Origin of the sequence: Calothrix sp. UHCC 0171, from assembly GCF_034931845.1 — a bacterium.
GTDB lineage: Bacteria > Cyanobacteriota > Cyanobacteriia > Cyanobacteriales > Nostocaceae > Brunnivagina.
The window spans coordinates 70,714-118,886 of record NZ_JAYGHN010000019.1 but is presented as its reverse complement, the minus strand read 5'-3'; the positions used below and the strand labels follow the sequence as shown (position 1 = coordinate 118,886).

Here is a 48,173-nt window from a genome sequence, read left to right as displayed (position 1 = left end):
TATTTACTATCAGCCAATTGTGTCACTGAAAACTGGTAAAATCTCTGGATTTGAAGCTCTGGTTCGCTGGCAGCATCCAACTCGCGGACTGATTCTACCCACAGATTTTATTCCTGCGGCTGAAGAAATGGGTTTAATTTATCCCATTAATACTTGGATATTTCAAACTGTTTGCCAGCAACTTTATATTTGGCAACAGGATACTAAATTTCCTCAAGATATTACAATTAGCATCAATCTTTCTGCCAGATTATTTTCCAATCATAATTTAGTCTCAATTATTGACAATATTATTGAGCAAACTAAAATTAATCCAGATCATATAGAACTCGAAATTACAGAAAGTGTCATCATGGAAAATAGTGATGCTGTTAAAAATATTCTTCAGGAGTTAAAACAAAGAAATTTTCAGCTTGTAATTGATGATTTTGGTACTGGTTATTCTTCATTAAGCTATCTTCATAGTTTTCCCCTCAATTCTCTGAAAATTGATAAATCTTTTGTGAAAATTATGCAAGAAAATCAGGAGAATATGGGGCTTGTACCTGCAATGATTGGTATTTCCCACTCAATGGGTATGCGAGCGATCGCAGAAGGGATTGAAACCCCAGAACAACTGGCTCAACTCAGAAGTCTTAATTGTGACCTTGGGCAAGGTTATTTATTCTCAAAACCCATTAAAGCAGAATTAGTCCTAGAATTTCTGGATACTAAACCAAAATGGTAATAAAAATATATTAGCTGCATATCCGGCTACATAGTTGGGTTTGAGATAGTTGGGTATGTTTGCACCATTTTACGGAATAGTGGAAATATCAATTATACAGAATTACAGAAACTCTATTAAATACATAAAATAAACTGTAATATTAATAAAAGATAGAGTTTGACTCAAAATGCTTTTAGAGCGAAACAACAACTATAAAGCAAATATTTTGGTTGTCGATGATACACCTGACAACCTGCGACTTTTATCCGCAATGCTGACAGGACAAGGGTATGAAGTTCGTAAAGCCTTAAATGGGAAGATGGCGCTTACAGCCTGTCAAATGCTTCTTCCTGATGTGATTTTGCTAGACATTAATATGCCGGGTATGGATGGTTATGAAGTTTGCCAACAACTCAAAGCCAATGAACAAACCTGCGGTATTCCCGTTATTTTTATCAGTGCTTTAGATGATGTTTTAGATAAAGTCAAAGCTTTTGATGTGGGTGGAGTGGACTATATCACGAAACCTTTTCATGGTGCGGAGGTTGTGCTGCGAATCGAAAATCAAATAAATTTACGCTTGTTGCAGATTAGACTACAAGAAAAAAACTTTTTATTGCAAAAAGCGTTTGATGATTTAAAGATAGCCCAAGTGCAACAAATTCAGAATGAAAAGATGATTGCCTTGGGACAATTGGTGGCAGGAGTAGCTCATGAAATTAATAATCCCGTCAGCTTTATCTATGGTAATCTTCAATACGCTAATCAATACGTTCAAGATTTATTAAATTTAATTAATATATATCAGCAGGAATATCCAGAACCAACACCTAAAGTTCAAGCCAAAATTCAAGAAATTGACTTAAATTTTGTTGTGAATGACTTGCAAAACCTAATGAATGCCATGTATCGCGGAGCCGATCGCATTCGCGAAATTGTCATCTCCCTGCAAAACTTTTCGCGATTTGATGAAGCAAAAATGAAGTCAGTCAATATTCACCAAGGTATTGATAATACATTAATCATGTTAGAACATAGACTTAATTCGACAGCCCATCGTCCCGCGATCGCAGTTGTCAAAAATTATGATACCTTGCCCTTAGTTACTTGTTTCCCTGGCGAACTCAATCAAGTATTTATGCATATTTTAAATAATGCCATTGATGCTTTAGAAATGGGAAATGGAGCATGGCGAATGGGCAACAATAACATCAAATCCAATCCAATCCCAGATGACTTTACCAAAGAGAATCTAGACACAAACTTGGATAGTAATAACACTAGGAATAATGATAACTACCCCCAATATTCCCGCAACCAATCCCCTGATTATGGGAAAAATTACTCCAGAACTGCACAATCGCCCTTAACCTATACCCAATCCCTGATTCCGCAAATTCATATTCAGACACGAGTCACCGATATGAACACCATCAAAATTTCCATTTCCGATAATGGTCCTGGTATTGACGAATCTGTGCGATCGCGCGTATTTGACCCATTTTTTACAACCAAGCCCGTAGGTAAAGGTACTGGACTTGGGTTGTCAATTAGCTACCAAATAATAGTCCAGAAACATCAAGGAACCTTGACTTGTAACTCAACCAGAGGAGAAGGCAGTAATTTTATCATCGAAATCCCAATTCAGCAATAACCCATAGGTGGTAAATTTACTCAATCAGTGACAAAAGACAAAATACATTTAAAATTCAAAACTTTTTCTTACTTGGCAGCTACAATTTTCTGTCACAAATAGCATAATAGAAATGTGACCGATCTGTTAAACCCTTTACTTTCACTCAAACAAGGACACTGGTTCAAGCTAATTTGTGGAGCCAGCTTCCAACATCTGCCTGCGGTCAGAAGTTTAACTCTAGCCTACACATTGGCGGGCGCTGACTGCATAGATGTTGCTGCCGATCCAGCTGTAATTGCATCTGCCCGCGAGGCTTTGACAGTTGCCTCAACTCTTATACCAGATTCTCGCAAACTTGGCTACGGTAAAAATGCCAAACTGCCCTATTTAATGGTGAGTTTGAACGATGGAGAAGACCCCCACTTCCGCAAAGCTGAATTTAACCCAGCCTTGTGTCCTCCAAACTGTACCCGTCCTTGCGAAAAAATCTGTCCCGCCCAAGCGATCGTTTTTAACCAACAAGATAATTTCTCAGGTGTCACATCTGATAAATGTTATGGCTGCGGTCGTTGTGTCCCCATCTGTCCTTATGATATTGTTTATACAAGTTCATATGTATCAACACCAGGAGCGATCGCGCCATTGGTACTATCAACAGGAGTCGATGCTGTCGAAATTCATACGCAAGTTGGGCGTTTGGCAGAGTTTAAGCGATTGTGGCAGGCAATAGAACCGCATGTAGAGCAGCTAAAGTTGATAGCCATCAGTTGTCCCGATGGTGAAGGTTTAATTGATTATTTACATGCCCTACACGATCTAATCGCTCCCCTTGAGAGTACATTAGTGTGGCAAACCGATGGTCGTCCCATGAGTGGTGATATTGGCGATGGGACTACGGTAGCAACCGTGAAACTAGGGCAAAAAGTTTTGGCAGCCAAGATACCGGGTTATGTGCAACTAGCAGGAGGAACCAACAGTTACACCGTTGCCAAATTAAAGGCAATGGGATTGTTGAGGAAGGATGATACAAAGAATATTTCCTTACAAAATCTCTCCACATCGTTACAGTCTCCATTTCCCGTGTCTGCAATTTCTGGGGTAGCCTACGGTAGCTATGCCCGTGTATTGCTGTCACCTGTTCTCGAACAATTAGAAGCAAAGGAGGTGAAACTCACCAGTGCAACAACCACTGTCCGTTTAGAGGATGACAAAGAATTGCTTTGGCAAGCAGTTAATCTCGCTCATTCTCTCGTTTCCCAGATTAAATCACAGCAAATCAGCTAAATATTGCCCACTCGCACACCTACCTACGTCGGCGGGTAAACGGGTGTGGAAGCCGCCCACTATCTCTAATAAACGTCACCATAAAAAGCATGACGATTACAGAAGATCTCCAAAAGTTATTAGATATTTTGCCCCAAGACCTGCGGCAAGTTCTTGAGAATCACCCGCAACGAGATAGTTTAGTAGAAGTGGTCTTGGATTTAGGTCGCCGCCCAGAAGCTCGCTTTCCCCAAGGAGCAGAATATCTGAGCGAAGTCCCGATAAATCAAGCTCAAATTGATGATTGCATTCAACGAGTGGGAATTTTTGGTGGAGATAACCGTGCGGGAATAGAGCAAACCCTGCATCGCATCAGCGCCATCCGTAACCGTACTGGCAAGATAATTGGTTTAACTTGTCGTGTTGGTAGGGCTATTTACGGAACCATTGGCATGATTCGCGATTTGGTAGAAACTGGTAAATCGATCCTCATGCTAGGTCGCCCAGGGGTAGGTAAAACTACTGCTCTGCGCGAGATTGCCCGCGTTTTGGCAGATGAACTCAACAAGCGCGTGGTCATAATTGATTCCTCAAATGAAATTGCTGGTGATGGCGATGTCCCCCATCCGGCGATCGGCAAAGCCCGCAGAATGCAAGTTGCCCATCCAAGCGAGCAACATCAAGTCATGATTGAGGCTGTGGAAAACCACATGCCGGAAGTCATCGTTATTGATGAAATTGGTACAGAACTGGAAGCTTTAGCGGCGCGTACCATTGCTGAGCGTGGAGTGCAGTTAGTGGGTACGGCACATGGGAACCAAATTGAGAATCTGATTAAAAACCCAACTTTATCAGATTTAGTCGGTGGCATCCAAGCTGTGACATTGGGAGACGATGAAGCCAGACGACGCGGCAGTCAGAAGACGGTATTGGAAAGAAAAGCACTACCGACTTTTGATATTGCAGTGGAAATGCACGAGCGCCAGCGCTGGGTGGTTCATGAAAGTGTGGCTGATACCGTTGATACATTATTACGTGGTCGTCAACCGAATCCGCAAACTCGAACCCTTGATGATCATGGTAAAGTTGCGATCGCTCGTCATTTGACGGCAATTAATGGTAACGGAAATGCTCGCAGTCACGGACAGGTGGCACATGTAGAAGAAGCATTTGCTCCGGCACGGCAAGTTAATGGCTGGCGTTCCTCTGGAAAAATGGCACCATTGCAGGCAGTACCCAATGAACCCATCAATTTATCTGGACGTGGTGAGTTTGACCGCTTACTGAATGAGGAAGCATGGGGACTGGATGATCGTAGTTTTGGTTTTGACGATCGCCCACATCACTCAGGACCAAACGGCGAAGATTTGCCTTTGCACATTTACCCCTACGGTGTCAGTCGCCATCAACTGGAACAGGTAGTTAAGGTACTTAATTTACCTGTGGTCTTGACAAAAGACCTCGATAATGCTGACTCAATTTTAGCATTGCGATCGCATGTGAAAAACCACGCCAAGTTAAGGCAATTGGCGAAGTCGAGACACTTGCCATTGCACATGATCAAATCGAGTACCATACCGCAGATTACTCGTGGCTTGCGACGAATGCTGAATATGGATGATCCAGATTTTAGCGACGAACGCGAGTTGCAACTGTTGATGCACAATGGTAGCGAGGATGAAATGGATGCCTTAGAGGAAGCGCGGTTAGCTGTTGAACAAATTGTCATTCCCAAAGGGCAACCCGTGGAATTATTACCGCGATCGGCTCAGGTGCGGAAAATGCAACATGAATTAGTTGAGCATTATCGCTTAAAGTCTGATAGTTTCGGTGAGGAACCAAACCGGAGATTGCGGATTTATCCAGCGTAATTTGAATTGAATATAGAGGCGTAGTAGTGCTACGTCTCTATCTAGGTAAATTTTTATTGGCAGCAATCAGTTAAGTAGTTGTAAGTAAAATTTGGGGTTATGAGACATTGAAGATTATTCATGAAATTTACAGTTTCTTGTGCGTCTTCACCCAACCTAGTACCTTAAGACTAGTGGCAGTGTTTTCTAACTCGATAGCTTTAGCTCGAATTACATCTGCTAAGGGTTTGGGCAGTTTGAAGTTGATGAATTCCCACTCGACTTTTGCCATGTGTACACAGTTGTGTAGATATTTTACTACGGTGGAATAAATTAAAATGAGCGGAGAAAAGGATGTAAACCTAATTGGGAAAAGGAGAAATAATTTTGATGAGGAAGTGCGTTATGTGATACCAACACAATTAAATCTCCTTTATCCAATCATCAATGCATCTAAATATTATCTTCTTCTTATTTTTACTAATTTTCTCGTCTTGGTTAAGATTACAATACTTAATAATTCTTTTGCATAATTCTTTTTTGTCTAACTTTAGATTCACGGATGTATCTTTTTTTAATGCAAATTTGATTAAATCTTTAATTTGTTTTAATATTTCTGACAAATCAATTTGTTTTAATATTTCTGACCAAATAGAATTAAGATTATTATTATTACAAGAGTATAGCCAACTTTTATCATCTAAGAATACCAACTCAATAATTAACTCATTTCCGCTCTCTTGTACTTTTGTAATATTGGCTAATTTAGTTAAATTTTTAGCAGTTAAAGTTTTATCATCAGGATATTCCATTAAATAAACTACTGAAGATTCTAACTTGAGAAATACTATATTTTTTTTTAAAAGCCAAGTAGAAGATGATTGTCTACATTTTAAATATTTATAGAAATCGCAGTTCACTGCCAGATCAATTTTTTCATTGAAAGAAGTTTGATAGGACTTTTCAAAAGCTGATAGCCAATCTGCATTTAATATAGTTTCTTTAAATTCACGCAATATACCTAAAGTCATAGTTTCGGGACAATGATTCCATTTATTAGGTAATTCTTGTAAATCAGAATACTTTTTAATAATATAGTTGTAAATAGTATAGCTAATTACTTCTTTTAATGGACGTTTAGCAGATGGAGATGATAAGTATTTTAGAGCTTCACTAGCAATTATTTTGTGTAATATCAACTGCGAATTATTATCCTCAGATAAAGATAAATACTCTTCGATCAAATTTGATTTTTTATCATAAAAATAGTTAACACATTTGTCTTCGATGTTTTTTAAAATATCAGGTAAAATAGTTTGTTTGAGAATTTCTATATTATTTTTGGAATTTTGATCTTTACCTTGGATGATACTTAAAAAATAATCTTTGAATAATTTTTGTTTTTGTCCTTTACCCCCAGAACTGAAGCTATTCCAAATATTAGTAAAGCCTTGTGAAGTAAATCTAAGTTCACATTTACTGTCAGGACAAGATTTACGATGAGCAAAATGCTTCCTTTTTTTTGAGCCGCCTTTTAAAATAACCTCTTCATTACATATTAAGCAACATATACCATCATTTTTATAAGAAGAATAAGAACTATCATCTGCACGAATAATTATTCCTCCTCGATACATAGACTTTGCATAAAACATATATAGCTAACCTAAAGTAAAAGAGATTATATTTATAGGATTCCCAAAAATATTGCTCTCCATAACCATTGATTCAAAAAATCTAGGCGCAGTAATATCACACAGCTAAAAATGTCGCCCTATAATGTATCCAGGGTAAGCACATCTCATTAAAATAGTGGTATCGGGTTTAGGGTGGATTAAAAATGCGATTAAATGAAAAATTAGATAAGCTCAAAGCGCTATTTGTCGGAATGGAACAGGCTTTAATTGCTTATTCTGGAGGTGTTGATAGTGCTTTAGTCGCCAAAATTGCTTACGATGTCTTGGGGGAAAAAGCCTTAGCTGTGACTGCAATGTCTCCTTCCCTGCTACCGGAAGAGTTGGAGGATGCCAAAATTCAAGCGGCGACGATGGGAATTAGACATGAAATAGTCGAAACCAAGGAGATGGAAAACCCCAATTACACATCAAACCCTGTCAATCGTTGCTATTTTTGTAAAAGCGAATTACACGATACTTTAAAACCCTTAGCAAAAAAATTGGGTTATCCGTTTGTGGTGGATGGGGTAAATGCCGACGACTTACAAGATTATCGCCCCGGTATCCAAGCAGCAAAGGAACGAGGTGCAATTTCTCCCCTGGCAGAAGTTGGGGTGAGCAAACTCGAAGTTCGTCAACTTTCCCAGGAACTGGGTTTACCTTGGTGGGATAAACCCGCACAACCTTGTTTGAGTTCCCGCTTTCCCTATGGCGAAGAAATCACTGTGGCGAAATTGCAACGGGTAGGCAGGGCAGAGATATATTTGCGAAAATTAGGCTGGCAAAATTTACGAGTGCGATCGCATGGTGAAACTGCTAGGATTGAATTAGCAGCCGAAGATATCAAAAATTTTGTCGCCAATACTGATTTATCTGTTCTGGTATCTGCATTTCAAGAATTAGGATTTATGTTTGTAACCCTCGATTTAGAAGGTTATCGTAGCGGGAAATTAAATCAAGTTTTACACAAACAACCAGTAGAAATTTAATCACTTTGGAAGTGTAAGATATTGCGTTTCTAAATCAGTGAATTGCCAAAGATTGAGATTCTATCTGCAATTTTAGCTCCACAATTAGGTTTGGGGGAAGATTTTTTTCCTTCACCCCAACTTCTCCCAAATCTTGGTTCTCAAGCAATTGATTGACTGAAAGCCTTAATTGTAGCTTGTGGATTGTTGACTACTTTTTCACCAAAATATATGCATTAGCGTATTCAGGTAATTGGCGCACAACATTTTGAAAATCTTTCTTATTTTTGAAAATTCCCGCCAGGAAATCAAGTTGATAAAGACTTGGTAAAAAGGCTCCACCGGTATCGGCAATAACACCCATCCGCAAGCGTTTATTTTTGCCTTGCCCTGATTCTAAAACAATCATTTTGCCTAAACCGATATTTAAGACATCTCCAGCAAAGGTGACACCAGGTTTAATCGAAATTTTGGCATCTATTTTATAACCATAACCTTTAATGGCGTTGACTTTTCTAAAATACCAATAGCGTTTTTGGTTGCGTGGATTTACTCCTTTCACAAAAGGTATTTCATTACTGCGATCGACATTAAAATATTCACTAGTACCATCAGGAAAGTTAATTAAAATTGTTCCTTCCATCAATGCTTCTTCTAGTCCTTGTCTGGTTAGATAAGCAAGAGGTTGAACTTTACCATATTCCTTACCTCCAGGCTCATAAATCCCAGACAAAACATCTTGTTTGGTATATTTTGTGTAGAATTTATCGGCAGCTAAATCGTCTTTTAAGCTGTAGATGGGAATGTTATAGGTAGAAGTTTTTTGACGTGAACCTGGATGGATAAAAACCGCATATTTGGTCATGCGAACCTGTTTTTGATTAACTTTTTTGGGGTTATTTGCAGTCCATTTAATTACACGAAAATTTTGATTAATGAAATTAGCATCTTGCAGTCGAGTTGGTCTTTTTTTCGCAATATCTTCCTGTAAAACTGTAATCATAAAATCAAGAGTTTTGATAGTATCATTAACAGTAATACCTTGCGAACCCAGCAATCCAGAGCGCAATACATCCGGATCATTTTGGGAATGTTCTTGGAAATATTGACGGGTATTCACAAGAGTTGTTAATAAATCAGCTTGATTAAAACTAACTTTCGTCTTTGGTAGATTTCCCGCACTGAGAATTTTATTAGGTTGAACCGTATATCGAAATTTTCTAGCTTCATCAATTACTGGGTAGGAAGTTGATGTCTGGGCTATTTTTGCTGGAGAAGTAATTTGCTGTGAAGATAACTGGGAAATTCTGGGCTGACTTGTAGATTCGGCTTTTGATTGCAACAAGTGAGAACAACTGGTTAAAGCAGCCAGCGATAACACAGTGGAACTCAGGGACAGGTAAAATTTTTGACTCAATTTGATATGCATAAATTGTAGAATCAACTTCTACTGGTAAATGATAGGGTGATTTGGTACAGATGCAACAGCAATACTATCTTAAAAAGATAGAAAGTGTGATGTTCAACCACAAGACGCGATAGAGTTATCTATGGTTTCCTCTCATGTCATGAATTTGGCTTTGTTTATTTATATAAATACCCTATACACAGATAAATAATGACTATTGGCATTTGGATATTAGGTGATCAACTTTCCACCACGCAAGCAGCCCTGGCTTCCTGCAAAAGTAAAAAAATACCCGTGATTCTGATCGAATCTTTAAGCCATGTTCAAGCTCGTCCTTATCACAAACAAAAACTAGTTCTAATTTGGTCAGCAATGCGTCATTTCGCTGAGGAATTAAGCCAAGATGGATATAGTGTTACTTATGAAATTGCTGAGAATTTTGTTGCGCCTTTGGAACAATGGGTAAAAACGAATAACATTACCGAAGTGCGCGTGATGACACCCGCAGATAGACCATTTCTAAAACTAATTCAAGATATAGAGAAGCAACACTTTTCCTCTCTCAAATGTTCAATTAAGCTGATGCCAAATAATCATTTTTTGTGGACAAAAGAAGAGTTTTCTAATTGGGCAAAAGGTCGCAAAAGTCTTTTGATGGAATATTTTTACCGTGAAAGTCGAAAGCGATCGCAAGTTTTAATGGTAGGTGATAAACCCATGGGTGGGCAATGGAATTACGATCAAGAAAATCGTCAACCTCCAAAGACAAATTTGCAGACTCCGGCAGCAAAGTGGTTTGAGCCAGATAACATAACTCAGGAAGTAATCGCCCATGTTAATTCTTTGAAAATTCCGACTTTTGGGAAGTTAGATAGTAAGCTGAATAAATTCAATTGGGGTGTAAATCGTACACAAGCACTGGAAGTTTTAAATTGGTTTATTCATGTACGATTAGCTGGTTTTGGTACATATCAAGATGCCATGCTCATGGGAGAAGAGACTATGTGGCATTCGCTGATTTCGCCATATTTAAATATTGGTTTATTACATCCTCTGGAGGTTATCAAAGCTGCCGAAAAAGCTTACCACGAACAGCAAATTCCTTTAAATAGTGTCGAAGGATTTATTCGTCAAGTTATGGGTTGGCGAGAATATATGTATGGGTTATATCACTATTTTTATGAACTTCCTGAACAGGGTTTATATGCTGACCAAAATTATTTTCATCACCAGCAAGCTGTACCTGAATTTTTCTGGACAGGTGACACAAAGATGAATTGTTTGCATCAAGTGATTTCTCAATTACTAAATACGGGATACGTACATCATATTCAGAGATTGATGATATTAAGTAATTTTTCGTTAATTGCTGGATTATCACCCCAGGCAGTCGAGAATTGGTTTCATGCCGCCTTTATTGATGCTTATGACTGGGTGATGCAAACAAATGTGATTGGTATGGGACTTTTTGCGGATGGGGGAATTGTTGCCTCAAAGCCCTATGCTGCGTCGGCTAACTATATTAATAAAATGAGTAATTATTGTCGGAGTTGTGCTTATAACTATAAAGCACGCACCGGAGAAAATGCTTGTCCTTTCAATTTCTTTTACTGGGATTTTCTAGACCGCGATCGCGATAAACTAGCAATGCAAGGACGAATGAGTTTTATGTTGAAGCATCTCGATAAAATGTCTCTTGAGGAATTAGCTACTATTCGCAAATTAGCGCGAGATTGGCATCTGCAACCACCAGGGAAGCAATAATTACATCATGTTCGGCTAATCCAATTAAAATTTCTCCCCATCTCCCCATCTCCGCGTCTCCGCGTCTCCCCATCTCCCCATCTCCGCGTCTCCCCATCTCCCCATCTCCCCATCTCCCCATCAGTATTAACCAAAACTATTCAACCGGTACTTTTGATTTTTTGATTCCGACTTTAACCAACCAGTAATGACTTGAGGGTGCTGAGTAATAGTTGAGCAGTGAAGGGTTTTGCTAAAAATGTGTCAATACCCAGACTCATCTTTTGAGCATTTGTCCAATTGAGCATGAGTCCACTCATGGCAAGAATTTTCACCTGTGGGTTCATGCGTTGTAATGTGAGAATTGTTGTAGAACCGTTCATACCTGGCATCATCATGTCTATCAACACCACACTAATGTTATTTCTGTGTTGAGCATAGAGCGCCAGTGCCTCAATGCCATCGCTGGCGGTTAAAACTTGATAATTATGACTTTCGAGAGTTGTTTTGGCGATTTCACAAATGGCAATTTCATCATCGACAACTAAAATCAATTCGTTATTTCCATTGAGTAATTCTGCATTGTTAGGTACTGGGTTTTCTGTAACTTGCCGACTCGGTAAAAATACTTTAAACCGACTTCCTTTGCCAACTTCACTGTATACATTAATAAAGCCACCATGATTTTTGACAATCCCCATCACAGTAGAAAGTCCTAATCCAGTACCTTTACCTATATCTTTGGTAGTAAAAAATGGGTCAAAAATGCGATCGATTGTTTCTGGTGGGATACCGACTCCTGTGTCGGTAATTGTAATTGCAATGTAGGAACCGACTTTGGCATCGACGTACATACGGGCATAATTTTCATCAATCCAGAGATTTTCGGCACTAATGCTCAAATCACCACCATCAGGCATGGCATCGCGGGCATTGACAATTAGATTCATTAACACTTGATGGATTTGTGTGGCATCGGCAGAGATTGTCCACAATTCCGGTGCTATATTCATTTGGGTTTCGATGGATTTGGGGAAGGTGCGACGGGCTACTTGTGCCACATCTGCAATTAAGTGACGAACCTGAACGATGGTACGGCTACCTTCTCCCCCTCCCCGTGTAAAAGAGAGGATTTGCTGGACTAAATCTGCACCGCGTCTGGCGCTACTTTCTAACATTTTCAATAGTTGCTTGCTACCGTCATCAATGTCGGGTAATTTCAGGGGTAGTAATTGAGCAACAGCTAAAATTGGAGTCAGGATATTATTAAAGTCGTGGGCAATACCGCTTGCCAGAGTACCCAGACTTTCTAGCCGTTGGGTGCGGAGAAATTGTTGCTCTAGTTGTTTTTTCTCAGTAATGTCGGTACTAACTGTTAAAATCGATTTGGGATTACCTGCTTCATCTCGTACCAATGTCCAACGACTTTCAACGGTAATTTTGCCACCGCTTTTGGTAACTTGGTATAATTCTCCCTGCCATTTTCCCTCTTTTTTGAGAGTTGTTTGAATTGCTGTGAATTGAGGTAAATTTTCCTCTGATTTGTTTAAAAGTTCGATCGCATTTTTGCCGACAACTTCTGCTGCTTCCCATCCATATAAACGTTCGGCTCCTTTATTCCAAAAGAGGATGTGGTGTTTCATATCCCGCACAAAAATGGCATCGGTGGCGATATCAAGCAAGGCTGCTTGTTCACGAATTTTTTGTTCAGCTTGCCGACTTTCAGTGATATCGTCTACTAACACTAGGTATGCACTTCTACCAGCAAATGTGAGTGCGTGACTGACAATCTCAACATCAATCAAACTACCGTCTTTTTTCTGATGCCTCCCAATACCAACCTGTTTAGAACCATTAATTATCGTCGATAATCCTTGATTTAGTGCCGGAACATCTTCAGGAGGGTGAATATCTATGATTTGCATTTGTAAAAATTCCGCCTCCGAATAACCATAATGCTTGATTGCCGCTTGATTTACCGCCAAAAAAGCCAGGGTTTCCGAATCAAATACCCACATGGGATGGGGATTACTTTCAAATAGTAAGCGATAACGTGCTTCCGAATCCCGTAAAGCTTGCTCCGCACTGTGGCGTTTGCGGCGTTCTTTGGCTTCTCGCAATTCCCGCTCCACCGCAGGCACAAGACGGGTAAGATTGCCTTTAATGATGTAGTCATTAGCTCCAGCTTTCATCGCCGCAACGGCAATATCCTCGCCAATTGTGCCAGAGACAATAATAAATGGTAAATCCAAATTGAACTGTTGCAGTAATTCTAGGGCTGCGGGGGCACTAAAATTAGGTAGAGTATAATCGGCGATAACAATATCCCAAGACTGCTGTTCCAGAGCCGCTTGCATGGACAAAGCTGTATCAACTCTTACATAATCTAAAGTATAGCCACTCCGACGCAACTCCCGTAAAGTAAGCAACGTATCATCTTCGGAATCCTCAACAATCAGTACGCGCAGGCAAGGTGTCACTTTGACTACCTCCTTAAATCGGTGGTGGCTCATTCATTAATAACCAGTACATTCCCAATTGCCGAATCGCCTCGGAAAACTGGATAAAATCCACGGGTTTGCGGATATAGCTATTGCACCCTAGACTGTAACTATCTAGCATATCCTGTTCTTCGTTGGAGGTGGTAAGGATAACCACAGGCAAAAGTTTTGTGCGATCGTCTCCGCGCAAACGGCGCAATACTTCAATCCCATCAAAGCGAGGCAATTTGAGATCAAGTAAAACTACTGCTGGCTTAATACTTGTATCTCGCCCAACATACATACCAGTACCAAATAGGAAATCGAGGGCTTCAACCCCATCATGGGCAACAATGATATCGTTACCAATGTGATTGCGTTTCAAGGCACGAATTGCCAAAGTTTCGTCATCGGGATTATCCTCCACCAGCAAAATAATTTTATTTGGGGCACTCATACTTTTTCCTCCTCTGCTACCAATGTAAAGTAAAAAGTCGCGCCTCGATCCACTGCTGCTTCTGCCCACACCTTACCGCCATGTCGATGGACAATTCGCTGCACCGTCGCTAGTCCAATGCCATTGCCGGGAAATTCTTGGAAACTATGCAATCTTTGAAATGGTGCAAATAGCTTATTGATGTATGCCATATTAAAACCCGCACCATTATCCTTGACAAAATAGGTAGGGATACCAGTGGCAGAGAGCATCATCCCCAACTCAATTTTAGCGATCGCAATTTTGCTAGTAAATTTCCAGGCATTATTGAGTAAATTCTCTAACAGCACTTGTAGCAAACGGGTATCTCCTTGGACTATTAACCCAGTTTGGATCAGAAATTCTACCCGACGTTGTGGCTGACTCTCCTCTAACTCACTACAGATATGATTCGCTAACAGGCTCATATCTACAGTTCCCACATGCATTTCGCTGCGTGTCACCCGCGACAGGTTAAGCAGGTCATCAATTAATTGTCCCATACGTTGCGTCGCTGCCCGGATTCGCCGCAAATAGTCCTTTCCGTCGGCATCTAAATGTTCAAGGTAGTCTTCGAGCAGTGCTTGACTAAAACCATCAATACTGCGTAACGGTGCGCGTAAGTCATGGGAAACCGAGTAACTAAAGGCTTCGAGTTCTTTGTTGACGGCGTTCATTTCAATCATGGCACGTTGCAAGCCCTGATTGAGAGTTTGCACCGCTTGTTCTGCTTGTTGTCGCACGATTATTTCTGCTTGTAGTTCTGCCATCAGTTCTGCGTGCTTTAGGGCTACCCCCAAATGGTTGGCAATTTGGCACACAAACTCAATTTCTCTTGTTTGCCACTCTCGTGGGGCATCACACTGGTGGATGCAGAGTAATCCCCAAAGGTTTTCACCCTGTAATAGGGGTACTACTAGGTTAGCTCGCACCTGAAATTGAGATAATACTTGAATGTGACAGTCACTCAAGCCACAATTCAAAATATCTGCAACTGCTTGTACTCGTCCTTGCTGGTAGTGGCTGGCAAACTGTTCCCCAAAACAATGGTCGTGGATTTTGTGTGCCATCGCTGATGTAAATGCTGGATTGACATCTTCAGAAACAAATTCCCCATCATCCCAATTAGAATTTGGGTAGAAGCGAAACATTCCCACCCTATCCGCTTGGAGAAGTTGTCGAACTTCCGTGGCGGTTGTGTGAAAAATCGTTTCTAAATCGAGAGGTTCCCGCAATCGAGTAATGACATGAAATAATGTTTGTTGTTGTTCTAGGCGAAAATTGGCTTGTGCAATTTCTGCTTGCAAATGTTGAAATTCATCTGCTAAAACCCGCTCAATCTCCTCTAAGACAGTTTCATCTCCACAAACAGACCGTAAATGTGCCAACATCTCTGGGTTCATAGGTCTTGAGTTAGTAGTGCTAATATTGCCAAAAATAAACAAAAAGACAGCCGGAATCAACCAGCTGTCAGGGGTTAGTTGTGAGGTATAGGGCAAATAGTATTTAGGTCAGGTATATGGAGTACCAGCTTTAGAGAATATACTGATAACTCCAGTTTTTGAGCCAATTCATTAATGAGTGGCAACCAAACCCACGGGCTTGACTCCAGCCATATCTAAAATTGGTGCAATTAAGTCTTCCCGCTTGACTGCCATCATATGCACACCCTGGCACAGTTGCCTTGCCGTTTGCACCTGTTCCGCAGCGATTTTTATCCCCTCTTCTAAAGGGTCTTTTGCCTTTGCCAAACGATTAATAATATGCTGAGGAATATTCACACCGGGAACCATGCGGTTGATAAATTCAGCATTTTTTGCAGACTTCAACAGAAAAATTCCTGCTAATATTGGCTTGTTAGAACCAGTCGCAATGCCATCCATAAATTTTTCCAACCTGTCAAAATCAGTAATCAATTGACTTTGGAAAAATTGTGCCCCGGCTGCTAATTTTTTTTCAAACCGACTTTGTAATCCCGACCAACTTGGACATTGGGGGTCAACTGCTGCGCCCGGAAATAAATTTAACGCCCCATCTGTTAGGGGTTTGTCGTTATAATCTACACCCAAATTCAGCTTTTTAATTACTTGTAGCAATCGTACTGCTTCCAAATCAAAAACCCCTTTACAGTCTGGATGATCGCCCGCTTTTACCGGATCACCCGTCAGCGCTAGGATATTTTGAATTCCTAAGGCATGTGCCCCCATTAAATCAGCCTGTAAGCCAATGCGATTGCGATCGCGACATGCTAGTTGACATATTGGTTCAATCCCATGTTGTAGTAAAATAGCCGACGCAATTAACGGACTCATCCGCAGCACTGCACGGCTACCATCGGTAATATTGACAGCATGAACCCTTCCCTTAAGGGTCGCTGCCATTTTGAGCATGTGTTCTGGATTACCTCCTTTCGGTGGGCAAACCTCAGCCGTAACCAGAAATTCACCATTTCGGGCGGCTGTGCGAAAAGAACTGAATGAAACTGGATTTAAAGTATCAAGCATAACGTTGAGCATTTCAACTCTGGGAACAGCTGTAGCACAATTTGTCCCTCAGTGGAAAGTGATTAACGCAACGCTTACAAAGGTAGGGAATATCCCAACGCTGTCTTCACATCTTTTAATGTTTGTTGTGCTACTGTTTCTGCTTTTTGCCGTCCATCTCGCAAAACCGATTCTAAATAACCTTTGTCAGCCATGACTTCGTGATACTTATCTTGAATCGGCTTGAGGGCATTAATAGTTGTTTCCGTTAACAACTTCTTAAAGTCACCCCAACGCATATCAGCACATTCCGTCGCTACGTCATCTTTGTTTTTGCCAGATAGCACCATATACAATGTCAGCAAATTGTGACATTCGGGACGCTCTGGGTCATCGAAAGTTAAACCAGAGATGGTATCAGTTTTACACTTTCTGATTTTTTTGGTAATTTCTGCTGGCGAGTCGAGGAGGTTAATGCGGCTTTGTTCGGATGGGTCTGACTTGGACATTTTCTTAGTACCATCGGTCAAACTCATTACCCGTGCCCCTTCCTTGCGAATTAGTGGTTCCGGTGATTTGAGGACTTTTTTGCCTTTGCCAAATTGATGGTTAAAACGATCAACAATATCCCTTGTGAGTTCAAGGTGTTGTTTTTGGTCTTCACCCACAGGGACTTTATCAGCTTGATAAAGTAAAATATCAGCCGCCATCAATACGGGATAATCGAGTAAGCCAACACCAACATTTTCCCCTTGTTTCAGGGCTTTTTCCTTGAACTGAATCATATCTGTCAACCAGTTCATGGGAGTGATGCAATTTAGTAACCAAGCTAACTCCGCATGGGCAGAAACATGTGATTGGACAAAGATTGTCGAATACTGTAAATCAATACCGCAAGCGAGATATAATGCCGCGATCGCATAGGTATCTTGTGCCAGTGTTGCCGGGTTGTGCGGCACTGTAATGGCGTGTAAATCGACCACGCAAAAGTAATTATCGTACTGGCTTTGCATTTCTACCCAGTTGCGAATTGCTCCCAAATAATTACCTAAATGTAAATTGCCAGTTGGTTGTACTCCAGATAAAATGCGCGGCTTTGCCATAAATTTCTAATTAATTAACTTCGTCCTAGAAAGGCTATCTCAAATCTTAGATATATTTGGTCATTTAGGAAAACTATAGCGGAGATGGGACAACCTAGGAGGCAATTTTGCCGGGATAAAAAAGTTATCATTAATTTTTCTTGGCGTTCCCCACCTCTAGTGTCGGTTTTATTGTCATTCTTTCGGCGAACCTTATATCAATACTGCACGTAAAGCTACGTACTGATAATATTTTTAAGTATTTTTACCGAGGAGAGACAAAAATTGAAATGTTACATTCATGATCGATTCTCAAGGGATTCTTGGTTCCTCAGTACAAGCCAATGCCTAAGTAATTAATACTCAAGTAACAGTAATACTACTAGTATAAATTAGGAGACAAAGTGCTTAGAGGGTCTAACTAATAAAGTCCAATCTGCTTAGAAGGTAAAAGCGCTTAGATACTAAGTTTTAGCCTCCTAGTTATAAATATTGGTAAATATTGGTAAATATTAGTTTTTATCAAATTTCTAAGATAAATTCGGTGCAAAGCTATTTGGGGCTCAGTCAAAAACTAAAAACAAAAAAAATGTGACATTGAGGTATGAGATTGATTATTAAGTAAAAACGCAGTGGGCAACTTGCTCTCAAATCAAATTTATCACCCTTTAAGAGCAAGGGAAGGGAAGTAAAAATTAAAACTCCCTATGGAACTTGGATAAACTGTCCAGGCATGAGCTGCACATTTATACAAAACTAAACAAACATTCTCTTTATTTATGCTAAATCCGAATAAATGTATCAAATTACCATCGAATTTCTATCGTTCGTTGGTAGCCACTGCATTGATTACTAATGGTATTTTTCAGTTTGTTGCCCCTGTAATTGCGGAAGGAACTAAAGCGGGTGAATCTATTAGTAACACTGCAACTGCAACTTATGAAGACCCTCTTGACCCCAACACTAAAATTAATACAACTTCAAATACAGTTGTGATTACAGTCGCGGAAGTTGCGGGTATCACTGTTACCGCAAGTGGAACTACATTTAAACAAGATTTAAATAATAATAGTCAAGCTAACGTTGGTGATACTGTTTTCTACAATTACACAGTTACCAACGTTGGTAATGATCCTACTAGATTCCGAATTCCCGAAGCAGTGAAAGTAACAGGTCCCGGTCAAGCTGGGAAACCAGAATATAGCCTTGATGGTGGTGTAACTTGGACAGAAATTCCTGGTACTGAGTATATTTCTGGTTCCATTCCTGTTAATGGTTCGATTCAAGTGCGTGTACCAGTTACAGTTGCAGCTGGCGCGCAAACCAACGATGTCATTAACGTTACCTTGGGTGATACTCCTGGTGATGCTCAAAACCAACTTCGTGACCCCAATGGTGGTGACGTTTACACCGTAGATAACGCCGATGGTTCTCCTCCAGATGAGGTCAATGGTTCCCCTGTCAACGGAGTCCGGGAAGCGAGTGCAACCCAAAAAGTCACTGTAGACCAAGCGGTGAAAACCTATGCACTAGCAACGGTTCTCAAAGTTCGTAATGATTACAATAACAACGGTACACCCGCTATTGATGATGATAAGTTAACCTACGGTTTAAGTCTGCGGGTGGAACTAAATGACCCGACTGGAAACGGGATTACTCCTGCACCTTTAGCAGGTACAACAGTCAGAGGATTAACAGGAAATCGTATCTTGGTTTCTGATGCCATTCCTTTGGGAACAGAATTAGCCGCAATTCCCACCCCACCTCCAGGCTGGCAAGTTGTTTATACTACAGATGCAACCAACATCAATGCAAATCTTGCAACTTGGCAACCTTTAACTGCTGCAACGCCACTTGTGAATGTCAGGCGAATTGGTTTTGTCAACGACCCCGCAATTGTGACTTCAGTTGCACCTGGTCAAACTGTGAGTGGTTTCAATGTGCAAGTTCAAGTCAAAACAGGTACCCCAGCACCATTAACCATTAATAATATTGCTCAATTATTTGGTCAAACCGCAGGTGTACCATCCGTAGATAATAACAATGATGGTATCCCAGATAATCAAGTGTATGATGAATCCGGAGACCAGAATCCCAGTAACTATGATGGTAGCAATCTTCCTCCTGGTTCGATTGATGCCAACAACGATGGCATTCCCGATGTAACTCCCACCGTTACTGATGGTTATATTGATAATCCCGCCGAGCTAAATAACACTGGAATAGACGCAGGAAATAACAACAGTGGTACAGGGGAAGGTGGTGAAGCCAACTCTTTTGTGATTGACGTTCCCCAAGCGAATGCAGTATTGAATGGACCTGAACGGACTCCCGACGCAGTTGGACCAACCGACAATAATGATGACTTTACTAACAAGTCTTCACTGGTTCCCGAAGACAAAAAACCTGGTGACACCTTGGATCCACCGCCCGTAACATTTACGAATACTGTCAAAAACAGTGGGACAAGTCCCAATAATATTTCACTCTTACCGACACCACCTGCCAATCCCGCAGATTTACCTGCCGGAACAACGGTTACTATTAGTTACGAGCAACAATCTAAAGCCTATACATGGAATGGAACTCAGTTTACCATTGGTGGTTTGCCAGTAGATGGAACTGATGACTACATCACGATTCCCAATATGGCACCTGGTAGTCAAATTAACTATGGTGTGGAAGTCAACTTACCTCCGGGAACACCACTTTCGACTAATCTGGACGAAACGACACCAGACCCGAATGATTTAGTTGGTGGTTTCCCTGTGCCAATTACAGCATTCGTTGATGATGCAACTCCCGGTTTCAATGGCGAGCCAAGCAACACGACAATTGACCGGGTCTATACTGGCTTTTTGCGGATGCTGAAAGAATCGCGTGTACTCCCCGGTAATGGACCGGCGGTACGTGCAGAAGATAGTGACTTCAGCAGTAGTACAAAGATTCCGGCTCCTGGCAACATCATTGAATATCGCATCCGATATACAAACATCTCCGAAGCAGAATCGGGAACCGGCAACAGAATTCTCCGGGCTGACAAAGTCACAATTGTGGAGAATGGGACTCTCAGCACTACACCTGGAGATGGGAAGAATAATTGGGCAAAGGACAATGATGTTAATGGTCAAATTGATACTAGTAATGTTGTTGGTTCTGCGAGGGATTCTGGTGCTTCCACGATTCAATTTTACAGTGGTGCAACTGGAGCAAATCTATCGATTGACCAAACAGGTACAACCGCAGAGACTGACGTGAGTAAATACGTAAATACCGTTACCAACCCTGTCGCACCAGGTGAACAACGTCAATTTACATTCCAACGCAAAGTGAACTAGTAATACATATCAATCCATAGAGACGTAACACTGCTACGTCTCTACAAACATAAAAGTTTCCCATCCCGATTTTCTAGATGTTGAGGTTTAATCAATGAAAATATTGACGAAAAGATTGACAATTGCGACATTAAGCACAGCAGCATTATTAATTCCATTTTTTGGTGTCATTCCTGGAGTCCCTAATTGGGGAGAAATGACTAGTGCGATAACTGCCTTAAGTTCTGCTAACGCCCAGAATATTCAAAAGCAACCAATGGTGAAATTACAATTGGGGGCAGAGAAACAGGTTTTAAGCAAAGATATCCAAGGCAAAACCAAAACTACTTGGCAAGCATTACAAGGTCAAGTCACGGTACAACCTGGAGATGTATTACGTTATACCTTAACTGGAGCCAACCAAAGCGATCGCCCAGTTAAAAATTTGACTTTTAATCAACCAATTCCCAGAGGAATGGTATATATACTCAAATCTGCGAATGCCAATACCAACGCCAAAATTACCTACAGTATCGATGGTGGGCGTTCGTTTGTGGAAAATCCGAGAGTGAAAGTTACTCTTCCCAATGGGAAAGTGGAAGAAAAACCCGCACCCGCAGAAGTATACACCCATATTCGCTGGAATTTCCCCAATGCGATCGCAGCTAAAAGTGCAGTGAATGGAATTTATCAACTTCGAGTTCGCTAATTTGTAATGCAGAGGGATGGGATTGAGCTATTAGCTGTTGTCTGAATTGCATATTTTTAGAAATATTGAAGATGAGGCGATCGCAGCTAATAGTTATTTTCAATATCCAATTTAATTTTGAATTTGATTTGCATTTTTTAGCAAAAATAATGGTTCTTACTATTAAAATCAACGGCAAAATATGAATTTTAATTTTTAATCAAAAATTGTCTATTCTTAACTATAAAACACAAACCACACTATAAGTATTTTTCCATCAATACTAGTTATTCATAAATTTTCCCCACAGGAGATATGTACAGTGAGGTTTTTTGATTATTACAAAATATCTGTATCCCCTCAAAATAATAAATGGAGATGGTTAAGACGAGCTACAGTCACTTTTTTATTAGGTAGTTATTTGCCAATGTCACTACCTACTCAAGCTCAATTAACAACTAGTCAAAATTCACGAATTCCAATTGTTAACCAAGCGAGCTATCAATATAGTGATGGCACAGGAAAAATTTTTCGAGGATTTTCAGAAATTCTCAGTACCGAGAGGGGATTATTTGATCCTTTAGGACGAATTTTAGGTTGTGGTGGCGAACTTTTGCCTGACTATACAGGATTTTCGATTGGTGTTTATGAAACTAATCCCAATGATGCAACGGGAACAGAATTAGGACGATTAGTTGATTTAACCCGGACAGAGTTTCCTGATGTTGCCAGTAATCGCATTCCTGGAGGAAAAGCACCAAATACCGAAAACTTAAATCCTTATTTCTTACAAAATAATCCTTCATCACCAAATTTGCGGGGAACTTATAATTTTTTACTTGACCCGAATAAAGGGCAAACTCAACCTGGTAAAACCTATATTTTAGTTGTCAATCCACCAGCAAACTCAGTTTATCAACAACGCCGCATTCGCATTAGAATTGGCGAGTCAACAGGAGAAGAAACTGGAGTTGGTAATGCTCAAAACCGAGTTTTAAGATATCTGGCAACTTCCTTAGATGGGCAACCAATTCGTTTAACTGGGGAAACAGAATTTGTCGGTACAGTAGTTGCAGTTGCCGATGCAGAATTACAAGGTTTAGATTTATTAGCATTTGAATTTACTACTAATCTTTGTCAACCGAATCAAGTTCAAATTATTAAAGCAGGGGATAGGGCAACTGCGGAACCTGGTGATACGGCGATTTATCGTCTCTCGCTGCGAAACTTAGTTGAAGTCGGTTTAAATAATGTGATTGCAACTGATACTTTACCCTTAGGTTTTCGCTTTCAACCCAAAATAGTACGCGGAGAAATCAATGGAGAAGTAGTAGAAATTACTTCAGAAATCAATGGACGTAATATTATTTTCCGCGCCAATGCAACCTTACCACCAGCTTCAGTATTAAATATTGTCTACGGCGCACAAATTACACCAGATGCATTGCGGGGTAGCGGTATAAATAGTGCGGTTGTCAGCGCTGAAAGGGTAGATAATCGCTTCCGTACTCAGGATGGTCCAGCCAATCATAAGCTACAATTGCGCCCTGGTATTATTTCGGATTGTGGAACTATTATTGGTCGCGTCTTTGTGGATAAAAACTTTGATGGCGAACAACAAGCAAATGAGCCAGGAATTCCGAATGCGGTAATTTACATGGAAAATGGCAACCGTGTTACCACGGATGTTAATGGTTTATTCTCAGTGGCTAATGTTTTACCAGGAAGTCATACGGGTGTATTAGACCTAAGTAGTTTACCCGGTTATACCCTCGCCCCCAATCGCTACTTTAAAGAACGTAATAGTCAATCTCGCCTCGTCCGTATCGCGCCAGGTGGGACGGTACGCATGAATTTTGCTGTCACCCCCACCTTCCAGGAGGATGTTAAGAAATGAACCGCAGGTTGCACTTAGAAAAATATCAAGTTCGAGTAGACTTAACTCGCAAATTGATCCTTTCCGATCCGAATTTGATGTTACTGGGGATGGTGGCGGGAATTTGGAGTGTAATTTTTTCGCCCTTGACATGCCATGCGGAGGGGATAAGTAAGGGAGAGAGTAGAGAAAATAGAGAAAATATTGATGTTCCTGTCTCATTTCTAGAGACAAATAATATACAGCCAGAGGAAGTTGTCAAGGTTGTAAATATTTTCAATGAGTATCAACCTGCCATTGATGAAGCTAGTATAATTACTCAGAATTTAAATAAATTAAAGAAAAATAATACACAATCAAATTTAAAATCAGCAGCGCCAGACTTTTTAGATACGAAAACTTATGACACAAACACTTATACAGTTAGCGATCGCACTACTATAACCATAGAACAAACAGAACAAATAAATTCATCAATACAGCCTTTTCAACCAGATACCAAGATAAAATTACCTACTGCTTTAGAAAAACTTTCCCAAAATCAGGATATCCTCGACTCTCCAACAACATCACCAGTTGTTACAGAGAATAATTCTACGTCCAATACCCAACCTCCCACTTCCCCAGTAACTCCAACCCAAACATCAGTTAAAATATTAACTCCGACTCAGGGAAGAGTAATTGATATCCCCGCAACAACCGTAGTTTTACAGTTCACAACGGGAAGTGAGATTGAGTTACGAGTTAATGGTGAATTAGTTGATCAATCCTTAATTGGACGGACGGAAACCGATGGGGATGTGGTGACACAAACATGGTATGGTGTCCCCCTCAAAGATGGTGAAAATCAGATTACAGCGCAGATTCAAGGTATAACTGCCAGCGCCAGCAGTGTGAAAGTAAGGTTGCGGGGTGCGCCGGAAAAAATGTCGTTGGAGACAAGGGAAGCGCGAGTTCCAGCAGATGGACGTTCTTTAGTAAATATTACCGGACAATTACTTGATGGAAATGGCAACCGTTCCCATCGTGATTTGATTGTGACTCTAGCCGCAACTGCTGGAGAATTTGTCGGCAATGACTTTCAACCCGATGTCCCTGGTTTTCAAGTGCAGGCGCAAAAAGGGGAATTTAAGGCTCAACTCAAGTCGGGATTGAACGCGCAAACAGTACGAATTCGTGCCTACACAGGTAATTTAGAAGCTTTTACCCAAGTACAATTTGCAACTGCGTTGCGTCCCAGTTTGGTGACGGGGGTAATTGATATCCGCTTAGGGGCACGCAGTACCGATTATTTTGGCAGTTTACGGGATTTTCTGCGTCCACGTCCAGAAACCACTAACAAAGTTGATCGTAGCACCCGCTTTGATGTGCGTTCATCGGTGTTTACGACAGGTGCAATCGGTGAATGGTTATTTACAGGAGCTTATAATAGCGATCGCAATTTGAATGAAGATTGTAATTGTGATACTCGTTTGTTCCGCAATTATCAATTTGATGAACAAAACTATCCTGTTTACGGCGATAGTTCCCGGATTGACGTAATTACCCCATCGATTGATAGTGTTTTTGCGCGGTTGGAACGCTCTAGTAAAATCCCTGGTGCAGCCCCCGACTATATTATGTGGGGTGATTACAACACTGAAGAATTTGCCCGTACATCCCAGCAGTTTACATCTTTTACCCGACAGTTACACGGATTAAAACTCAACTATAACCTGGGCAATCTCCAGTTTACAGGCTTATATGGTAACAACGTCGAAGGTTTTCAACGGGATACCATCCCACCTGATGGCACTAGTGGATTTTATTTCCTTTCCCGTCGTCTGGTGCAACCGGGAAGCGAAGTTGTTTTTATTGAAAGCGAAGAATTAAATCGTCCTGGAACCATTATTCAGCGCCAACGTTTAAATATCGGTCAAGATTACCAAATTGATTATGATCGAGGCACAATATTATTTACCGAACCGCAACAACGTACTGATATTGGTGAAAATGGTGAAGTTTTAGTGCGGCGAATTATTGTCACCTATCAACAAAAATCCGAGGATTCCGAGGGGGATATCTACGCTGGACGTTTACAGTACAATATTGCTCGCGGAGCAAATCAAGATAGTTGGATAGCTGCAAGTTACTTGCAAGAAAGCCAAGGAACCCGCGACTTTGAACTGTATGGGGCGGATGCAATCTTTTCCTGGGGTAATAATGGTCGTTTTATCGCCGAATATGCCCGCTCTCAGAACACATCCGATATTGTGGGTGCGGTGAGTGGTGAAGCTTTACGTGTGGAAGCCGAAGGTCAAGTTTTTCCGGGAATTCAAGCCCGTGCTTACTATCGTTTTGCCGATACAGGCTTTGCCAATAATGCCACTATTAGTTTTGTGCCTGGACAAACTCGTTACGGCGCACAGGTGACAGGTAAAGTTACTCACACCACAAATCTGCGTTTTCAGTATGACCACGAAGATAACTTTGGGATTGCACCCCAACCCCTCGACAGCTTTGAAGAACTATTTGCACCTCGCACCACAGCCTTACCCGGTGGTCGCGTAGATAACTCCCTCACCACAATTTCGGCGGGGATTCAACAGCGTTTTGGTCAAACCAATCTAGACTTTGATTGGGTACATCGCGATCGCGAAGACCGGATTAGTGATACCTTTACTGGCAGTTCCCAGCAATTGCGATCGCGTTTGAGTTTTCCCATCACCAAAAGACTCACCTTCCTCGCCCAAAATGAATTAACCCTATCTTCCCAAGTTGATGCAGTTTATCCCGACCGGACAGCATTGGGTTTAAACTGGGCACTGACACCAGGAGTAAATCTCACCCTTTCTCAACAATTTTATACACAGGGTCAATTTGATGGGCAAGCGATTACCAGCTTAGGAATTAGCGGTGAACATAAACTCGGTGCTGATACAACGATTACCGGACGCTACTCCATTTTAGGTGCAGCCAATGAAATGACTACCCAAGGTGCGATCGGTATTAACAACCGTTGGCGAATTGCCCCTGGATTACGCTTAAATTTGGGATACGAACGTGTTTTTGGTGATTTCTTTGGTAGAACAGCCGCCGGAAACCAATTTGCCCAGCCCTTTGCGATCGCTCAAACCGCCTATGCAGTTGGCTTTAATGGTGGTGATAGTTACAATATTGGTTTGGAATATACTGACAATCCCAACTTCCAAGCCAGTGCCCGTTACGAACATCGGACATCCTCCGTTGGCTCTAATACAGTAATTACCGCCGGAGCGATTGGAAAAATTACACCAGAAATTACAGCATTATTGCGGTATCAACAAGCAGGAGCTTCCAATCAAAAACTGATTGGATTAAGTGATACTGCCAACCTCAAACTTGGTTTAGCATACCGTAACCCCAACAACGATAAATTTAACGCCCTCCTACGGTATGAATATCGTCAAAACCCCTCATCAATTCCAGAAACCTTATTAGTCGGTAGTGGTACAGGTGTCGAAGACCATACCTTTGCCCTGGAAACAATTTATACACCGAATTGGCGCTGGGAATTTTACGGGAAGTATGCATTACGCCACACAACTTCCTATTTAGCCAGTGATTTAGCCGGAACCAGTAATACTAATCTTACCCAAGCGAGGTTAACCTACCGCACCGGATACAGTACCGATATTGTCGGTGAAGCTCGTTGGATTAATCAAGCAGGTTTTACAGAAACAGGATTTGTTGTCGAAGCTGGTTATTATCTAACTCCCACCCTGCGGTTCGCGGCAGGTTACGTATTTGGGAAAGTAGACGATCGCGATTTTTCGGGTACACGTTCGGCAGGTGGAGCATATTTAGGATTAAGCGTGAAAATCGATGAACTATTTAACGGGTTTGGCAGACAAAAAGTCGCACCACCTCAACAACAGGAATCATTAGCCGTCAAACTGCGTAGATTTAAAGCGGAGGAATTAAATGGACGCGGAGATGGGGAGATGGGGAGATGGGGAGATGGGGAGATGGGGAGATGGGGGGACGCGGAGATGGGGAGATGGGGGGACGCGGAGATGGGGAGATGGGAGGACGGGGAGATGATAACTAATTAGCTGAAATTTTTAGCTGAACTTTGAGATGAAAGCGTTGATTTGGAGACGATGGGGGATAGCTGGGAATACATTTGGGAAGAACTTGATATATTTTTATTGGCACTAAATTATGAAATTTATATTTAAACATTTACAAGCGATCGCCCATTTAAATAATTTAAATACAAGGAATCATCAATTGCTGCGATCGTCAGTTTGGTTCAGTAGTTCTATTCTGCTCACTTTACTGACTAGCCAAGCTACTTTTCTCTTTATGCATGAGCCTGCGAAAGCAGAAGGTTCTAAGGAGTTAGTTTCCAAGGGTGGTTCCCGACCTTATTTAGAATGGTCTGCCGGTACAACTGCAAATATCCCTCGTAAGACATTGTTGAAGGTTTATGTTCAGTCTGGAGAGATTATCAACCTTGGTTCCAGTGTACATACTAGTTTTGATAGTAAAGATATTGTTCTGCGTACTCCATCGGGAATTGAAAGTATCTGTGATGTGAAAATAGTAGCTGAAGGGGGTGCAGGTTTTATTGACACCTTAGCCAAAGAAGCTGCTGGTCCCTTACCCAATGTTGGTGGATATACACCATGTCAATTTACCGCCACTCAAACAGGTATTTATGAAGTAGAATTTCATGCTCCCGCGACTTCTGGAGACCCACCAGCACAAAATGTTAATATTGCATTTCCCACAGGTAATACCCAGAGAATGGCTGTTTCAGCTTGGGATATTACCGTGAGAGATACTCAAGGCAATACTAAAACCGGTCGAGTATTTACAAATTATGTCGCCATGAATATGGGGAACACTAATCGTTCCCTGAATTCTGCTTTTTATATCCAAACCAAAGATGGGTTTCGCTATCGGACGGAAATGAATGGCGTAGACCCTTTTGCTTTTATTTTCTTTGGTAATAGTCGGGGATTTATTGACAAGACTGATAATTCAACTTTGTACCATTCCGCACGAGCTGCAGATGGTGACAATACACTCAGTCCATTTTTAGGAAACATTGAAGTGCAGCGTCCTGATGTTCCTGATACACCCACCGATATTACTCACTTAGTATTTTTTAATCGACCCGACCCTAACACTTTAATTCATTTGGGTATTCCCACTACACCAATTATTCCCTCAATCCCCACAAACTTCAAATTTACTGGTGGTAATGGCGGCAGTGGCAACCAAACCTATGTTGGAGTGGGGGGAAAATTTAGTTTTGATAGTACCAGCAATGGCAGCTATGAAATCATTATTGATACAAATAACGATGGTGTGTATAATCCCAGCCAAGATAGAGTCCTGCAAAATATTGCTAATGTCGGCAGTAATGTGGTTGTTTGGGATGGAAAAGATCGCAATGGTGTAAATTTAAATCCTCTCCCTGGGAATGCTCCCTATAATACCAAAGTCACTTTAAGAACAGGAGAATATCACTTTCCCATGCTGGATGCAGAAAACAATCCCAATGGATTTGTGATTGAAATGGAGAATCCTCCTGCGCCTTTCCCATCTGGAGTTAATACATACACCGTTTATTACAATGATGACAATTACACAGCTAAAAATGGTACATCAATTGACTTAGGAACCTTTGGAACACCGACAAATCCTCGCAATGCAGCAACTGGAATTGATAGCTCCCCTGGAGTACATCGCTTCAGTGGTAACTATGGTGATTTTAAAGGAATTGATACTTGGGCTTATTTTCCCAGCGAACCTGTAATCACTCCATTAGTGATCACAAATAATCAACGAGCAAATGTACAGGGAAAAAAATCTGTAGCTTTTCTGACGGATAACGATAATAGCAACACAGTTACCGTTGGTGATACCGTCGAGTATACAATTACCTACTCTAACTTAGCTCCTGGCAATAGTAATGCTATCAACTTTGTGATTAATGATTCCTTACCTTCCCAAATCAACTTTGTTGCAGCACAAATTACATCACAAACTTCGGGCAATAATATTACGCTCAATTCTGGTTATAGTGGTTCCGGCGCGTTAACAAATTTGGGAACACTGCGAGTTGGCGACACAATTACGATTAAGATTACTGCTACTATCAATAATGCTAACAACGGCAATCCCATCAGCAATCAAGCGATCGCCACCTTTAATACACCTGATAATTTAGCAACTACAGGTACAGTCTTAACCGATGCGGATTCCGCCGGAGCCAGCAATAATCCTCCCACAGTGGGAAATTCTTTTTTCCAAGTTGACAATGCTGAAGACATCGGTAATGATCCTGGCAACGCCGCAGATGATGACCCAACTTTATTTACTGTAGAGACTATTCCTGTTGTTAACGGTACTCCCAAAATCCTTTTAGTCAAGCGGATTACAGCGATTAACGCAGTACAGTTAACTCAACTTGTTGATGACAATAACAGCACCGACGATAATAATTCTCAATGGCTAGCTAATTTTCTCACGGGAGCAATCAATGGTGGCTTAGTACGTCCCCAGGATGAATTAGAATATACAATCTACTATCTCTCTGCTGGTGATGCGACTGCCAAAAATGTTTTAATTTGCGATCGCATTCCTAATCATGTCACTTTTATCCCCACAGCATTTAATAATTATCCCGATAAAGCACCTGGTAATGTTGGTGACAGAGGTATTCTCTGGCAATATAACGGACAGGTGGAATCACTAACGAATTACGATATTAACGGCAAAATGCGTTATTTACCACCAGGTGTGGAACCACAAACAATTTATTTTGACCCGAATAATCCGAGTAAAAAGTTAGTAGACTGTGGTCAACCCAACACAAATGGGGCAATTATTATTGATTTGGGCGATGTACCCAATGCACAAACACCTGGTACACCCACTAATTCCTACGGTTTTATTCGTTTCCGAGGTAGAGTCAAGTAAGGATGAGAGATGCTGATATGATGTTCGGCTAATCACTGACAATTAAAATTTCTCCTCATCCCCTCATCCCCGCGTCCCCTCATCCCCGCGTCAGTGCTGAACCAGACTGAAATAATATTACTTCAAATAGCGATCGCACCAATTGACGATTTCCCAGAGTACATGACCAATAGCTTCCCGCGATCGATAGCCGTGGTCTTCGTAGGGTAACACTACCCAACGCACCGTTGCCCCCAATCCTTTTAATGCTTCATACAAACGTTCTGTTTGTAGTGGATATGTGCCGGGATTACTATCTTTTTCTCCATGTATGAGTAATAAGGGTGCTTTGACTTTGGCTAAATGGGTAAACGGAGACATATTATTATACGTATCTGGAGCTTCCCAGTAGCTACGCTGTTCGCCCTGAAATCCAAATGGCGTAAGCGTTCTATTGTATGCGCCACTCTTAGCAATCCCAACTTTAAACAAATCAGTATGTGCTAAAAGATTCACCGTTGTAAAAGCACCATAGGAATGTCCACCAATCCCAATGCGATCGCGATCGGCAATTCCTAAACCCACAACATAATCAACAGCAGCTTGAGTCCCCGCCACCAATTGTTCAACATAAGTATCATTCGGTTCTGCGTCACCTTCGCCGACGATGGGGATGGAGGGACCAGAAAGAATTGCGTAGCCTTGGGTGAGTAAAAATAATACCGAGTCCCGCAGGGGGCGACTGAAGGTATTTGTTGCCGTTGTCACCTGTCCGGCAAATTCACGGTCTTTAAATTCCTCTGGATAAACCCAAAATAACATGGGTAAAGCACCATCTCGGTTAACATCATAACCCGGAGGTAAATACAGTGTCGCTGATAAACCCACACCATCAGCACGTTGGTACTGAATCAGTTGTTTTTGAATTCCTGCTAGCTGTGGTGCCGGGTCTTGATAATCTGTTAATAAAACAGGCTCGTTGCTGCCGTTTTTCAGGTAATAATTTGGTGGCTCAGTTTGAGATTGACGACGGGTGAGAAGTATCTCTGCTTGTTCGTCGAGAAGTTCGACAACTCCCTCAAAATATGGGTCTTGGCATTGCCACAACCGTTGTTTTTCCTTAGTTTCCAGATTGAATTTATCGAGGAATGGATATACACCTTGGGGTGATGCGCCTCGTCCATTCAAGTATATTCCGTCACCTTCTGGAGTCAGCCGCATAATATCTCTGCCATACTGCCCTAACACCGTCATTGGTGCGCCAGGTTCGTTGTATTTATCTTCCGTGCTGCGGTCAAATAATAGCTGGGGAGAGGTTTCTGGACTTTGGGGATTAATTTGCCAAACTCGCTGTCGGCGGCTATCAAACCATCTTTCCCAAACCAAGGCGATATCTTGCCGTCCCCAAAGAACATGTTGGAATCGATACTCTGATTGCCAAAGTAGCCGTGGTTCTGAGGAGAATGGTGGCTCTAACTCAAATAATGCATCTCTTTTGGTGGCTGGGTTGCTGGGGTTGCCATCATCAAGCGCTTCCACCCAGTATATAGTTGCAGGGCGATCGCATCTCCAAAAAATCCGTCGTTTGCCAGTTCGTACAGCATCAAATTTAATTGAAAGATTATCTGCAAGCGGTAAGTCTTCGAGTTCGCGAATAATTGTGCCGTTGGCGGCGAGTATTTGTGTGCGTTTGGGAAAATAGGAAGCTGGTAATTGGTAGGAAAAGGGACGGTGTAGCGTCATTAAGAGAATAAAGTTACCATCTGGGGAAGGTCGCGCTTCATCAATTAGACATGGTGCAATTAAAGCAGTACGCTGACCATTTAAGTTAACTATTTCTAAGCTAGAGGATAAATAATATTCAAATAATGCCTCATCGTGAGGATTTTCTAATAAATTTGTGTAGGTACGACTGGGTGTTTTTCGCCCTAAATTTTCCTCAACAATTGCCCCTGTAGGAATTGGCGATTTGACTGGAGCTTCACCCCGTTCTGCGGGAATAAATTTACAAATTAAGCTGTCATTTGTTAACCAACGGTGGGGAATACCGTAGGCAGCATTTAAAATTGGTTCGGTTAAACGCTGGGCATTTGCTGTTGCTAATTCGACAACCCACAATTCCAAACCATTTGTTTGAGTTAATGTAAATGCTAATCGTTCACTATCTGGGGACCATTTTAAATAACTAATTTGAGAATCTTTCTGGTCAAGTTGGGGTAAGTCTACAGATACAATAGTATGCGATTTAATATCTCGTATCTTTAAACTATGGTATTTATTGTAACGAGCAGGTGCATTTGTCTGAGGATTGAGTAAAAATCCCGCCAGAGGAACTTCTGGTTCAGCCATTTCGGCGATGTCAGACATCAAAGGCTGTTCTAATTCCACTAAATATTTATGATTAGGAGAAAGTAATACCGTTGGAGGTGCTGCTGCATTGAGAATATCGTTTATTGGAGCCGGTGGAGATTGCCAAGTTGGTTCAGTCATTCGATTTTGGGTTTTGGATTTTGGATTTTGGGTTTTGGATTTTGGAGTAGGAGATTCGGAAGATGGGAATATAGTCAAGAAAATATCCTCCTATCCCCTTCCTTCCAAAATTGGCGAGAAGTACCAGAAGTGCCAGAAGATGAATTATTTATCCTTACAGCAACTTCTCCGTGTCTCTCTGCTTCTCTTTTTCCTAGTAGTCTGCCAAAGCGATGTTGCAGGGATAAAAATCTCCGCATCTGCTTCTCTCCGAGTCAATTTCAACCCGTAAATTTTAGCTTGGCGAACTACTAGTTCTAGGACTTAATTACTTTCTACCTTCTACCTTCTACCTTTAGGCGGTTTACTAGTAGTACCTTTTTCATAAGTTAGTGTGTAGACCCCTTGAGTATGTAAAACTCGGAACCACATTCCCGCTTGTGTACCAGTAGAAAGCATTTTACTCACAGTGGCTTTAGCGATTTTAAATTGGTCTTCGTCTAATCCATCACCATACAAATCGCGAACGATCGCATCGACATGAAAATGAGTTGTAGGATTGTGGCGAAATAGGATCAAAATGGCATTTTGAACAGAGTATTCTTGATATGGTGGCAAGAGGAGTAAGGTTCCAGGTTTTCTCGTAATGTTAAGTTTAGGTATGTCAGAAATATTTGGTTTTGCATTGGTTGTTACATTATTTGTGGCTGGTGGAGGTGTTGTTTCGACAACTGGCTGTGCTGCTACTTCTACATGTTGGTTTTCCGGATGTCGGTTAATCTGACTGGGACTTTCCTGAAGGAATGCTTGTGTAGAAGATAAATTAGATAATTGCCCTAAAGGATGATACATCCTGTCTTCTTGGGCATAACCTGAGATGAGAGCTTCTATAGAATTAATCTGATGTCGGATGAAAGATAGGCGACGTTCTAAATCTAGTACCTCTAAAACATAGCGATCGCGTTCTGCTGACAACATTCTGAGAATCTCAGGTGAATCATTCACGTTCATAGTAATTACCAAATCAACAAAGGAAGAAACAAGTGGAAAGCAAGGAAATTTTTGTTAAGGCTCACGTTCGTATTATTCGCCAAAAAGTCTATCGCTTCGTATGCAAACAATGCAATTCCGTATCTGAACGCATCTGTTTCCCTTCACAACCACTCTATTGCGAAATATGCCGACCGCCAAAACAAAAAGTCGATAAACCATCATCTGACGCAGTAGTCAAAGCGAAAACTACGAAGAGAAAGCCCCCAGCTAAACAGTCGCGAGTGTCGGCAGCGAGAACCACAAAAACGAAAAAAGCCTCTTCTGCCAAATAATATTGTGAACCATGAATCAATAAAAGCACTACCACTCAATCGCAATTACTCTTGGGCAACTCCTTGATTCCGCTTGCAAGATTCCTTTGTTAGCGTTTCCCTCAATGAAAATTAACAGAGTTGGATTAATTGCTATAGCTTAATCACGAAAGAATACAGTCGTCATTTGTCAGGAGTCGGAATACAACTTAAACATTTTGCGTGCAGAAACTGACTATCTCAGGGTTTGAAGCAATTTCGCTCTGTCTCAACAGATGCACTGTACAGATACCTGATTTCATCTGTCTTTATAAACTTCACAGAATTATGGATTCTGAATTTTGTAAATTTCTACCCGCAAGGTATTCTCACTTTGGAGATTGATGTTTGTTTGTAGTTATGAAAATGCTTATGCAAGGGGGAACGGGTTCTCTGAAGAGACTTGTGCGTACACTGTAGGACTTAGAAAGAGGGAGACGGAATTATTTTCATGTCTCCCCATCTCATATCATGTCCGGTTGAATACTTATTATTAAGACTGACACGGAGACTTCAAGACGCGGAGAAATTTTAATTTTAAGTGATTAGCCGAACATGATCTCCCAACCACATCTTTGATTCTGTACCGAATTTTTCAATCTCAGTACGATTGTTCTACCATAAGATATGTAACAGTGATATTATTAAGGACTGTTTCGCCCTCCTTCGCACACCTTTAGCTTGTCGATATGTCTGAAACTCAGATTGCCGCATCCGCGAACGGAAAAAGTAACCTGCCCTTGCAGTTAAGCAGTCAAAACACAATTAGGATTCGGGGTGCTAGACAGCATAATCTGAAAAATGTTGACTTGGAAATTCCCAGAGATAAGTTAATTGTTTTTACTGGTGTTTCCGGTTCTGGTAAGTCGTCCCTGGCATTTGATACCATTTTTGCCGAGGGACAGCGCCGCTATGTCGAGTCCCTCAGTGCCTATGCTAGACAATTTTTAGGACAGTTAAATAAACCCGATGTCGAAGCAATTGAAGGGTTGAGTCCAGCTATTTCCATCGATCAAAAGTCAACATCTCATAACCCGCGCTCGACTGTGGGCACTGTTACCGAGATTTACGATTATATGCGATTGCTCTACGGCAGAGCCGGACAACCCCATTGCCCAATATGCGATCGCAATATTGCTCCGCAAACTATCGATGAGATGGTTGATAGAATTCTAGAATTACCCGAACGCACCAAATTCCAAATTCTCGCTCCAGTAATTCGCGGTAAAAAAGGTACTCACAAAAAATTATTATCGAGTTTAGCTTCCCAAGGTTTTGTCCGCGTTCGTATAGATGGTGAAGTCAGAGAACTTTCCGACTCCATCGAGTTAGATAAAAATTTTACACACAAAATAGAAGTTGTTATTGACCGTCTGATAAAAAAAGACGGATTACAAGAGCGTCTAGTTGATTCTTTGTCTACGTGTTTGAAGCTCTCCGAGGGGATAGCGGTGATACTTTACACCCCTGTAGATTCATTGCCAGAAGGAGAACAATCATTAGAAGCACCAGTAGACCAAGAAATGGTGTTTTCCGAAAACTTTGCCTGTCCCGAACACGGTGCAGTCATGGACGAACTATCACCACGTTTATTTTCCTTCAACTCACCCTATGGTGCATGTCCCCACTGTCATGGCATTGGTAGTTTAAGGAGATTTGCCACGGAATTGGTAGTACCCGATCCAGATGCACCAGTATATGCAGCGATCGCGCCTTGGTCGGAAAAGGAAAATTCCTACTACCTTGAACTTCTCTACAGTTTAGGTCAAGAACACGGTTTCGAGTTACAAAGCCAGTGGAGTAGTCTCACTAACGAACAACGTCATATCATTTTAGAGGGGGAAGAACCGGAAAAAGGACAAAAAAATCAATTTCGTGGTGTCCTTCCCATCCTCCAGCGTCAATATGAAGGTGGTTCCGAACTCATCAAACAAAAGCTCGAACAATTTTTAATCGATCAACCCTGCCCAGTTTGCCACGGAAAACGCTTAAAACCTGAAGCTTTAGCAGTACGCTTGGGGCAATACAAAATCCTGGATTTAACCAGTGTATCAATTCGCGACTGCCAAGAACGCATCGACAATCTGAAATTAAATCCGCGTCAGTTACAAATTGCAGACTTAGTCCTGCGGGAAATCAAAGCGAGGTTGCAATTTCTCCTCGATGTGGGATTGGACTATCTTACCCTAGACCGTCCGGCTATGACCCTTTCTGGAGGGGAAGCACAGCGCATCCGGCTCGCGACGCAAATTGGTTCCGGGTTAACTGGTGTATTATATGTCCTTGACGAACCTAGCATTGGCTTACATCAGCGCGACAATGGACGTTTATTGCGTACCCTCAATCGGCTCCGTGACTTAGGGAATACATTAATCGTAGTTGAACATGACGAAGAAACCATTCGCGCCGCCGACTACGTTGTTGATATTGGTCCTGGTGCGGGAATGCATGGTGGGAATATTGTGGCTCAGGGGGATTTAGCAGCACTATTAAATGCGGAAGATTCACTGACGGGTGCATATTTATCTGGGCGAAGAGTCATTCATACACCAGTACAAAGACGTGATGGAAATGGCTTAAATTTAATGATTAAAAATGCCCGTCGCAACAATCTGAGAAATATCAACGTTGATATTCCTTTAGGTAAATTAGTTTCCGTCACAGGCGTATCTGGCTCCGGCAAATCAACATTAATTAACGAAATTCTTTACCCTGCCCTACAACACCACATCACCAAAAAAATCCCATTTCCTAAAGATGTAGATGGCATTCAAGGATTAACTGCGATCGATAAAGCTATAGTCATCGATCAATCACCAATTGGGCGTACACCCCGTTCTAATCCTGCTACATATACAGGGGTTTTTGATATTATTCGTGATGTTTTCTCACAAACTGTAGAAGCCAAAGCTCGTGGTTATAAACCCGGACAATTCTCATTTAATGTTAAAGGTGGACGCTGTGAAGCTTGTAGTGGGCAGGGTGTCAACGTCATTGAGATGAATTTTTTACCTGATGTTTACGTGCAATGCGAAGTGTGTAAAGGCGCAAGATACAACCGCGAAACATTACAAGTCAAATATAAAGGCAAATCAATTTCCGATGTCCTGAATATGACAGTTGAAGAAAGCTTAGAATTTTTCCAAAATATTCCCAAAGCTGTCAATAAATTGCAAACATTATTTGATGTTGGACTCGGTTATGTGCGACTTGGACAGCCAGCCACAACCTTATCGGGTGGTGAAGCGCAACGGGTGAAACTGGCGACTGAACTATCAAGACGTGCAACGGGAAAGACATTATATTTAATTGATGAGCCAACAACTGGACTCTCATTTTATGATGTGCATAAATTATTGGATGTGTTGCAAAGATTAGTTGATAAAGGTAATTCTGTTTTATTAATCGAGCATAATTTAGATGTAATTAGATGTTCCGACTGGGTAGTCGATTTAGGTCCCGAAGGTGGCGATAAAGGTGGAGAATTAATAGTAGTGGGGACACCGGAAGATGTGGCGAAAAATGAAAAGTCTTATACTGGGCATTATTTGCGACAGGTATTGAAGCAGTATCCAGCAGTTGCCACAGTTGGGAGTTAGGTAATTTCTAGTACGTGAAGGCAGAAGGCAGAAGGCAGAAGGCAGAAGGCAGAAGGCAGAAGCTTTTTGTCATTTTAGAATGGTTGCTTCATTAAGATGATATTGTTTTGGCTTTTCATTCTCCTTACATGCGTCAATTTAGTGAGTTTGCTACTCATTGAGTGGATATATAAATGGGAAATTATGAAGAATGTTTCTGTTGATAAATTGTTTGCTTAATCTATTTCAAATAAATCAATAAATTCAAACCAGGAATTGTGCGGGAGAGTGTCCATAGGAGTAAAGTAATGTATAAAACTCCGAGGCTCCATTGATACCACGCCAAACTAGAAATAATGCCGGGAAGATATTCATCACGCAAGCGAATATCATTGAAACCCAAACGCAATAAATTATTTAAACTAAAGTCATAATAATTTAACCAATTCCAGCGTCTATCCCACAATATGGGCATATAGCGATCGCGAAATGCTTGGTTTCTGGGAATCACTGGTAAGCGTCCAATTAGTAAACGCAATTGTCGTAATGTGCCATCTTCAGTAAAGTAGGAAACATCCATTTGATTATGGAAACGCCCGATTTTGTAAAGTCGAATTATCAGGGTGATAGGAATTGGTAAAATAATAATTAACAAACAGGTTAAAGTTAACCAAGGTTGTTCAGAATTACGAAAAATTGCTAGTAAACCAATCAAATTGAAGATACAGAAACTTCCGAATATCCAACAAGTTTCGTAATAATTAGGAATAATTGCCACTGGATGTAGACGACGAAATCGATCTATTAACCAATAAATTAAACCAAAAAATGCGATCGCAATTACTCCGACTCCAAAAACTAACCACACCTGTGTGCCGTATCCTGATAGTAGTAGTAACAAAGATAGGGCTAACCAACTCCAAGCAGTTAGCAGCCATCCACCTAATAATAAAGGTTTACTAACGATAATGCGATCGCTTACTTGAATATAAGTCTCAAAGTCAATATCTGGTAGTGCAAGTAATTCACTGCGGTTACGAAATGGTTCTTCTTGACGATACTTGACAATTGCTTCTACTTGTGAATTAGAAAATCCCAAATCAATCAATCTTTTTTCAGAAACACTATTAATATTAGTACCAAATAACTGGCGACTAAATTCAATCAAGCGTAACTGCTGCTTGGTATATTCGAGTTGATTGATATCGGTAATTTGTTGTAAGGAACGGAAATTTTGTACCAAATTTCGTAAGACATTTTGATTTCCTTGTAAGCCAGAAACCACAAGTACCTTACCAATTTCACCCGGATTTCCTAAAATCTTTGCTTGATTCGAGTTAAAGCCTAAACCTGATACATTTAAATAGGCTGATTGAGCAAAATTCGCGTCGCTAAAATCAGCTAAATTCAAAATACTTGCACTTCGCAAAGTTACAGGTAATTGAAAACTGGCTTCCCGAAATGTGACAGATTGTTCAAAAGTTGTTTCTGTAAATAGGAGAAACTGATTAAAAGAGCTTCTGGTAAATTGGCTTTGCCCAGCAAAACGAATTTGGGAAAAATCAGCATTTTTCCGCCATCTCGCTCGACTAAATTTAGCTAATTGTCGAAAAGTTGCTTGAGTAAAATTAGTGCTATCCTCAAAAATACAATCTTGAAAATAAGCAGCCTCTTGAAATTGCGCTTGTTTAAAATCCGCTTTCTCAAAAAATATACTACTTCCTAACTGAACTTCCCGACGAAAAGTAGTAGTATTAAAATTTACGGCACGACTAAACCTAGTTTCCGCGAGATTCACATCCTGATTAAAAATAGCTCCCTGTGCATCAATAGGCTGAAGAAAAAAAGTATTTGCAAACTGAACAGCACCATTAAAACGTGTTTGCTGCATCGTTAATGTGCCGCGAAAAACGCTAATATCGCTCGATAAATTTGCCTGACTTCTTAATAGCGATCGACAGTCTTTAGAACTCGGTAAACCCATTCCTAAAGATTCTAAACAAACACTTCGTAATCCTTCAATTTGTTCCTGTTCTGTGGGAGAAAATGTCGGGGAAATCGCTTGTGAATATATAGTAGTTCGTACGCCCAAATCACTACCAATAAAATCACCTTGAATTAGGGAATTACTCAAATCTAAACCCAAAGATTTCGTCCCAGCTTTTTGTAATTCCTTTCGCAAAATTTGATAAAATTCGTCACTAAAACTAGCATTTTCTGAACGTAAATCTATTGTCATTTGTCGCAAATCGACTGTCAAATTTCCCTCACGCAAAATTGGATTATGCAACCTTTCCTGCAACAATTCCAGTGTGAGGGGAATCCGCTCCAGTTGCGGTTGTGCTTGTAGAGGAAGAGGGAAAAAGAGAATCAAAAGAGAAATGATTAAAACACAAAGCTTTATACAGCTAGAAAGCCAACATTTCTCTGCGAGATTCTGCACTTGTCTTGGTGAGACTCTAGGTTTAAAAAATGATTCGTCCAACTTTAATGTGTGTCATCAACTTTCCATGAGCAAGACAATTTTACCTGTCATTGAACCATTTTCCAGTAATTGATGAGCTTTTGCTGCATCTTGTAATGGAAACTCATGGCTAACATGGATTTTTAGCTCACCCTTATCCATCCAACTCGCACATTGTTTAAGAATTTCCGCCTGATATTGCTGCGCTTCCACAATTCCTTGCAACATTGGAGTCAACATTAATTCCAAACTAATGCGGAGATTGCGGTTGCGTGCAACCTTCCAAGAAGTATTGACATCAGGTTCCAAAATCGTCACAATATCGCCATATACCCGTACTGCTGGGAAAGACTGAGAAAATATTTCCCCACCGATGGTATCAAAAAGCAAATCTACACCTTCCCCATTTGTCCAATTTAATGCAGCTTGGACAAAATCGCTTTCCTGAGAATTGATTACTTTGTCAGTTCCTAATTCTCCGACAAAACTAATTTTATCAGGCGATCGCACAGTTGTAACTACTATTGCCCCCTTAAGCTTTGCTAATTGTATTGCCACATGTCCAACACCACCAGCACCTGCATGGATTAATACCTTGTCTCCAGGTGCCAGTCTTCCTCTGTCATACAGTGCTTCCCAGGCAGTGATAAGTACCAAGGGAGCGGCAGCAGCCTCTGCAAAGGAGATAGAAGCAGGTTTTTGGGCAGCAAATTTCTCATCAATGGTTGTATATTCGGCATAGTTGCCTTGATGGAAACCCAATCCACCATTGCAGAAATATACCTCATCACCAACACGGAATTTTGTCACTCCTGCACCGATGGCTTCGACAACTCCTGCGCCGTCACAACCAATAATTGCTGGCATTTTATCGGGGTAAAAAGTCCCACGTTTGCGGAGTTTTGTATCAATGGGGTTAACACCTGCGGCTTTTAATTTAACTAAGATTTCTGTTGCTTGGGGAAAAGGTTTTGGTACTTCTTGTAGTTGCAATACCTCTGGGTTTCCTGCTCCTGTCATTAATACTGCTTTCATTTTCTCCTCCTAGGATGCATGTTCCTTAAGGTTAATTTATCCTAAAGAGGGGATACTATTAAGTAGAACGGCACTAAAAAACAGAAGTATGTAACGGAAAGTAAAGTTGTCCAAAAATCTCTTCCCTCCTGCCTTCTGCTACCTGCCTTGTCATAACGACAATTTTCAACACCAACCTACTTATTTTTCTTATGTAGAATCTCTTCTAGATGTAAATGATGAGCTTGAAAAGTGTCGTTTTTGTATTTACGTATATTGTTGGAAAATATTAACTTATTATTCAATTTTGGCTATATTTTGGTTATTTGCAAACTTTGTTAGGAATGATTTCAATTTTTTGCGATCGCGATTTTTGGAGAAATTATATAAATATAGAAATTAGATTTTTAGGCTTTAATTTAAATTTGAGATTGTGAAATTATTGCTGTTTTATATATTTCACAATCCCAATCTTGAATTTGCTTATAACCATGTATGTAACTTGTAACTAGACACCGATTCCGATAGCTTTGACAATATTCATGTACAAAGGTATTCCCACAATAATGTTAAAGGGAAAAGTGAAAGCTAATACCATCGACACATATAGACTCAGATTTGCTTCGGGTACAGTCATTCGCATTGCAGTCGGAAATGCAATATAAGATGCGCTGGCTGATAGTATGGCAAATAAGAGTGCATTACCCTGAGACATACCCAGGATTTTGGCGATAATAATGCCAATAATCGCATTTGCTACTGGCATAAGTATTGAGAAACTAATTACAAACGAATTTGTTTTATTCAACCCTGATTCTCCTTGATGCAACCCTATTTATATCGATAAGAAAAATGATAGAACTCCGGAGAAAATTCCGAGTATATCTTTTTCTTCTCTAGTAAATTGCTCCAGTTTGTACCAGTAATCTTCTCGTGTCAAGAGTCTAATTATAAAATTAGCAAATAATCAAAAGATGGAGTGATTTAAGAATGTTTTCCTCATAACTTTACACCCATATTTTTTTGATTAAAATGGGATGAAATAATTATATTTGTTTGTCTTTTTTGGGATTGTATTTTGTATAATATTTATTTATACTTATCGAGCGATCGCAATAATTAATGTTAAACCAAAACCAAAAGAAACAGCCATTAACCAGTTACGAATGACATTTTGTTTTTGAATTTGATTATCTAGTTTTGTGTGTAAGCGTTCAATTTCTGTAATTGCTTCTTGATGCTGGCAATTTAATTTATTTAGATATTCTTTGCCTCCAAACTCGCTAAAAATAGATTCTATCTCATTTTTGATTTTTTGAATTTGTACATATGATTCACTAGTCTCATTTGCTGCATCTTCAGTTTGTTTTTGTATCCTTACTATTTCTTGCTGGCTGATATTTATTTGAGATGCTATAGCTTTGATATCATCGAGATTTTGGAAAAAATTATCAGTAGGTTTTGGCAATATTGATTGTAGTTCTTGTAGTTTATTTTGGGCTATATCAAGACTATTCTGAATATTTTCGAGTTCTTGGTGAAACTTCTCGATAATATCGTCATAATTACCAACTTTTTCAACTTTCAATGCAATCTCATCATTAATTTGAGATGCTATTTTGATATTTTCACGCAGGTGTAATTGCTGTTGTTGGATTTCCCTAACTGAATTTTGAATAGTATTTGCAATTAAAGATGCATCTGATGTAACTTGTTCTAATTTGCTATTTTCATGAGATATAAATGTATGAATTTTTTGTGCTTTTTCTAAAACTTCATGAGATACTTTCATCCCCCGTTCTATAGTTTGCCACAATTCGTCTAATTGTTTTGCAACTTCTAAATCGGTAAGTGTTTTCATTGATTATCATCCTGATTTTTTATAAGTTTATTTATACGGGAATTAAATGATTGGCAGAGTAAGTTTACCAGAGATATATTTGGAGTTGATTGAGAACTTACCTCTTGCCAAAAAGGAAAATTTTGTTTGTAATTTCCATTAGCAATATGTCCTCTGACTCTGGCAGCTTCATAGGGCATTCCCTTAGCTTCCAAATCTTTGGCAATCGCTTTGAGTAAATGTTCGTATTCTCTGGTATCACTATTTTTTAATAATGAAGCTTCTGCAACTGCTTCCCAAGAATGCTCCATAGCTCTGAGTAAAAGACAACGCAGGTGAATATTTTGAGTTTGTTGTAACTCATACTGGAGATGTTTTAGGGAATGCTGTTTCAATAATGAAATTGCCTGAGTTTCCCATTTATAAAGATTTGTATTTTCCACACCTGCAAATTGCAGAGCCAGGTATGTATCCCAATAAAGAAAACCTGTTTCACAACGTTTTAATAAGCGCTGTTGGACATCATCAGTAATTTGATTTAAATCGGTGTCACTAACTACTTCTGTAATCCATTTAATCGCGTCATGAGCATTAATGCGATCGCATTTTTTAAAAAAGTCATAGCCATTATCTTTTAGGCGGTTAATTTCCGCAGTGGTAGCTACAACTAATAAACGTGATTGGGCACGAGTTAAGAGAGTGTACCATTGAAAACTTTCTTCTAATGATGGGGCTGTGTCACCTGCAAATAAGCAGAAAGCGACACAGGATTCAAATTCCCTACCTTTGGCATTTTCTGGATTTAAAATTACTAAGTTTTCACGGGTATCTAAAGAAGTTTTAGAGAGGACTTTGATGGCTTTGGCTAAATCGCGCAACAAATAACGACGATTTTCTTCTTTACTACATTCTCCAGCTAGTTGCTCTAAAAATAACATTGCTGAAGCCTGAGAATCTAACTCTAATAACTTAACTGATTCTCCATTCTCAAAAGCGTATTGGGGGTTAGCTGGTAGCGGCAACTCTTTACATTTATTTTTCGCTGTAATACTTTGAGCTACATGCCAAAATTGATTAGCAAATTCTAATATTTGTTGGGAATTTCGATAATTTCTCACCAACTCAATCGAATGTTTAATTTGCAATTGTCCCCAATTAAAATCAGTTGTTTGAATGCGCTGATTTAAATCTCCCAACAACCATAAATAGGTTTTATGCCCTTGTTCTGACCATGCTTTACAAACTGAAATAATTGCTTGTAATTCACTTAATAAATAATCTTGAGCTTCATCAATAATTAATAAAGTGCAATCAGAACTACTCGGAATCTGATTAAGCTTACTTTGGAGAATTTTTGCCGCATCTAATCGACAAATTCGACATGATAACGCCTTATAAAAATGTTTTTTGTTAATTCTTAATAAATTATTGACTCGGTGTGAATTGACTTGAAACATGACATTTTTGTCTTGCAGACGTTTCTCCTCATCCAACACAAATGCTTGATATAACAAAACATCATTAGTCGTAATATCACTTTGACGAGTAAACTTTAACGCCTGTCGTAAAGCCTCCAACTCCTGCTGTGGTGAAGCCAGACGACTATCAAAATCGGGATTAATTTCACCTAACCATTGTGGAAATGTACCCAACCAAAAATTTTCTTGCTCAATAACTTGTTTAACTTCCGAAAACTCCGCAATATCACGCCGCAAAGCTTCCGGTACAATCAACATTGTATTCCATCCATAATTGCGATGAACTTCACATGCAAATAAAGTCGCACATACTGTTTTTCCCGTACCTGGCGCACTTTGAATCACAACACAAGAACTATCTTCAAACTGATGCACTGTGCTTGATGGATATTGCGAACATAAAGCTTTTAAAGGTTCATCCAGAATATTTCGCTGATATTCAGTCAAAATCGGTGAATAACGATAACTACCATACACAAACCGATACCAATCATTATCCTGCTCATGATTCCATTGATAAGAAGGATTTTCAGCCAGTATTGTCCCCTGCGGGTGCAACAATTCCTCTATAATTTGTGGTTGAGTGCGATCGCGACTATCAAAAGCATCATCATAAACGCCACCACGCAACCCAGCTTTAATTACCACAATATTATTTTGATCTTGGCGTTGCCAAATCACACGCCATTTTCCTAAACGGGTACGCAAAAGATTGCTCACCCCCTTCAGCGCTTTCGTCTGTCTTTCATCCCCTAAACTCAACCGATGCAAAATCTGATAAATTCTTTGCAAATCAGCAGGTGGTAGTTTCTGGATTTCACGAAACGCTGCCCGAATTATCTTAATATCAGGCATACAATCGGATTTCCCCCCGATACTATCATTAACTTTACTCGCTTATTATTCCCATCTTGGCGAGAAATTTATTTTTTGCTAATAAAGAAAATAAACTGTTGCTAATTTGTGAGAAATGGGACTTCAAAATTGATGATTTCATCTGAAGCAAAGGAATTTTACCAGTAGGCAATTACCTAAACTTGAATGGTATTAGCTAAAGGAATATTGTGCATACCATATATATGGAGATTTAGAGAAAAAGATTAATAAAGATTAATAAAAAAAATAATAAATAAATTAATTAAGATAAATTCAATTATTGCGATCGCAACAGTACGTATCCTAGTAATGATGCAATTTGCCCCACTATATCCCTTAATTTATCAAATTCTCCAGCCAAGTTTTCCCAATTGTCTCTGGCGGGGTAATCCCCATTCTCCCAATATTGCCCTGACTTTTGATGATGGACCCCATCAAGAATATACACCGCAATTACTCGCAGTTTTAGACTATTACAACATTCCTGCTAGCTTCTTTTGGTTGGGTGTATGTGTCAACCGCTTCCCCGAAATAGCAAAAATGGTATCCAGTCACAATCATTGGATTGGTTTACACGGTTACGAACATCACAACTTTCCCTTTCTGTCTCAGGCAGAATTGCGTCATAGTTTGCAAAAAACTCAAATCGCCATTGCTCAAGCCTGCAATGTCGCCCCCGAAAAAATCCATGATGTTCGTCCACCAAACGGTTTTTTTACTCCCAATACCTTAAAACTCTTGCATCAGTGGAATTACCGTCCAGTTATGTGGAGCGTAGTGCCAGAAGATTGGGTAAAACCTGGTATAAATACTGTGGTAAAACGAGTGTTAAATCAAGTCCAACACGGTTCAATCATCGTATTACACGACGGATATTTCGGTGGACAGGATGTAGCCGCCACAGTTGCAAATTTAATCCCTCAATTACTCAAACAAGGCTATCAATTTGTCACAATTGACAGTCTGTGGCAAGAAATTAGAGGATAGTGTAAATAGAGACACAAGGACAAGAAAGATATTTCTCCATGCCTGGGCTAACTCCTTTGATTTAAGCCTTAGATTTGCTTTTCTCGCTGGGCTGAGGTTTTGGCTCCAAATCGGATACAACTTGTGTTGGCTCTTCGGTTCCCAGTAGATTCCTAATATCGGTTAACGAACTCGGTTTTGCGGCTTGCTCTTCCGATATTTCATTAATGTACTCAATTAAATCTTCCACTTGGCAATTCAAAGCTTTACAAAACTTTGTAATCCTTTCAATGTGGTCGATTCCAGTTCTACCGCTTTCCCAGTTTTGGATCGTACTTTCTGTCACGCCGACAAGACGTGATAGCTCTAGCTGGGTTAATCCTGCTCTTTCACGCAAAGACGCTATCCGTGGTTTAGCTTTCCGTTTCACAGTTACAACACGCTTAGTTCAACTATAGTCGTCAATCGTAGCACCAAAAAAAAATAACGCCCAATTTTTTTACCCAAGACTTGACACACCTAAAATCTTTGGTTAAAACTATTAGGTATAGGGCATCTCCAAGGAATGTTTCCAGGAACAGTTCCGAAAATATAGTCGATCAGGGTTTATACTCAGAGGTCAGAGAAAGCGCAACCTATAGATTAGCGATGAGCTAACTATAGAAAAAATATAAAAATTCCCAAACATCTCTAACCTATCCGGAATGATTCAAGTGAAATATGTAGCTTAGATTATTCCAAACGAGAGAAAAAGAAAACACTAAACCAAATACTTACTGGAAATAGTTAAACAATAAACACTAACCAGAGTCAAGCTTCTGATTACGTTTTCCCTTACTATCCCTAAATGTAAGCAAGGAAAGATTAGATTTTCAGTGTTGCGACAAGAAAATAGCCAAACCCTTTCTTGCTCAAACATCCTGTTAGATACATGCATTGAGTCTATAGGCTTTTTGCTGTCTTTAACACCTAACTATTTCGGGTAATGCATTTACATTAAAAATTTTAGGTGTTCTTTTTATCTCAGAATCAACAACACACGACTAAGAAGGTCTAAATATATGTTGAAGAAGTCTTTTGCTCTTGGTTTATTAGCTGCTTTCGCTCTTGCGCCTGCTGCATTAGCTGACCAAGTTCAAGGTAACGTCACCAACACAATTATTACCACAGGTAACGTTGGCGCGGGGAATGTCACTGGTATCACCAATAGCACCAGCGTCAATCAAAGCCAAATTAAATATGGTCGTCGTTGGTGCGGTACTTCCGGAAACCAGATTCAGGGTAATGTAGCCAATACAGCGATCGCAACTGCAAACATCGGTTTGGGTAACGTTACAGGAATCGTCAACTCTACTGGTACTAGCCAACATCAAATAACTGGTACTAGCTGCTACTACGGCTACTAAATCACATTACTAGGTGATATCAAGTCCTAGTCTCAATTTTTCTTTACTTTCATCAACCACACACAACTAAGAAGGTCTACGAATATGTTTAACAAATCTTTGGCTCTTGGCGTATTGGCTGCTTTTGCAATGGCTCCTGCTGCATTTGCTGG

The 48,173-nt window shown here is 40.4% G+C and carries 33 protein-coding genes; 14 read left to right on the top strand and 19 right to left on the bottom strand.

All coding sequences use genetic code 11. The features are described 5' to 3' along the window. The 4 genes from VB733_RS15890 to VB733_RS15875 all read left to right on the top strand — a co-directional run. Positions 1-727 (top strand): EAL domain-containing protein (locus tag VB733_RS15890; RefSeq protein WP_323341028.1); only part of this gene is annotated, 727 nt, incomplete at its 5' end. A 169-nt stretch (positions 728-896) separates the two neighbouring features. Beyond that, complete coding sequence (locus tag VB733_RS15885) at positions 897-2,363, top strand: response regulator (protein WP_323341027.1); 1,467 nt, start codon at positions 897-899, stop codon at positions 2,361-2,363. Positions 2,364-2,477: 114 nt separating this feature from the next. After that, positions 2,478-3,629 carry a circadian clock protein LdpA gene (ldpA, locus tag VB733_RS15880; protein WP_323341026.1) on the top strand — a complete coding sequence of 384 codons (1,152 nt, stop codon included), beginning with the start codon at positions 2,478-2,480 and terminating at the stop codon, positions 3,627-3,629. Between the two features lie 89 nt (positions 3,630-3,718). Further along, entirely contained in the window at positions 3,719-5,479 is a 1,761-nt protein-coding gene (locus VB733_RS15875) for a R3H domain-containing nucleic acid-binding protein (RefSeq protein ID WP_323341025.1), read from the top strand. Positions 5,480-5,606: 127 nt separating this feature from the next. Here VB733_RS15875 and VB733_RS15870 read toward each other — a convergent pair whose 3' ends face one another. Further along, the gene (locus VB733_RS15870; RefSeq protein ID WP_323341024.1) at positions 5,607-5,750 is read right to left on the bottom strand and encodes a hypothetical protein; all 144 of its coding nucleotides are present in this window, start codon (positions 5,748-5,750) and stop codon (positions 5,607-5,609) included. A 130-nt stretch (positions 5,751-5,880) separates the two neighbouring features. Further along, the gene (locus VB733_RS15865) at positions 5,881-7,113 is read right to left on the bottom strand and encodes a competence protein CoiA family protein (RefSeq protein ID WP_323341023.1); all 1,233 of its coding nucleotides are present in this window, start codon (positions 7,111-7,113) and stop codon (positions 5,881-5,883) included. A 185-nt stretch (positions 7,114-7,298) separates the two neighbouring features. Between VB733_RS15865 and larE the strand changes: the two genes are divergently transcribed. Continuing rightward, a complete protein-coding gene (gene larE, locus VB733_RS15860; protein ID WP_323341022.1) occupies positions 7,299-8,123 on the top strand; it encodes an ATP-dependent sacrificial sulfur transferase LarE in 825 nt (274 codons plus the stop codon). 190 nt (positions 8,124-8,313) lie between these two features. Here the strand turns inward: larE and VB733_RS15855 are convergent, their stop codons facing one another. Next, a complete protein-coding gene (locus VB733_RS15855; RefSeq protein WP_323341021.1) occupies positions 8,314-9,531 on the bottom strand; it encodes a hypothetical protein in 1,218 nt (405 codons plus the stop codon). Positions 9,532-9,720: 189 nt separating this feature from the next. Here VB733_RS15855 and VB733_RS15850 point away from each other — a divergent pair, with 189 nt between their 5' ends. Then, on the top strand, positions 9,721-11,274 hold the full coding sequence (locus tag VB733_RS15850; RefSeq protein ID WP_323341020.1) for a cryptochrome/photolyase family protein: 1,554 nt from the start codon (positions 9,721-9,723) through the stop codon (positions 11,272-11,274). Here VB733_RS15850 and VB733_RS15845 read toward each other — a convergent pair. From VB733_RS15845 to trpS, 6 genes are all read right to left on the bottom strand, one after another. Further along, positions 11,222-11,395: a hypothetical protein gene (locus VB733_RS15845; RefSeq protein ID WP_323341019.1), complete on the bottom strand. Its 174-nt coding sequence runs from the start codon at positions 11,393-11,395 to the stop codon at positions 11,222-11,224. The genes VB733_RS15850 and VB733_RS15845 overlap by 53 nt on opposite strands. A gap of 52 nt (positions 11,396-11,447) precedes the next feature. After that, positions 11,448-13,733 (bottom strand): PAS domain S-box protein, encoded by a 2,286-nt coding sequence (locus VB733_RS15840; RefSeq protein WP_416336321.1) that lies wholly within the window; start codon positions 13,731-13,733, stop codon positions 11,448-11,450. Positions 13,734-13,746: 13 nt separating this feature from the next. Beyond that, positions 13,747-14,190, bottom strand: coding sequence for a response regulator (locus tag VB733_RS15835; protein ID WP_323341017.1), 444 nt, complete (start codon positions 14,188-14,190; stop codon positions 13,747-13,749). Beyond that, the gene (locus VB733_RS15830) at positions 14,187-15,611 is read right to left on the bottom strand and encodes a GAF domain-containing protein (RefSeq protein ID WP_323341016.1); all 1,425 of its coding nucleotides are present in this window, start codon (positions 15,609-15,611) and stop codon (positions 14,187-14,189) included. Before VB733_RS15830 ends, VB733_RS15835 begins: the two co-directional genes overlap by 4 nt. 171 nt (positions 15,612-15,782) lie before the next feature. Next, the gene (locus tag VB733_RS15825; RefSeq protein ID WP_323341015.1) at positions 15,783-16,724 is read right to left on the bottom strand and encodes a methylenetetrahydrofolate reductase; all 942 of its coding nucleotides are present in this window, start codon (positions 16,722-16,724) and stop codon (positions 15,783-15,785) included. Between the two features lie 62 nt (positions 16,725-16,786). Beyond that, positions 16,787-17,794: a tryptophan--tRNA ligase gene (gene trpS / locus VB733_RS15820; RefSeq protein WP_323341014.1), complete on the bottom strand. Its 1,008-nt coding sequence runs from the start codon at positions 17,792-17,794 to the stop codon at positions 16,787-16,789. A 758-nt stretch (positions 17,795-18,552) separates the two neighbouring features. On the opposite strand from trpS, the gene VB733_RS15815 reads away from it, so the two are divergent. The 5 genes from VB733_RS15815 to VB733_RS15795 all read left to right on the top strand — a co-directional run bounded on the left by VB733_RS15815 (position 18,553) and on the right by VB733_RS15795 (position 30,608). After that, complete coding sequence (locus VB733_RS15815; protein ID WP_323341013.1) at positions 18,553-21,111, top strand: hypothetical protein; 2,559 nt, start codon at positions 18,553-18,555, stop codon at positions 21,109-21,111. A gap of 94 nt (positions 21,112-21,205) precedes the next feature. Next, positions 21,206-21,799 (top strand): hypothetical protein, encoded by a 594-nt coding sequence (locus tag VB733_RS15810; RefSeq protein WP_323341012.1) that lies wholly within the window; start codon positions 21,206-21,208, stop codon positions 21,797-21,799. A gap of 406 nt (positions 21,800-22,205) precedes the next feature. Then, positions 22,206-23,675: a hypothetical protein gene (locus VB733_RS15805; RefSeq protein ID WP_323341034.1), complete on the top strand. Its 1,470-nt coding sequence runs from the start codon at positions 22,206-22,208 to the stop codon at positions 23,673-23,675. After that, entirely contained in the window at positions 23,672-27,727 is a 4,056-nt protein-coding gene (locus tag VB733_RS15800; RefSeq protein ID WP_323341011.1) for a TonB-dependent receptor, read from the top strand. Before VB733_RS15805 ends, VB733_RS15800 begins: the two co-directional genes overlap by 4 nt. 109 nt (positions 27,728-27,836) lie before the next feature. Next, on the top strand, positions 27,837-30,608 hold the full coding sequence (locus VB733_RS15795; protein WP_323341010.1) for an isopeptide-forming domain-containing fimbrial protein: 2,772 nt from the start codon (positions 27,837-27,839) through the stop codon (positions 30,606-30,608). 117 nt (positions 30,609-30,725) lie between these two features. Here VB733_RS15795 and VB733_RS15790 read toward each other — a convergent pair whose 3' ends face one another. From VB733_RS15790 to VB733_RS15775, 4 genes are all read right to left on the bottom strand, one after another. Beyond that, positions 30,726-33,077 carry a prolyl oligopeptidase family serine peptidase gene (locus tag VB733_RS15790; protein WP_323341009.1) on the bottom strand — a complete coding sequence of 784 codons (2,352 nt, stop codon included), beginning with the start codon at positions 33,075-33,077 and terminating at the stop codon, positions 30,726-30,728. A 74-nt stretch (positions 33,078-33,151) separates the two neighbouring features. After that, the gene (locus VB733_RS15785) at positions 33,152-33,316 is read right to left on the bottom strand and encodes a hypothetical protein (protein ID WP_323341008.1); all 165 of its coding nucleotides are present in this window, start codon (positions 33,314-33,316) and stop codon (positions 33,152-33,154) included. An 82-nt stretch (positions 33,317-33,398) separates the two neighbouring features. Further along, complete coding sequence (locus VB733_RS15780) at positions 33,399-34,061, bottom strand: hypothetical protein (RefSeq protein ID WP_416336324.1); 663 nt, start codon at positions 34,059-34,061, stop codon at positions 33,399-33,401. Between the two features lie 160 nt (positions 34,062-34,221). Then, positions 34,222-34,416 (bottom strand): hypothetical protein, encoded by a 195-nt coding sequence (locus VB733_RS15775; RefSeq protein WP_323341006.1) that lies wholly within the window; start codon positions 34,414-34,416, stop codon positions 34,222-34,224. 672 nt (positions 34,417-35,088) lie between these two features. Between VB733_RS15775 and uvrA the strand changes: the two genes are divergently transcribed. After that, positions 35,089-37,998 carry an excinuclease ABC subunit UvrA gene (gene uvrA, locus VB733_RS15770; protein ID WP_323341005.1) on the top strand — a complete coding sequence of 970 codons (2,910 nt, stop codon included), beginning with the start codon at positions 35,089-35,091 and terminating at the stop codon, positions 37,996-37,998. Positions 37,999-38,218: 220 nt separating this feature from the next. Here uvrA and VB733_RS15765 read toward each other — a convergent pair whose 3' ends face one another. The 5 genes from VB733_RS15765 to VB733_RS15745 all read right to left on the bottom strand — a co-directional run bounded on the left by VB733_RS15765 (position 38,219) and on the right by VB733_RS15745 (position 45,628). After that, positions 38,219-40,360, bottom strand: coding sequence for a pentapeptide repeat-containing protein (locus tag VB733_RS15765; RefSeq protein ID WP_416336323.1), 2,142 nt, complete (start codon positions 40,358-40,360; stop codon positions 38,219-38,221). A gap of 117 nt (positions 40,361-40,477) precedes the next feature. Next, positions 40,478-41,476, bottom strand: coding sequence for a zinc-dependent alcohol dehydrogenase family protein (locus VB733_RS15760; protein ID WP_323341003.1), 999 nt, complete (start codon positions 41,474-41,476; stop codon positions 40,478-40,480). 487 nt (positions 41,477-41,963) lie between these two features. Beyond that, positions 41,964-42,263 (bottom strand): sodium-dependent bicarbonate transport family permease, encoded by a 300-nt coding sequence (locus tag VB733_RS15755; protein ID WP_323341002.1) that lies wholly within the window; start codon positions 42,261-42,263, stop codon positions 41,964-41,966. 291 nt (positions 42,264-42,554) lie between these two features. Beyond that, on the bottom strand, positions 42,555-43,316 hold the full coding sequence (locus tag VB733_RS15750) for a hypothetical protein (protein ID WP_323341001.1): 762 nt from the start codon (positions 43,314-43,316) through the stop codon (positions 42,555-42,557). Further along, the gene (locus tag VB733_RS15745) at positions 43,313-45,628 is read right to left on the bottom strand and encodes a hypothetical protein (protein WP_323341000.1); all 2,316 of its coding nucleotides are present in this window, start codon (positions 45,626-45,628) and stop codon (positions 43,313-43,315) included. Before VB733_RS15745 ends, VB733_RS15750 begins: the two co-directional genes overlap by 4 nt. A gap of 333 nt (positions 45,629-45,961) precedes the next feature. On the opposite strand from VB733_RS15745, the gene VB733_RS15740 reads away from it, so the two are divergent. Further along, positions 45,962-46,636, top strand: coding sequence for a polysaccharide deacetylase family protein (locus VB733_RS15740; protein WP_323341033.1), 675 nt, complete (start codon positions 45,962-45,964; stop codon positions 46,634-46,636). Positions 46,637-46,697: 61 nt separating this feature from the next. Here the strand turns inward: VB733_RS15740 and VB733_RS15735 are convergent, their stop codons facing one another. Continuing rightward, positions 46,698-47,045: a helix-turn-helix transcriptional regulator gene (locus tag VB733_RS15735; RefSeq protein ID WP_323340999.1), complete on the bottom strand. Its 348-nt coding sequence runs from the start codon at positions 47,043-47,045 to the stop codon at positions 46,698-46,700. Positions 47,046-47,676: 631 nt separating this feature from the next. Between VB733_RS15735 and VB733_RS15730 the strand changes: the two genes are divergently transcribed. Continuing rightward, on the top strand, positions 47,677-48,021 hold the full coding sequence (locus tag VB733_RS15730) for a hypothetical protein (RefSeq protein ID WP_323340998.1): 345 nt from the start codon (positions 47,677-47,679) through the stop codon (positions 48,019-48,021). Positions 48,022-48,173 lie beyond the last annotated feature (152 nt).

What these genes read in the sequence shown, in the direction of transcription:
- VB733_RS15800 (WP_323341011.1), top strand. Translation starts at nt 23,672, where the DNA reads ATGAACCGCAGGTTGCACTTAGAAAAATATCAAGTTCGAGTAGACTTA.
- VB733_RS15865 (WP_323341023.1), bottom strand. Translation starts at nt 7,113, where the DNA reads ATGTTTTATGCAAAGTCTATGTATCGAGGAGGAATAATTATTCGTGCA.
- VB733_RS15825 (WP_323341015.1), bottom strand. Translation starts at nt 16,724, where the DNA reads ATGCTCAACGTTATGCTTGATACTTTAAATCCAGTTTCATTCAGTTCT.
- VB733_RS15740 (WP_323341033.1), top strand. Translation starts at nt 45,962, where the DNA reads ATGCAATTTGCCCCACTATATCCCTTAATTTATCAAATTCTCCAGCCA.
- VB733_RS15760 (WP_323341003.1), bottom strand. Translation starts at nt 41,476, where the DNA reads ATGAAAGCAGTATTAATGACAGGAGCAGGAAACCCAGAGGTATTGCAA.
- VB733_RS15875 (WP_323341025.1), top strand. Translation starts at nt 3,719, where the DNA reads ATGACGATTACAGAAGATCTCCAAAAGTTATTAGATATTTTGCCCCAA.
- VB733_RS15730 (WP_323340998.1), top strand. Translation starts at nt 47,677, where the DNA reads ATGTTGAAGAAGTCTTTTGCTCTTGGTTTATTAGCTGCTTTCGCTCTT.
- VB733_RS15845 (WP_323341019.1), bottom strand. Translation starts at nt 11,395, where the DNA reads ATGGGGAGATGGGGAGATGGGGAGATGGGGAGACGCGGAGATGGGGAG.
- VB733_RS15750 (WP_323341001.1), bottom strand. Translation starts at nt 43,316, where the DNA reads ATGAAAACACTTACCGATTTAGAAGTTGCAAAACAATTAGACGAATTG.
- VB733_RS15835 (WP_323341017.1), bottom strand. Translation starts at nt 14,190, where the DNA reads ATGAGTGCCCCAAATAAAATTATTTTGCTGGTGGAGGATAATCCCGAT.
- VB733_RS15830 (WP_323341016.1), bottom strand. Translation starts at nt 15,611, where the DNA reads ATGAACCCAGAGATGTTGGCACATTTACGGTCTGTTTGTGGAGATGAA.
- VB733_RS15850 (WP_323341020.1), top strand. Translation starts at nt 9,721, where the DNA reads ATGACTATTGGCATTTGGATATTAGGTGATCAACTTTCCACCACGCAA.
- VB733_RS15795 (WP_323341010.1), top strand. Translation starts at nt 27,837, where the DNA reads ATGAAATTTATATTTAAACATTTACAAGCGATCGCCCATTTAAATAAT.
- trpS (WP_323341014.1), bottom strand. Translation starts at nt 17,794, where the DNA reads ATGGCAAAGCCGCGCATTTTATCTGGAGTACAACCAACTGGCAATTTA.
- VB733_RS15810 (WP_323341012.1), top strand. Translation starts at nt 21,206, where the DNA reads ATGAAAATATTGACGAAAAGATTGACAATTGCGACATTAAGCACAGCA.
- VB733_RS15745 (WP_323341000.1), bottom strand. Translation starts at nt 45,628, where the DNA reads ATGCCTGATATTAAGATAATTCGGGCAGCGTTTCGTGAAATCCAGAAA.
- VB733_RS15815 (WP_323341013.1), top strand. Translation starts at nt 18,553, where the DNA reads ATGCTAAATCCGAATAAATGTATCAAATTACCATCGAATTTCTATCGT.
- VB733_RS15855 (WP_323341021.1), bottom strand. Translation starts at nt 9,531, where the DNA reads ATGCATATCAAATTGAGTCAAAAATTTTACCTGTCCCTGAGTTCCACT.
- larE (WP_323341022.1), top strand. Translation starts at nt 7,299, where the DNA reads ATGCGATTAAATGAAAAATTAGATAAGCTCAAAGCGCTATTTGTCGGA.
- VB733_RS15885 (WP_323341027.1), top strand. Translation starts at nt 897, where the DNA reads ATGCTTTTAGAGCGAAACAACAACTATAAAGCAAATATTTTGGTTGTC.
- VB733_RS15805 (WP_323341034.1), top strand. Translation starts at nt 22,206, where the DNA reads ATGTCACTACCTACTCAAGCTCAATTAACAACTAGTCAAAATTCACGA.
- VB733_RS15785 (WP_323341008.1), bottom strand. Translation starts at nt 33,316, where the DNA reads ATGCGGAGATTTTTATCCCTGCAACATCGCTTTGGCAGACTACTAGGA.
- VB733_RS15790 (WP_323341009.1), bottom strand. Translation starts at nt 33,077, where the DNA reads ATGACTGAACCAACTTGGCAATCTCCACCGGCTCCAATAAACGATATT.
- uvrA (WP_323341005.1), top strand. Translation starts at nt 35,089, where the DNA reads ATGTCTGAAACTCAGATTGCCGCATCCGCGAACGGAAAAAGTAACCTG.
- VB733_RS15870 (WP_323341024.1), bottom strand. Translation starts at nt 5,750, where the DNA reads ATGGCAAAAGTCGAGTGGGAATTCATCAACTTCAAACTGCCCAAACCC.